Here is a 53765-nt window from a genome sequence, read left to right on the forward strand (position 1 = left end):
GTCACCACCACGGTCTGTTCATGATGTCCCGTCGGTTGCAGTGCGGCATTTCGCTGATTGAAGTGATGGTGTCGCTGGTGATTCTGGCGCTCGGCTTGCTCGGTTTGGCCGGACTGCATTCACGTTCGATGATCATGAGCCAGAGTGCCTACTACCGCGGCATTGCTGCCGATCTCAGCGCCGATCTCGCCGACCGGATTCGCGCCAACCGCACGCCGTATCTGGGCAGCGGCGACGATGGCGCGACCGCGCTGCCGCCGGATTTCTCCAGGTGCACGCAAAGCAGCAGTAACGCCGATCAGATCAGCTGCAATGCCCAAGATGCAAGCCGGCAGGCCTATCTGGTCGGCAGTGAAATGTCCGAATGGAACAACGCGCTGCGTACCCAGCTGCCGGGCGCCAGTTTTTCTCTGGTTCCGGCAAACAGCCAGTCCGCCGGCTTCCTGCGTTACACGCTGACCATCACTTGGGTGGACGATCGCAGCAAAGCCAGCAGTTCGGCCGATTACAACAGCAGTTATACGACGGTGATCGAATGAACGCCTCGCGCGGTTTCACCCTGATTGAACTGATGGTCACGATGGCGATTTCGCTGGTGGTACTGCTTGCCGTTTCCGAGTTGTACATGTCGACCAGGCAGGCATACCGGATCCAGAACATGCAGAACCACCTGTCCGAAGACGGTCGCTTTGCACTATCCATGCTGCAACGGGTGATCGGACAGGCAGGTTACCGTGCCGATCCGACTGCAGCGATGGCGACGGACAGGATCTCGGGCAATTCCAGCACTTCGGTGGCGATCAAGTTCACCGCAGACGGTACCAACCAGATCGATTGCGACGGCCGCGCAGCGGCTGCCGGTGCAACTACGCTGACTGTTGCGCTCAGTAGCGGCAAGTTGCAGTGCGGAAGCACGGATTGGGTTGCGCCGACCGGCAGTGGCGGCGGAAGCGAAGTTGCCGACTTCAAGCTTCAGTACGGCATCGATACCGTCGACGCCATACCGGCAACGCCGGCCGACTTCGGTTGCGGGGCCAATGTGGCAGGCGGTTTCAAAGAACGCGATTGCATTGCCAACAGCTATGTCAACACGCTGACCGGTACACAAACAGCCCTGCAAATCGTGGCTGTCCGGGCCTGCCTCGTCCTGCGCAGCGAAAAAACCGACAGCAGCATCAGCAAGCCCGCTACCGTTACCGATTGTGCGGGTCAGGCGATTTCGGGCTCGGATACCGACAGGAAGCTCTATCGCACGTTCCGAACAACGATCGTGCTCAGAAACCGCTAGGAACGCGAACCATGCCGAACCACAACCGGAATCAGCAGGGCTTCGTGCTCGTGGTTTCACTGATCCTGCTGGTCATCGTCACCATTCTGGTGGTCAACGCAATGCGGGTGACAACGATGAACGAAAAAATGGCCGGCAACTACATGGACCGCAACCGTGCCTATCAGGCCGCCGAGCAGGCGCTGCGCCAGGGTGAGTCGCTGTTGCAGAACAACGCCGAGACCTGCCTGAGCGGCTGCACTGGCAGCAACGTCAACGGCGTCGGTGCTGTTGCTTCGGGCAATGCCGTTCCAAGCACGTGGTCGGACAACGGGGCAAGCAACGCCAACGTGATTACCGGTCAGGCGACATCGGCCAAGTATCTGGTGAACCAGTTGAGTGATACCTTACGCCCTGTCGACAAATCAAGCTGCAAAGCTTACAGCATTATGGGCCGTGGTCAGGGTATCGATTCGCGTTCGGTCGTTATTTTGCAAACCATTGCCTATGTTTGCCCGGTTTCGTAAGGAAAATAACGTGCACAAATCAAATCGGGGTTTCACGTTAATTGAACTGATTATTACTGTTGCAATTATCGGCATTCTGGCTGCCATTGCCTTGCCAAACTATACACAATATGTTGTCAGGACACGTCGTGTTGACGTTCAGCGCCAGATGGTCGAACAGGCACAGGCCATGGAGCGCTATTTCAGTACCAATGGTCGCTATACCACGACCGCTGCAGGAACGACCTGTGGCGTTACCGATCCTACCAGTACGTATTATTCCATTGTGACAACCTGTGCCAGCGCGAATGCGTTTTCGATTACCGCATCACCGACAACAGGAAAATCCCAGGCCGGAGATGGTGATCAGGTTCTGGACAATACTGGAGCTAGAACGGGAAAATGGACAAACTAAGTTATTGAAATACAAATAAAAAAACCGGCACTTGGCCGGTTTTTTCGTTTACAAATCAGCTTTTCAGTGCACCCTGAATCAGCTGATTGAGCTCGTTCATGTCTGGAATGCCCACATACTGCTTGAGAATCTTACCGTTCTTGTCGAGCAGGAAACTGGTCGGCGTCAATGCAACATCACCGAACGACTTGGCCAGACTGCCATCCTTGTCATGACTGACGATGAACGGCAATTCCGTTCGTTGACGATAATTCTGGATGTATTCCGGAATATCGTAACTCATCGCAATGGCCAGTGTTTTGTAGCCAGCCGGGCCGTATTTCTGCTGCAATTTGATCAGTTCGGGCATTTCCTGCATGCATCCGCTGCAGCTTGTCGCCCAGAAATTGACCAGCACGACCTGGCCGCGCATCGCCTGAAGCGAGCTTGTCTTTCCTTCAATCGTTGAAAAACTGACTTCAGGTGCGGATTTTTTACCGAATCCTGTGTAAGTAATAATCAGGATCGCAGCCAGTACTACACCGATTCCCAAGTAACGCGTCTTCATTCCCGTTCCCGTACCTCGTTCATGCGCCGCAAGTGTACTGCAGCACTGCGCGATACGATCTTAGCTTGATGTAAATAGAAGCATATATAAGAGTAGAAATAAGGCCCGTCCAAAGCTGTGGATAAACCCGATTCACTTGCATGTTCAAGGACTTGCCGTTGATCTTCCGTCGGTAGAACCCGCCATGGGGGATGTGGACAAGTGGTGGAGCTTTCAGGCGGCAAACAGGAAACGGCGCTTGTTCACAGGTATGGCTCCGGTTGCTCACAAGCCAAGTTGTTGATTTCATTATGCCTTTGTGAACAAGCGTATAATCCGCGGCTTTTGAGCTTCAGGAGGGGTCATGGCGATCCAGTGGTTTCCCGGTCATATGAACGCGGCGCGCAAGCAGGTTGCCGAAACCATGGCCAAGGTCGACGTGGTGATCGAGATTGTCGATGCACGTCTGCCGTTCTCGAGCAGCAACCCGATGATCGAACAGTTGCGCCATCACCGGAACCGTCCGGCGCTGACCATCCTGAACAAGGCGGATCTGGCCGATCCCAGGCTCAACCGCGTCTGGCTGGACTGGTTCAATGCCCAGCCCAATCGTGCCGCCATGCTGCTGGGACTCGACAACAAGGCCAACGAAGCCAGACAGATCCCGCAGCGCTGTCTGAAGCTGGCGCCGCATCGCACCGGTGAAACCAAACCGCTGCGGGCGATGATTCTGGGCATCCCCAACGTCGGCAAGTCGACGCTGGTCAATCTGCTGATGAGTCGGAAGATCGCCAATGTGGCCGATACGCCGGGGGTGACCAAGAGTCAGCAACGGGTCGAACTCAGCGGCGGCATGATCCTTTACGACACGCCGGGGTTGTTGTGGCCCAAGATCGAGCACGACGTGTGGGGTTACCGGCTGGCGATGGCCGGATCGGTGGGCAGGAACGCCTACAACGACGAAGACGTGGCCTGGTTTGCTCTCGATGCCCTTCGCCAGCGCTATCCCGCTTATCTGCAGGCCCGTTACAAGCTGAAATCGCTTGATGGTGGCGTCGAAGAACTGCTCGAACGCATCGGTCGTCAACGCGGAGCGGTGCTCTCCGGCAATCGGGTTGACACGCAGAAGACAGCCGAACTGCTGCTGACCGAGTTTCGCAGTGCGACGATCGGCAGAATGACGCTGGAAACACCGGATGACATGCTTCGGGAACAGGCGGAAGCGGCTGAAATGCAGCGTGTGGAAGCGGAAGCGTCTTTAACTGATTCAGTTGAAAAGAGAATACAAGAGTAGAAACAAGGGATGCCCGATCCTGTGGATAAGTGCTTTTTCTCCTTTTGATTCATCTCCTTGGCGTTGTTCCGGTCTTGTGTCGTACTGGTATCGGGTGTTGTGGACGATTTGGTGGTGATTTTGCCGATTGCCCGCTTTATGGCCTTGTCCACAGTTGCCTCGCTGGCTTGTTCATCATTCAGGTCATTGATTTGAAAGCATTTCCTGTTTTTGCTGTGGGTACGTCTGCTCTGGGTGTGCTGCTGCTGGCCTTGGCGGTCAGCGCAAATGCAGCCATCGAGGTCCGTGATGATCTGGGCGAGTCGGTCCGTTTGTCGCAAGCAGCCCGACGTGTCGTCACCCTGGCGCCCAGCACAACGGAACTCGTCGCCGAACTGGCACCGCAGGCGCTGGTGGGTGTCGACAGTGCCAGCGACTATCCGGCGTCGGTGGGTACGCTGCCGCGGGTGGGTCGCTACGACGGTGCCAACGTCGAAGCCGTGCTTGCGCTCAGGCCGGATCTTGTTGTGGCCTGGTCGGGCGAGGCGATGGCGCGCAGCCTGGCGCAACTCAAGGCACAGGGTGTTGCCGTGTTCGTCAGCCGGCCCGGCAATCCGGACGAGGTCGCCGACAATCTGCGCCGGCTGGGCAAGCTGCTGGGTCGCTCGAGCCGGGCGGAGGCGCGGGCTGCGCAACTGCAAAGCCGCTATGTCGCGCTCAAGGCAACGTATCGGGGACGGCTGCGGGTGCCGGTGATGCTCGAAATCAGCCGCCGGCCATTGATGACCGTGTCGAACCAGGATTTCCTCGGCAGGGCGATCGGTGACTGCGGCGGCATCAACGTGTTCGGCGATGTCGTGGCGCCCTACCCGCTCGTCAGTGTCGAATCGGTGCTGGCCAGAGCGCCGGCGCTGATCATCAGTACGGCAGCGGATCCTGACTGGCAGCACTGGACGCGTTACCCGGGCCTGCCGGCCGTCATCCATGGCCAGCTCAAGATTCTCGACGATGACCGTTTGTTGCGACCCGGTCCGCGTCTGGTTGATGGTGTGGCTGCGTTGTGTGCGGTCATCGAGGCAGCGCGGCCTGCCGGGAAATGACATAGAATCGCTGCAGATTCCCACAAGCCGATTGCCATGGATGCCGAATTCGCCAGTCTCGAAGACAAGCTGGGCCAACTGGTCAGCCTTTGCCAGGCGCTGCGCAGCGAAAACCGCCAGTTGCGCCAGCAGGTGCTTGGCCTGCAGCAGGACAACCAGCAGTTGCAGACCAAGGTCGACGGTGCGCGCAATCGCGTTGCCGCCATACTGAGCAAACTGCCCGAGGACGAACAATGAACGCGACCCGTCAGCTCGACATCGTCGTCATGGGGCGGGAATTCCGTGTTGCCTGCCCGGCCGACGAGGAGGAAACGCTCAAGCAGGCCGTGGCACTGCTCGAGTCGAAAATGCTCGAGATCCGTGGCGGCGGCAAGGTGGTCGGCATCGAGAAGATCGCCATCATGGCCGCGCTCAATCTGGCCCATGAATACCTGCACGTGCAGGCCGGCGGTTTTGACATTGGCGCTTACCAGCGTAAAATCACAGCCATGAATTCGGCGATCGACGCGGTGCTGCAAGATCAGACGGCCTTGTTCTAGATCAAGATGCACCGGACGTTGGCGGCTACAGTGGTAGTCAAAGACGCAGTCGGTCTCACCCTTCGCTTTCCTGCGGTGTTCGTTTCGGTCCAGATTCTTTGAACCGATAAGCTGTTACCCGGTCGCCAGCTTTTAAGGTGTGCCTGTTGCGAGTGTTCCCTGTACTCCGGTACTTGCCGAACGCACCTGATGGTACCCGGCCGGTGGCCCCTTGAACCTGTGGGTTCAAGATGCGGACCGAAACGGCACTCGCGGGAAGCCCTTCTCCTAGGCTGACGTGTTCCACGTTGACCCTTCCTCCCCCCAGGACAAAGCCCGCTGGCGCAAGGAACTGCGCCAGCGCCGTGCTGCGTTGAACCCCGCGCAACGTCACGCTGCGGCACGACAGATCGCGGTCTGGGCGGGCGCGGCCGGCCTGCTTCGGCGCGGCCGCCGCCTTGCCGCCTACATGCCGACCGGCAGCGAATGCTCGACCTGGCCGCTGATGCTCGCCGCGCAGCACCACGGATGCCGCGTCTATCTGCCGATCGTGCCGCGACGCGGCCGCAAGCTGTCGTTCGTGCGGTTCGACGAACATGCGGTCTGGCAACTCGGCGCCTACGACATTCCCGAACCGCTGCACGCCGAACATTGCGGTGCACGAGCGCTGGACGTGGTCTTCGTCCCGCTGGTCGGGGTCGATGCGCAATTGCGCCGGCTCGGTCAGGGCGGCGGCTACTACGACACCACCTTCCACTTCCGCCGTGTGCGCCGGCACTGGCGCCGGCCACTGCTCGTCGGCCTCGCCTTCGATTGTCAGCGTGTCGATACCTTGCCGGCCGATCGCTGGGACCTCAACCTCGACCTGCTGATCACCGAAACGGGCATCCACCGCCGCCCGGTTTGAGCGCTTGCTAAACCGTTTTGGCATTGCCAATAAGGTGAAAACCGACTTAGATCAAACATCTGCACGGTTTTAGACTCGGCAAGCGCAAAATTTCACACGTTGGAAACGGACTCGCACTCTAGAATCAGGGGCGAATGACATAATCCGTTGGCATAAGCGGCCCACGCGATCCAAAAACACAAATCCGTTGAAAATCAACAAGAGGTTGTCGATATGACTGCATCCCATCGCCTTGAGCTTCTCGCGCCGCTGAGCGGCCTGCTGGTCCCGATCGAACAAGTACCCGATCCGGTATTTGCCCAAAAAATGGTCGGCGATGGCGTGTCGATCGACCCGACCTCGAACGTGCTGCTTTCGCCGGTGGCCGGCAAGATCACCCAGCTGCACTCGGCCCGTCATGCCGTGACCATCACGACGGCCGACGGCATCGAAGTGCTGATCCATATCGGTCTCGATACCGTGATGCTCAAGGGCGAGGGTTTCAGCGCCAAGGTCAAGGAAGGTGATACCGTCACCGCCGGCCAGCCGCTGATCGAGTTCGACGGTGATGCGGTCAGCCGCAAGGCCCGCAGCCTGCTGACCCAGATCGTCATCACCAACAGCGACCGCGTCGCCAAATTCGTGCCGGCAAACGGTTTCGTCCGTGCCGGTCAGAACGTTGCGCTGACACTGGAGCTTGCCGGTGCTGCCACCGCGGCTGCGGTCACCGCGGCACCGAGCGCCGATGTCCTGTCCGAACCGGTTCGCGTCCCGAACCCGACCGGCCTGCACGCCCGCCCTGCCGCCGTCGTCGCCAATCTGTCCAAGACCTTCACTTCGACGGTCAAGCTCGTTCGCGGCGATGAAAACGCCAACGCCAAGTCGGTTGTCGCCATCATGGGCCTCGAAGTCCAGTACGGCGACGAAATCCGCGTCAAGGCGGCCGGCCCCGATGCGGCGGCTGCGGCCAAGGCGGTGGCCGACATGATCGTCCAGGGCTCGGGCGAGGAAGTCGGTGGTCTGATCTCGCCGGCCGCACAGAAGCACCTCGCCAAGACCAAGCGCGCCGTTGCGCCGGCCAAGCCGAAGTCGGGCGATCCGAACGTGCTGCTGGGGGTGTCGGCTTCGCCGGGTCTGGCCGTCGGCCAGATCTACCAGGTGCGCCAGGAAGCGATCGAAGTTGCCGAACAGGGCCGCGATGCCCAGTTCGAACGCAGCAAGCTCGACGCCGCGCTCAAGGAAGCACGCAACCAGCTCGAAGCACTCAAGAGCGAAATTTCCGATGCCTCGAAGGCCGAGATCTTCAACGCGCACCAGGAACTGCTCGAGGATCCGGACCTGCTCGACATCGCCATCAACGGCATCAGCAGCGGCAAGAGTGCCGGTTTTGCGTGGAAAGCGGCGTTTTCGACCTATGCCGACAAGCTTGCCGCGCTGAAGAACGAAGTGCTGGCCGGTCGTGCCAACGACATCCGCGACGTCGGCCGTCGCGTGCTGCGCATCATTGCCGGCGTCAAGGAAGCCGAACTGGCGCTGCCGGAAAACGCCATCCTGATCGCCGAGGATCTGACCCCGTCGGATACCGCGAGCTTCGACCGTGAAAAGGTCCTCGGCTTCGCCACCGTCGGTGGCGGCGCAACCAGCCACGTTGCGATCCTGGCCCGCTCGCTGAATATTCCGGCAATCTGCGGCATCGACGAGGATGCACTGCTAATCGCCAACGGCACCGCCGTGATCCTCGACGGCAGCAAGGGTTCGCTGCGCAAGAACCCGTCGGACGCCGAAGTGGCGCAGATCCGCGAAGCGCAGGTCAAGCTGGCCAAGCAGCGCGCCGAAGAGCTGGCTGCCGCGCACGAAGCGCCGGTCACCACCGACGGCCACCACGTTGAAGTGGTCGCCAACATCGGCGGCCTCGACGAAGCCAAGCAGGGCGTCGAACTCGGCGGCGAAGGCGTCGGCCTGCTGCGCAGCGAATTCCTCTACCTCGACCGCGCCGATGCGCCGACCGAGGAAGAACAGACCCAGATCTACAGCGACATCGCCAAGGTGCTCGGCAACGAACGCACCTTCGTCGTGCGCACGCTCGACGTCGGTGGCGACAAGCCGCTGCCGTACCTGCCGATGCCGGCCGAGGAAAACCCCTTCCTCGGCGTGCGTGGCGTGCGCCTGTGTCTGGCCGAGCCGGAAATGTTCCGCGTGCAGATCCGTTCGGTACTGCGTGCTGCGCCGTTCTCCAAACTGCACATCATGTTCCCGATGATCGCGACGCTCGACGAGCTGCGCGCCGCCAAGGCCATCGTGGCCGAGGAAAAGGCCGCGCTGAACATCAGCGCCGAGGTCAAGGTCGGCATCATGGTCGAAGTGCCGTCGACTGCCGTGATGGCCGAGCACTTTGCCAAGGAAGCCGATTTCTTCTCGATCGGTACCAACGACCTGACCCAGTACACGCTGGCGATGGATCGCGGTCATCCGAAACTCGCCAAGCAGGCGGACGCGCTGAACCCGGGCGTGCTGCGCCTGATCGCGCTGACCGTCAAGGGTGCACATGCCCAAGGCAAGTGGGTCGGCGTTTGCGGCGGCATTGCTTCCGATCCGCAGGCCGTGCCGCTGCTGATCGGCATTGGCGTCGACGAGCTGTCGGTCAGCGTACCGGCGATTCCGGCGATCAAGGCCATGGTGCGTCGCCTGTCGAAGGCCGACTGTCAGAAACTGGCGGCCGAAGTGCTGCAGCTCGGTACGGCCAGCGAAGTGCGCGAGCGCCTCGGCAAGGCCGCCGGCTAAATCCAACAGTTCCCCCGCGCGGCCGCTACACCCGCGCGGGCCTGTCGTCCGCAGTTGCCGCGGATGCAAGAAAGGTGCCGCATACAGCGGCACCGTGTATAAAAAAACAAGCCCCCAGCACACGCTGTCGGGGTTCCGAACGCACTCGCATAGGAGTGAGCAAAACATGATCAATGCCGCATTTGCCTTTCTGCAAAAGATCGGCAAGGCGCTGATGCTGCCGGTAGCCGTGCTACCCGTGGCCGGCCTCTTGCTGGGTATCGGCAGTTCCAACTTTTCCTTCATCCCCGACATCGTCAACCAGATCATGGCGCAGGGCGGTGGGGCGATCTTCGGCAACCTGCCGATCATCTTCGCCGTCGGCGTCGCGCTCGGCCTGACCGAGAACGACGGCGTGTCCGCTGTGGCGGCCGTCGTCGGCTTTGTCGTGATGATCGCGACGCTCGGCGTGATGGCGAGCTACTTCGGCATCACCCCGGCGACCGTGATGGGCATGAAGTCGATGGAAACCGGCGTGTTCGGCGGCATCATCATCGGTGCGGTTGCGGGCGGGCTGTTCAACAAGTACTACCGGATCGAACTGCCGGCGTACCTGGGCTTCTTTGCCGGCAAGCGTTTCGTGCCGATTGTTACCGGTATCGCTGCCATCGTGGTGGGCGTGATCCTGTCGATCATCTGGCCGCCGATCCAGCACGGCATCGACGTGTTCTCGCACTGGGCTGCGGCGGGTGACCCGCGTTCGGCCGCCACCGTCTATGGCGTGGTTGAGCGCATTCTGGTGCCGTTCGGTCTGCACCACATCTGGAACGTGCCGTTCTTCTTCGAAATCGGCTCGTTTACCGACGCGGCGGGCAAGGTCGTCCACGGCGACATCAACCGCTTCTTCGCCGGTGATCCGACCGCGGGCATCCTGTCGGGCGCATTCTTCTTCAAGATGTTCGGCCTGCCGGGTGCGGCCATCGCGATCTGGCACACGGCCAAGCCGGAAAACAAGGTCAAGGTCGGCGGCATGATGGTTGCCGCTGCGCTGACCTCGTTCCTGACCGGGATCACCGAACCGATCGAGTTCTCCTTCCTGTTCGTCGCACCGCAGCTGTACGTGATCCACGCGCTGCTGGTCGGTACCGCGCAGTTCATCGCCAACACGCTGAACATGCACATGGGCTTCACGTTCTCGCAGGGCGGCATCGACTTCCTGCTGTTCAACGCCTTCGGCAAGTACGCGCAGAACTGGTGGTGGACGCTGATCCTCGGCCCGATCTACTTCGTCATCTACTACGCGGTGTTCCGCTTCTTCATCACCAAGTTCAACCTCAAGACCCCGGGGCGCGAGGACGAGGAAGTGGCCGATGCCGGCGTGGCCGGCGATGACCGCTCGGGCATGTCGCAACAGCTGGTGCTGGCCTTCGGTGGCCGCAAGAACATCCAGTCGCTCGACGCCTGCATCACCCGTCTGCGCATTTCGGTGGCCGATCCGGCCCGTGTCGACCAGGCCAAGCTGAAGGCACTCGGTGCCGCCGGTGTCATGCAGGTTGGCAACAACATGCAGGCGATCTTCGGCACCCGTTCGGAAAACCTCAAGACCGACATGCAGGTCTATCTGAAGACTGCCGGCGCCGAAGCCGACGGTCCTGCGATTGCGCCAGCCGGGACAGCCGCGGCGGCCCCTGCAGCAGCTGCTGCTGCCCCGGTCAGCGATGCCACGCGCCAGAAGGCAGCAACCGTCCTCAAGCTGCTGGGTGGCAAGGCCAACCTGCACGAGGTCGAGGCCGTGGCGGTGACGCGCGTGCGCGTCACGCTGAAGGATCTGGCATTGCTGCAGCAGGCCGAGCTGGAAAAAGCCGGCATTGCGGTGATGCCGGTCAGCGACAAGGTCGTGCACGTGATCATCGGCAACGATGCCGAAGATCTGGCCAAGTTGCTGAAGTAAACCGCAGCTCCGGTCCGCAAAACGGCGTGCTTTCGGGCACGCCGTTTTGCATTCCGCGGCGCGGATGTCAGGTGCGGTCACCTCGTACTGAAGCGGCGACTGGGTTACGCTGGCACCTTGCCGATTGAGGGAGAGGCCGATGAACAAGCCGATCGTGATCCAGGGGGCGATGCAGGTCGAGATCGCATCACTGGTTGCGCAACTGGACGAGGTAGTCGTCGAAACCGCCGGAGGCTGGACGTTCTGGTCGGGCCTGTTGGGCGGGGTTCCGGTGGTCATCAGCCGGACCGGCATGGGCATGAGCAATGCTGCCGCTGCGACGGCGCTGGCGATCGAACGCTATGCGCCGGCGGCGGTGATCAATCAGGGCACTGCGGGCGGGCACGATCCGGCTTTGCAGCCGAACGATCTGGTGCTTGGCACGCGGGTCATCCATCTCGGCGCGTTCCAGAGTCCCTTCCGCGACGCCGGCGCCGGCAGCGATACGCTGGCCTGGCGGCCGCTCGACCTGATGGACCAGAGCGAAAGTGCCGAATTCACCATGCCGGTGCCCATGTCGTTCGACGCCGATCCGGCGCTGTTGGCCCTGGCGCGCGAGGTCGGCTACCGCGCCGGCCGCGTTGTCGACGGCGTGATCGGTTCATCCGACGTCTGGAACAACGAACTCGACCGCATCGCGCACTTCCACGCCCGCTACGGCACCCTGGTCGAGGAAATGGAGGCGGCGTCGGTTGCCTTGGTCTGCGGCCAGTACGGGCTGCCCTTTCTGGGCGTGCGCGTCGTTTCGAACAACATCGTCAACGGTGCGGCGCACGACGTGAGCACGGCCAACGCCTGCCAGGCCTTCGTCACTGCGCTGCTGTCGCGATACCAGTCACCCGTTGCAGCACTGTTGCGTCCGCCGTTGTCCGCCGAGGAACAGGCATGAAGCTCACGATTTACCACAATCCGCGCTGCAGCAAGTCGCGCGAGACGCTGGCCTTGCTGCGCGAACGCGGTCTGGAGCCCGAGGTCGTTGAATACCTGAACACGCCGCCCGATGCCGAAATGCTGCGGCATCTGCTGTCGCTGCTCGGTCTTGTGCCGCGTGCGCTGATGCGCAGCAAGGAAGCCGAGTATGCCGAGCTCGGCCTTGATGACCCGGCGCTCGACGACGCGGCACTGATTGCCGCGATGGTGGCGAGGCCGAAACTGATCGAGCGGCCCATCGTCGTTGTCGACAACACGCGCGCGGCGATCGGCCGGCCACCGGAGTCGGTGCTGAAGCTGCTCGGGTAAGGACGGTATTCGGTGGACCGGAATGCCGCGGCAGGCAGCAAGGGACGGCCGGCGGGTCTAAGTTGAGAGTTCACCTGCACAAGGAGGACAGCGCGATGAAGTTGTGGAGTGATTCCTTTCATGACGGTAGCCCGATTCCGGGCGAGTTCGCCTTTGCGATCGCTGATACGGCCAACCACGTCGCACTGTCGGCCAACCGCAATCCGCAGCTGGCGTGGCGTGACGCTCCGGTTGGCACGAAGTCGTTCGTGCTGCTGGTCCACGACCCGGACGTGCCGAGCCGCGGGGACGACGTGAACCGGGACGACCGGGAAGTGCCCGCCGTCTTGCCGCGCGTCGACTTTTTTCACTGGGTGCTGATCGAGATTCCGGCTTCGGTGCGTGCGATTGCTGCCGGCGAGCACGCCGATGGCGTCCAGGTGCGCGGCAAGCCGGGGCCGGCGGCACTGCACGGCTTCCGTCACGGCATCAACGATTTCACCGGCTGGTTCGCCGGCGACAAGGCGATGGCCGGCAACTACTTCGGTTACGACGGCCCCTGCCCGCCGTGGAACGATGCGCTGACGCACCGTTATGTGTTCACGCTGTACGCGCTCGATCTTGAACGCCTTCCTGTCGACGGCGCGTTCACCGGCGCCGACGTACGCGCTGCCATCGCCGGTCATGTGCTGGGCGAAGCCAGGATGACCGGTACCTACACGCTCAATCCGCGCCTGCGCGCGCTCGACGGCCACGCCAACGGCGAATTCCATCAGGTTTCGTGCGAGGCGCTGGACTACCTCGAAATCGCCTGCATGGGACGCTACAAGCTGCACCTCGAACTCGTCGGCGGCGAAACGGCAATCGGGCTGGCACAGGACATCCGCGACCACGGCCATGCCGAATATCTGGTGCTGGCAACGCATGCCGGCGAGGTCGAGGTCCGCTTCGATCACATCCGTGCGCTGACGCCGCTGACCCCCGGTGCGCGTTTCGGCCACGTGGCGCTGCGCTGAAACAGATCGGCGTCGCATTCGCGACGCCGATCTGTTGTCCCTAACCGGTTACGTCAAAAGCGCCGGATCATTCCCGCCTGACCGGCAAGGCCGCTGCCAGCCAGCGACGGCCGCGGTGCCGCCGTATCGACGGTGACGGGCTTGCCGGCCTGTTGCGGCAGTACGTGGCCGTAGACCGGTGCCACCGGGCTGTCGTAGACCGTTTCGCCGTCGGTACGGATCTGGATCTGCTCGAGACCGGTCCGGGTAATCGTGGTGACTTCATGGCTGCCGGCCGACAGCGGCGAGAACGTCAACAGCATGTCGCGACTCAGCAGGCCGACCTTCTTGCCGATGCTTTCCTCCGCATTGTCGCGGTACAGCACGGTCGTCCATTGCCGTTTGGCGACGTTCGGCACGTGCCTGCCGGAGAACAGATCGCCGAGGTACTGCAACGGTGTACGGCTGCGTTCGGTCAGTGACTGCACCTGCCACTGCAGGTCGGAACCGTAGAGGAACAGGTCCAGTCGGTCGCGTTCCGCCGTGGTGTTCCAGTCGAACACGCAACCGATGGCCTTGATGTAACCGGGTTCGCCGGGGCGTTGCGACGGTGCACGGATCGTTGCGGCGATGTTGGCGCGGATCGGCAGCGTGCCGGACGGCAGGTAGAGCTCGCCATCGACTTCGACACCGTTGCGGACGTCATCGGGCAACTGTGCGTACAGCCGGAAACCCGACGACGAGATGTCGTCGACCGTCCCGTAAGTCGTTGTCCCGCCGGGAAAGCGCAGACGTGCCGGCAGCGGAATCGGGAAGCGGTACTCGTTGCGGCGGCTCTGGCTGCTGGCACGGGTGAACAGCAGCATCAGCAGTGCCAGCGTGCTGTTGACCAGCGCCCAGATCGAGTTGGCAATCAGCCCGTCGAGCGGCAGCTTGCCGAAGTAGCCGTACATCATCAGGCCGACCGGAATGGCAAGTGCCGACAGCAGCAGGATCAGGAACTGCGGCATCACGAAACGCCGGTAACTGCTGCCGGTCACCGACTTGCTGGTGACCCTGAACTTGAGTTTGCCGCGGAACATTGCCAGCGTGGCCCAGGCGAAGGCCCAGAAACGTGCGAAGTTGTACTGCTCTATCATCAGCGTCCGGCCGTAACCGCGGCTGATTTCCTCGTACATGAAGAAGGTCAGCAGGATGTAGGGAATGAAGCGGATCAGGAAGCCTTCGCTGAAGGTCGAGATCGGCGACAGCCCGGTGGTCAGCACGACGATCGGTGCGAGGTAGAAGAAGCCTTTCTGCCAGCCGTCGAAGTAGGTGCTCATCGAGGCGAGGTAGTTGATCCGCTGTGCCAAAGTCAGGCCACGGGCGAACACCACACCTTCACGCCGCCAGATCTGCATCGCGCCCTGACCCCAGCGGATGCGCTGCTTGATGAAGGGGACAACCGACGCCGGGGCAATGCCGAAGGCCAGCGAATGGGGGTGATAGACCGATTCGAAACCGGCCTTGTGCAGTTTCAGCGAGGTGTGCAGGTCCTCGGTGACCGTGCCGGTGGCAAAGCCGCCGATGGTGTCGAGCGATGCGCGCCGCAGGATCGCGCAGCTGCCGCAAAAGAAGGCTGCGTTCCAGTAATCCTTGCCGCGCTGGATCACGCGGAAGAACAGCGACTGTTCGGTCCACACCGTGGCCTGCTTGTTCTTGCGGTGCTGGTAGGAGTCGAGGTTGAAGAAGTCCTGCGGTGTCTGGACGAACGAGACTTTCGGGTCGTTGAAGTAGCCGAGCGTTTCCACCAGAAAACGCCGCGCCGGCGCGTGGTCGGCATCGAAAACGGCCACGAAATCGGCCTGGCTCAGCGCCAGACCCGCGTTGAGGTTGCCGGCCTTGGCATGCTCGTTGTTGTCGCGCGCGTGGTAGTTGCAGCCGAGTTCGGCGGCCAGCCTGGCCATTTCCGGCCGGTTGCCGTCGTCGAGCAGCCAGACCTTGTGCGGGTATTCCATCTCGATCGCGGCCAGCAGCGTACGCCGGACCAGATCGACCGGCTCGTTCAGCGACGGCACGAACACGTCGACGCTCAGTCCCGGCGGTGCCGCCGGCATGTCGCGTTCCGCCAGTCGCCAGGTCATGAACAGGTGCAGCAGCGCGGTGAAGAACCCGTACAGCTCGGCAACGTAGAGCAGCACCGAGAAAATGGGCGCCTGGGGGTTGAAGACGGTAGGTCGCCAGCTGAAGTAAATTACGGCGACGATCAGATAGACGATGACGACGAGTATTTGCGACGGGCGCAGTTGCTCGTACCGGATGCCGGTGGCTTTGCTCATGATACGGCTCTCCTGCTCGGACCCGTGCCGCTGCGCCTGCTGTCCGATGACCGCGGCGGGTCGTTATTTCGGGCGCTGCTGCCAAGGCAGTGCCGGGGCGGACTCTTCTTGCTTGTAAGATTACGCTAGCATCCGTGCAGCCGCTTTGTGCAGCAAACGACAGTCGGCAAGCGTCCGATGCCATTCGGCGATCGTTTTCGGGCGAACGGCAGGCCGTTCCGCAGGTGCGCGCGGACCGTTCCGGTTCTACACTCGTGAACCGTTCATCCATGGAGCCCGCCCCCGTGATCACCCAGAGCCACTTCGTCGACCTGCCGACCGCAACCGGCAGCATGCGTACCTATGTCCACCGTCCGTCCGGTGACGGCCAGTATCCGGCGGTGCTGTTTTACTCGGAGATTTTCCAGCAGACCGGGCCGATCGAACGTGCGGCGCGGCTGCTCGCCGGGCACGGCTATGCGGTGCTGGTGCCCGAGGTGTTCCACGAACTGAATCCGGCCGGCACGGTGCTGGCATACGATGACGCCGGCCGCGACAAGGGCAACGCCGACAAGGCGGCCAAGCCGGCGGAAAGCTATGACAGCGACAACCGGGCGATGATCGACTGGCTGGCGGCACAGCCGTGGTACGACGGCCATGTGGGTGCGATGGGCTTCTGCATCGGCGGCCATCTGGCCTTTCGCGCCGCGCTGCAGCCCGAGATCGCCGCGACCGCGTGTTTCTACGCGACCGACCTGCATTCGAACACGATCCCGAACGGTCCGGGCCAGCACAGCATGGACCGGCTGGCCGAGATCAGGGGCGAGCTCCTGATGATCTGGGGCAAGCAGGATCCGCACATCCCGGCGGCCGGGCGTGCGCAGGTCTATCAGAAGCTGGCCGATGCCGGCCTCGACTTCACCTGGCACGAGTTCAACGGTCAGCATGCCTTCATGCGCGACGAAGGCGAACGCTACGATGCGCAGCTGGCGCTGACCGGTTACCGGCTGGCGCTGGACCTGTTCGGCCGCGTGTTGCGCTGAGGGCGGCGGCGACGCGGCTAGTTGATCGACAACGCCGCGTCGACGACGAAATCCTGGCCGGTGCAGCCGCGGCTGGCGCGCGAGGCGAGGAACAGCGCCATGTGCGCGCAGTCGCTGGCGTCCAGACGGAACTTCAGCGCCTGCTGGTCGAGAAAGCGCTGTTCCATTTCCGGCGTGCCGGCTTCCTGCCACATCCGCACCTGCTTGTCGGTGCGGATCGCGCCGGGGACGATGCTGTTGACGCGGATGCCGGCCGGGCCGAGATCCTTGGCCAGCGTGCGGGTCAGGCCGTGGATCGCCGCCTTGGCGGTGGTGTAGGCCAGCATGGTCGGGTTGCCGCGCATCCAGGCAATCGAACCCATGTTGATGATCGCACCGCTGCCGCGGGCGCGCATGCCGGCGGCAACGGCCTGGATTGCGAAGACGTGGTGGCGCAGATTGGTCGCCAGCGCGTCGTCCCAGTAGTCGACGGTCAGGCCGTCCAGCGTGTGGCGGTCGTCGCGGGCGGCGTTGTTGACCAGCACGTCGATGCCGTGCCAGATCGATTCGACTTCGTGGATCGCCGCCTGCAGTGCGGCAATGTCGCGCACGTCGCAATGCAGGTAGTGCATCGGTGCATCCGGGTGACGGGCCAGCAGCATTTGCGCGGCCACGTCGTCGACATCCAGAAACGCGACCTTGGCACCCTGGGCCAGAAAGGCCTCGACCAAGGCTTCGCCGATGCCGGACGCACCGCCGCTGACCAGCACGCGCTGGCCGGCAAGGTCGTCGTAGTGGACTTCGGTAAAACTGAGTGGTGCGGACATCGTGATCCCCAAGGCGACACTGCCGCCCATTTAGCCTTCGAACCGGCCGGGCGACCATGTAGAAATGTCAATTTTCGGCGAGGTTTTGCAACCGTCCATCGCGTGAAGTCATTACAGAGGTGGCGGGCACGAATGGACTAAACTCGCAGGGCTATGCCCATGGAGTTGAAGATGTCCGAATCCGCCCGCGCCGACTGGCTGCGCCGCCTGCCCAAGACCGAATTGCACCTGCACATCGAGGGTACGCTCGAACCCGAGCTGATGTTCGCGCTGGCGCTGCGCAACGGTGTGACCCTGCCTTACCCGGACGTCGACGCGCTGCGCGCCGCCTACGATTTCCACAACCTGCAGTCCTTCCTCGACCTGTACTACGCCGGTGCCGGCGTGCTGCTGACCGAGGCCGATTTCTACGACCTGACCTGGGCCTACCTCGAGCGTGCGCACGCCGATCGTGTCGTCCATGTCGAGATCTTCTTCGATCCGCAAACGCACACCGAGCGTGGCGTGCCGTTCGAAACCGCGCTAGCCGGCATCCGCCGCGCGCTGGTCGACGGCGAGGCGAAGCTCGGCATCGGCTTCAGGCTGATCCTGTGCTTCCTGCGCCACCTGTCCGAAGACGCCGGCTTTGCCGCGCTCGAGCAGGCGCTGCCTTTCCTGTCGCAGATCGATGGTGTCGGCCTCGATTCGAGCGAGCACGGCCACCCGCCGGAGAAGTTCGCGCGGTTGTTTGCCCGCTGCAAGGCGCTCGGCCTCGCGCGTGTCGCCCACGCCGGCGAGGAAGGCCCGGCCGACTACGTCTGGCAGGCGATCCGGCTGCTCGACGTCGCGCGCATCGATCACGGCGTGCGTGCGCTCGAAGACGACGCACTGGTCGCCTATCTGGCCGAACACCGCATCCCGCTGACCGTGTGCCCGCTGTCGAACATCAAGCTGCGCGTGTTCGACACGCTGGCCGACCACCCGCTGCGTACGCTGCTCGAACGCGGGCTGGTCGCGACGGTGAACTCGGACGATCCGGCCTATTTCGGCGGCTATGTCGGCGAGAACTGGCAGGCCTGTGCCGATGCGCTGGACCTGACGCGTGCCGAGCTGGTGCAGCTGGCCAGAAACGGCATCGAGGCTAGCTGGATGGACGATGCCGCCAAGACGCGCTGGTACGCCGAAATCGATACACTGGCCGCCGAACCGGCCTGATTCCCCTCAACCCACCCGTGGACACTGCCATGGCCGACATCAGCCGCAAATACCGTCAGAGCATCGGCAAGGCCATCCGCGATCAGGTGCCGCGCTCGTCGCACACGAACTGGGTACGGCGCGAACGCGATCCGGTCGCGCTGATCGAGGCATCGAGCGAAGGCCGGGTGCCGGCGCTGATCCCGCTGCGCTACGGCCGGATGCAGGCGTCGCCGTTCGCCTTCTTCCGCGGCACCTCGCTGCTGCAGGCCTTCGATCTGCAGGGCAGCCCGGATACCGGGCTGGCGACGCAGATCTGCGGCGACTGCCACCTGATGAACTTCGGCGTCTACGCCACCCCCGAGCGCAACCTCGTTTTCGACATCAACGATTTCGACGAAACGCATCCGGGCCCGTGGGAGTGGGACATCAAGCGGCTGGCGGTCAGTGCGGTGCTGGCGGCGCGCGAACGCGGGCTGAGTGACAAACGGGCGCACGAACTGGTGCGCATGCTGGTGCAGACTTACCGGATCCGCATGGCGAGCTATGCACGGATGAGCGAGCTCGAACTGTGGTGCGAAAAGATCGGCTTCGATGCGCTCAAGCGCTCGGCCGACGATCCGGAAATCGCCGCCTGGCTCGACCAGAACGCCGCCAAGGCGCGCAAGCGCACCCACGACCGGCTGCTGCCGAAGATCACCACCGAGGTCGACGGCACCTTGAAGCTGGTCGACAACCCGCCGGTGATCTTCCACCTGAACAACGAGCATTCGCTGCTGCCCGACGACGACGCCATGCGCCAGGCGGCCGACATGCTCGACATCATGCAGCCGAGCTACGCCCAGTACCTGAACACCCTGCAGGACGACCGGCGCCTGCTGCTGTCGCGCTACCGGATGGTCGACATCGCCTTCAAGGTCGTCGGCGTCGGCAGTGTCGGCACCCGCTGTCTGGTGATCCTGCTGATGGACGAACACGACCAGCCGCTGTTCCTGCAGCTGAAGGAAGCGCGCGAATCGGTGCTGGCGAGCGTGCTGCCGCCGGCGCCGTATCCGCATCAGGGCCAGCGCGTCGTCTCGGGCCAGCGGCTGATGCAGGCGACCAGCGACTTCTTCCTCGGCTGGCTGGTCGGCCCGACCGGACGGCATTTCTACGTGCGGCAGTTGCGCGACATGAAGCTGTCGGCCCGGCTGGAAACCTACAACGCCGAGATGTTCGAATCGTATCTGGGCACCTGCGGCTGGACGCTGGCGCGCGCGCACGCCAAGGCCAGCGGCCTGTCGGCCGAGATCGCCGGCTATCTCGGCAGCAGCGATACCTTCGATCAGGCGATCGCCGACTATGCGCTGGCGTACGCCGACCAGACCGAGGCCGACTACGCACTGTTCAAGCAGGCGATCACCGACGGCCGGTTGCCGGTACAACTGCCGGACGAGTGAACCGCACCGCCAATGCAAAGGGCCGCAATCGCGGCCCTTTGCATTGGCGGTTTACTTCGCCGGTTCGCTGGTCGGTTTGGCTATGATCTCCTTCAGCTCGGCCGTCATCGGGAATTCGAGGTCGATACCCTTGGGCGGAATCGGTTCCTGGAACCAGCGCTGGTAGATCTTGCCGATCTCGCCCGACTTGTACACGCCGGCCAGCGTGCCGTTCACCAGATCGCGGAACGGCGCGTCGTCCTTGCGCACCATGCAGCTGTAGATCTCGCGCGATGCCGGCGTGCCGACGACGATCCAGTCATGCGGCACCTTGGCCTTGGCGCGCTCGCCGTACAGCAGCGCGTCGTCCATGTAGAACGCCATTGCCCGGCCCGACTGCAGCATCAGGAAGGCCTCGCCGTGGTCCTTGGCGCTGATCACGTTCATGTTCATCTGTTCGTCGGCGTTGAGCTTCTTCAGGTAGCGCTCGTTGGTGGTGCCGGCGGTGGTGACGACGTTCTTGCCCTTCAGGTCCTTGAAGTCGCGGATGCCGCTGTCCTTGTGGGTCAGCAGCTGGCCCTTGACGTAGATGAAGCCGTAGGAGAAATCGACCTGCTTCTGGCGTTCGGCGGTGACGCCGGTCGAGCCGCATTCGAGGTCGACGGTGCCGTTCTGCACCAGCGGAATCCGCGTCTGCGAGGTGACGAGGTTGTACTTCACCTGCAGGTTGGGCAGGCCCAGCGTCTTCTTCAGCTGCTCGACCACCTTGCCGGCCAGCTCGACCGAGTAGCCCATCGGCTGGCCGCTGCCGTCGCCGAGATAGGAGAACGGGATCGATGCATCGCGATAACCCAGGGTTATCGTTCCCGTTTCCTTGATCTTCTTCAGCGTGCCGCTCAGCTCCTCGGCCGCCGCACAGCCGAGGCTGGCAACGAGGGTCGAGACGGTCAGCGTGGTCAGGACAAGCTTGTTCATGCGTGGACTCCCGGTGGTGTAGCGGCCAGTGGCCTGATGGTGTTGTGCGGTGAAACGTGCACCGTTGCGGTCGGGCCGCCTGTGGCGTTTCACGTGGAACGGTTACTGCGGTTTGACGGCGGTGACGGTGATTTCGACCAGCACCGCCGGTCGTGCGAGTTCGGCCTGCACCGTGGTGCGGCACGGCACCTTGCCCGGGCTGAGCCAGGCACTCCAGACGCGGTTCATTGCGGCGAAATCGCCGGCGATGTCCTTCAGGTAGATCGTCGCGGTGGCGATGTCGTCCTTGTGGGCGCCGGCCTCGGCCAGTAGCGCGTCGATCCTGGCCAGCACTTCCTTGGTCTGGTCGACGATGTTGCCGCCGCTGCCGGGCACCTGGCCGGACAGGAAAACGAGACGGTCGACGATGATGGCGCCGGACAGGCGATCATTGCTGGCAATGCGGGTGAGGGACATGCGGGGTTTCCTTGGTTCAGGCCGCGCTCAGGCCGAAGCCGGTCAGGGCGATGGCCGGCGCGCGCCGGTCTATGAGTTCGCTGAGGATCTGGCCGCTGCCGCAGGCCAGCGTGAAGCCGAGTGCACCGTGACCCACGTTGAGCCAGACGTTGCGGTACGGCGTGGCGCCGATCAGCGGCACGCCGGTCGGCGTGGCCGGGCGCATGCCGGCCCATTCGATCGCCGCGTCGTGGTCGCCGGCATCGGGAAAGCTCTCGCGGGCCTGCGCCCGCAGCACTGCCAGCCGTTTCGGGTCCGGTGCGGCGTCGAAGCCGACAATGTCGACCATTGCGGCAATGCGCAGCTGGTGGCCGATGCGGGCGTAGACGATCTTGCGGTCGTAATCGGTGATGCTGGTTTCCGGCGGCATGTGACCGGGGCCGACCGGCAGGGTCAGGCTGTAGCCCTTGAGCGGGTACAGCGGCAACCGGATGCCGGGCAGACCGAGTTCGCCACTACGATGGCCGGCGGCGATGACCACGTGGTCGAACGGGAGGAAATCACCGTCGACGAGCACGCCGTGTGCGCTGCCGCCCTTGTGGACGATGGACGACACGCGCCGGTTGGTGAGCAGCGTGCAGCGATGCGACGTCCGCAGTTTCTCGGCCAGCCGCCGGCAGAAGACGTGGCAGTCGGCGACTTCCTCGTCCGGTGTGTAAATCCCGCCGACGAAGGCGCCGTCGGGCAGGGCCGGCTCGGTCCGCAGGCAGTCGCCGGCGCTCAGCACGTGTTGCGCCGAGGCGTCGGCCAGATGTCGGGCCGCATGCTCGAAGCTGGCGCGGTCGCGGAAGGTCACCAGCTTGCCGTTGCGGCGCCAGCCGAAATCGCCGAGCTCGTCCTCGGCCATCCATTGCGCCAGCGTGGCCTGGCTCTGCAACGCCAGCCGCAGCAGGTGTGCGCCGTTGCGGTGGTTGACCGAGCTGCGGCAGGCCAGCAGGAAGGATGCAAGCCAGCGCCACTGCGCCGGATCGAACCGCGGCTTCAGCCGCAGCGGTGCATCGTCGCGCCCCAGCCAGCCCAGTGCCTTCAGCGGCACGCCGGCATCGGCCAGTGGCGCGACGTAGCGGTAGGACAGCTGGCCGCCGTTGGCAAAGCTGGTCTCGGTGCCGACGTGTTCGCGCGCTTCGAGCACCGTGACGCTGTGGCCGTCGCGGACCAGTGCCCATGCCGTTGCCAGCCCGATGACGCCGCCGCCGATGATGCCGATGTGTGCCATGCCTTGCGAATGCCCGTTGAATGTCCGTTGATGACATTCACGTTAATCCGCAGTGACAGCACCGCGATAATGAATAAACATGGCCTTTGTATAAGCAAAGGTTATGGGCAATGCGGCTACGGCATATCGAAGTGTTTCAGGCGATCCGCCAGAGCGGATCGGTCAGCGGCGCGGCGCAGCTGCTGCATGTGTCGCAGCCGGCGGTGACCAAGGTACTGCAGCATGCCGAGCTGCAGCTCGGGTTTCCGCTGTTCCTGCGCGTGCGCGGCAAGCTGCAGCCGACGCCGGAAGCGCTGGAGCTGGAGCGCGAAATCGCCAAGGTCAGCGAGAGCCTGAAGTCGGTGCGGCGGCTGGCGCAGAACCTGCGCAACAACCCGGGCCGGACGCTGCGGGTCGGCGCAACGCCGGCACTGGCGCTGGCATTGCTTCCACAGCTTGTACCCAGCTGGCTCACACGTTTTCCACAGAGCGGTTGCGAGTTGTCCACACACCACACCCGCGAGCTGGTGCAGGGGCTGATGATGCGCGAGCTCGACGTCGGCCTGACGCTGAAGCAGCCGGACCACCCGGGGCTGGCGGTGCGGACGATGACGACCGGTGCGCTGGTCGCGCTGGCGCCAAGCGGCTTCTGGGCTGAATCGCAGGCCGGTGTGCCGCTGCCGATCGACGCGCTGGCGGATACGCCGCTGATCGGCCTGTCGACCGACGATCCGCTGTCGGCGCTGCTCGAGCACCACCTTGCCGTGGTCGAGCCGCCGCCGCGCATCCGCCTCGCCGTGCAGACTTATCCACTGGCGCGTGCACTGGTCGAGGCCGGCGCCGGCGTCGCCATCGTCGACCCGTTCACCGCGCTCGGCGCCGACCCGGCAGCGACGATGATCCGCCCGCTGGCACCGGTACTGCCGATGACGCTGTACGCGCTGACCCGGATCGACGAAACCCCGTCGCACCCGCTGACCGCGCTGCTGGAGCTGGTCGCGGCACGGGCGGGCGAACTGGTGAAGCAGGCTGGCGGGTCGGGGCGGCCAGCCTAGCGTTTGCGCATCAGCAGCGACGGCATGGCGATGCCGATCGTCAGTGCCAGCAGGATCATCGCCGCACGGACGATGCCGGTACCGGCATCGACCAGATAGGGTTCGGCCGACTGGCCGGCGGCGAGGCCCGAGAGCTTCATCAGCGCGTGCACGGCCTCGTACATCGACACGCCGGGCACCATGGGGATCGCTGCCGAAATCGCGAAGACCGGCGCCGCAAGCCGGACGCGGCGGGCCCACAGCTCGGCCAGCCCGCCGATCGCCAGCGCGGCCAGCAGCGTGCCGAGGGTGATGTCGATGCCGGTGTGCATCAGCACGTCGCGCAGCAGCCGGCCGATGACCGCAAGCACCGCGGCGGCCCACAGCGCCCGCGGCGGCGCGTTGAACAGCAGTGCGAAGCCCAGTGCCGCCGGCGCGGCCCACAGCGAGATCAGCCAGGTGCTCATACGACGATCCTCAGTGCGACGCTCATCCCCAGCGCCAGCCCGACGACGAAGACCGCACCCATGGTCAGGCGCACCAGCGCGTTCAGATAGCTGCCGCTGAGCAGGTCGGCCGCGCCGTTGATCAACGGTACTCCGGGAATCAGGAACAGCACCGACGCCGCCAGCGCCGCCTGCGGCGTGCCGGTCAGGCCCTGCAGCAGGCCGACGACCAGCGTCGCGACGAAGGCGGCGGCCGGGGCGAACACGAAGGGCTTGAAATGGCGCATCGCCAGCAGCTGCCGCACGCGCATGCCGAGCGCTGCGCCGATGCTGGTGATCGCCACCGCCATCAGGTCGCCGTGGAACAGCGCCGCAAACGCGCCGCAGGCGAAGCCGACGAAGACCGCGACCAGCCAGGCCGGATAATAGTGTGGATAACTTTCCAGATCGTCGAGCAGCGTGGCAAAGCCGTTGGCACCGACGCGACCGGCCTCGAGCGCGTTGACGGCACGGTTGACGCCCGAGAGCACGCGGAAGTTCACCCCCATGTGCGGGGCGCGCCGCAACGCGGTTTCCTGCCGGCCATCGACGCTGACGGTGACGCCGAGACTCAGCGACGAGACGATCGCATCGACACGGCGGGCGCCGAGCGCGCGCGCGGTGCGGTCGAGCGTTGCCGTGGTGCGCGCGGTATCGCCGCCGCTCTGGTGCACCAGCACCGCAGCGTCGAGCGCCAGCTTGGCGATCCGGGCCGGATCAGGGAGTGGTTGGGGCTGTGGCACGTCCATGCTTCGATTGTGGACCGGATGCATTGCGGCGTTTTTGCCAACGGTCAAGCCGCCACAGCAAAAGCAGCGCCAGAACAAGGCCGTAGATCGCCGGCTCGGTGATGTCGCGCTTCACCAGCCACCAGTAGTGGACGACGACGAGGATGCTGATCGGATAGACGAGTTTGTGCAAGCGCGCCCAGTTGCGCTTGAGTTTGCGCACCATGGCGTCGTTCGACGTGACCGCGAGCGGTATCAGCAGCACGAAGGCGGAAAAGCCGACCGTGATGAACGGCCGCTTGACGACGTCGTGCCACATGGCGCCGACGTCGAAAAAATGGTCGAGCGCGAACCAGGTGGTGAAATGCAGGCAGGCGTAGAAGAACGCGAACAGCCCGAGCATCCGGCGGAACTTCAGCAGCTCGTTGCGGCTGGTGAACTGGCGCAGCGGCGACACGGACAGCGTCACCAGCAGGCCGACGAGTGCCCAGGTGCCGGTCGAATGGGTGATGAACTCCACCGGGTTCACTGCGGACGGTGCCAGCCACACCAGACGTGCCAGCGGCAGCAGGCAAAGCAGGAAAACGGCGATTTTCAGGTTTCGGATCATGATGCTTAGGTCCCGGTCGGTGCAGGTCGGTTCCTGCCATGGTGCGGATACATACGGCCGCGGGGCTGCGGCAGATGTATTCACCCGCTGCGTGGCATCCCGCGTACAAGCTTGAGTCGCCGCAGCCGCGCCGATCTGACACCCCTTATAATCGGTTTTTTTCCCGCGCCCGCCATTGCCATGACCATCGTCCAGTCTGCCCATCGTCTCGTCATCAAGGTCGGCTCCAGCCTCGTCACCAACGAAGGCCGCGGGCTCGATCACCACGCGCTGGCGCGCTGGGCCGAGGAAATCGCCGAACTCGCCAAGCAGGGCAAGGAAGTCGTGCTGGTGTCGAGCGGCGCCGTTGCCGAAGGGGTGGCCCGGCTGGGCTGGAGCGAAAAGCCCAGCGCCGTGCACGAGAAGCAGGCCGCCGCCGCCGTCGGCCAGATGGGGCTGGCGCAAGGCTACGAAAGCGCCTTCCGCCAGCACGGCCTCAAGACCGCACAGGTGTTGCTGACCCATGACGACATGGCCGACCGTACCCGCTACCTGAATGCCCGCTCCACCCTGCTGACGCTGCTGTCGTTCGGCGTGATCCCCATCATCAACGAGAACGACACCGTCGTCACCGCCGAGATCAAGTTCGGCGACAACGACACCCTCGGTGCGCTGGTCACCAACCTGATCGAAGGCGATGCGCTGATCATCCTCACCGATCAGCAGGGCCTGTACACCGCCGACCCGCGCAGCAACCCGGACGCGCGGTTCGTCAATCAGGCGATTGCCGGCACGCCCGAGCTCGAAGCCATGGCCGGCGGCGCCGGCTCGTCGGTCGGTACCGGCGGCATGTACACCAAGATCATCGCCGCCAAGCGTGCCGCCCGTTCGGGCGCGGCCACGGTCATCGCCAGCGGCCGCGAACCGCAGGTACTGACCCGGCTGGCCGCCGGCGAGGCGATCGGCACGCTGCTGATCTCGCACACCACGCCGCTGGCGGCGAAGAAGCAGTGGATCATCGACCACCTGCAGATCCACGGCCGCGTCCACGTCGACGAAGGCGCGCGCCGCGCCATGCTCGACCGCGGCTCCAGCCTGCTGCCGATCGGCGTCACCCAGATCGACGGCGACTTCCCGCGCGGCGAAATCGTCCGCATCGTCGGCCCGGACGGCGTCGAATTCGCCCGCGGCATCGCCAACTACCCGAGCAAGGACGCCAAACGCATCCTGCGCCAGCCCACCGGGCAGATCGAAGCCACGCTGGGGTATATCGACGAGCCGGAACTGGTGCACCGGGACAATCTGGTGATGCTGTAGGCCAATGGAGTAGCTTCAAGGGTGCACGATGCTCCAGGCACGGGGCCGTATGGATTGATTCAGCCCGTATCGGGCCGGGTTCGCGCAAGCCGATGCGCCAGTTCCATGATGTACTGGCTGTTTTCTGGCAGCGTTGAGCCTTGTTTCACTCGGTCCAGTCAGCGTGTTTCGATTTGGGGGTCGGGGAGAGATGTGTTTCGGGGAATGAATGCCCAACCGTGATGCACTTGAATTCCAGGACTCCGAGGTTGCGGTCGTCGGTTTTGATGGCGAGGATTTCCTTGTCCGCTTCTCGGCAGGCCGGATTCGTCGCGGGCAATCCCGGCCGTGTGGCGATGATGATGCGGAGTTCATGCAGCCTCTCGTGCTGCGGTGTTTTCATGCGTCCCTCGTCGAGCAAGAGCCCGGCTGCATCGGCAGCCTCGCACATGGCGTACTGCGGGTGGCGGGGGCCGGTCCGGGGCGCGTTCCAGTTCCCTTTGAAACGACTGAAAGCGTCGAACTGGAACTCGTTTTCGCCAACGGCGCCATGTGCAGGGTGACCGGTCGGGGCCTGACGCTCAAGTCTGCGGGCGAGGCCCCTATTGCCGAGTGGCTGAAGTGCTAGCTCAGCCAGGGCTGCCGGGCCAGTTTGGGGCGGCAGTCGATGCGACCTGCATTGCCGTTCCCCGAGCCGTTGGTCTGTCCACGAAATCCAGGTGCCGCAGCCAGGCTCGGTGCCCGAGTCGCGCGTGTTTCAGCGTCGATGAAGCGGCTTGCGTTCGGCGTTGCCCGCCATCGCTCCCGCCACGTGCCAATGATCCGGAAATGGTAACCAGGCGCCAAAAATCGCATGGTGAAAAACGGGAGTAGAATCGGCGGGTTGCGAAATCGGATGCAAGGGCAATGAGCCGCAAAAAATCACCGGGAGCGCGCCGGTATTGGGCGGACATGCTTGTGGCCGGTTTCGGCGGCGAGATTGCCCGAAAACAGCCGGGCAGCCGATGGCAAGTGGCTGATGCTTGATCGCGGACTCGCCATAAGGGCGTAGACGGATGCGCCGCGGTTTTACCGAATCAGGGCAGAACCCGAATGATTGGCATGTTTGATTCCGGGCTGGGCGGATTGTCCGTTTGGCGCGCTGTATCGGCGCTGCTTCCTGAATTGCCCCTCTGGTATGTTGCCGACCAGGCACGGGCCCCGTACGGCGGCCGCGATCATGGCGAGATCATTGACCGTTCGCTCCGAATCGGTCGTCACATGCAAGCGGGTGGGGCGGAATTGCTGGTTGTTGCATGCAATACCGCAACCGCGGTCGCGGTAACCCATTTGCGACGCGCGCTTTCCATTCCGGTCGTTGGTGTGGAGCCTGCGGTCAAACCGGCTGCGATTGCCACAAAATCCGGAAAAGTCGGTCTGCTGGCGACGAAGGTCACGCTCGAAAGCCGCCGGCTGAAGGCCCTCATCGAAAACTACGCTGCCGACGTTGAAGTCATCCTTCAGCCGGGGACCGGCTTGGTCGAACAGGTCGAGGCCGGCGAGCTCGATAGCGCGGATACCAGAGCGCTGGTTGCCGCCGCGATAGTGCCGTTCCTGAACGCAGGGGTGGACCAGATCGTTCTCGGTTGTACCCACTACCCGTTTTTGTCTCCGCTCATCCGCGACATCGCCGGGCCGGATATCGAGCTGCTTGAACCCGCCACAGCCGTCGCGCGTCGCGTATCGTCGCTCGCCGGGCCCGTTCATCGCGTTTGCAGGGACACGCCGCACCAGTTCATGAGTACTGCCCCGAGCCAGCGGTCGACACTGGCCATGCACAGGATGCTCGGGTTTTCATTCCCGGTGATGCCGCTTCAGCTGTGAGCGGCATGCAATGTCCGGTGGCGGCCAGTTGCTTACATGTGATGCTGGATCATCACAAGATTCATGCTGAATTCATTGCTGAGATAAAGTAAGCAAATCCGTCGTGGCCGTGTCCGGCCATGACGGCTTCCGCCTTTTGGCCCCTGGAGCCCCATGATCAGCGAAGCGAGCAGTCTGGACTATCCGTTCATCGAAAAGGTGACCCGCCAGAACATGGCGCACCATTATGCGCAGCACCGGATCGAGTGGAACGACGAGGCCCATGCATCCGGGCTGGCGGCCACCGACAACTACATCGTGCGCGACGACGACGAGCGTGTCGCGGTGATCCGCATCAGCTTCAACCAGCGCCATCTGTACATCAACGATCTGCAGGTCATTCCCAGGGCGCAACGCAACGGTATCGGCACCAGGCTGCTCGACCACGCGATGTCGCTGGCGCGGGCGAGGGAGCTTGAAGCCGTGCGCCTGTGCGTGTTCAACGGCAATTCGGCGAAGAAATTCTACGAAAAGCTGGGTTTCGAACAGGTGGGCGAGCAGGGCAGCGTGCTGCGGATGGAGTGCAGGGTTTAAAGTGGGGGTGGCCGGCCGGTGGCCATGAAAAGGAATTCCCATGCAGGACTTGAGCTTGCTCAGCAGCAGCATCGTTTATGAAAACCCGTGGCTGCGCGTGCGCGAGGACCGGTTCGTCCGGCCTGGCGGTGCCGAGGGGCTGTACGGCGTGGTGGAGAAGGACGACTTTGCCGTGATCGCGGCCGTTGCCGACGGCCGGGTGCAGCTGGTCGAGCAGTTCCGCTACCCGGTTCAGGGCCGTTACTGGGAGCTGCCGCAGGGCGTGGCCAAATCGGCCAACGGCGATCTGCTCGAAACGGCGCGGATCGAGCTGCGCGAGGAAACCGGCTTCGTCGCCGAAGATATCGTCGATGCCGGGCCGCTGTTCCTCGCCTACGGCATGACGACACAGGCCTACCGCGTGTTCGTGGCGACCGGACTGACGCAGGTAGGTACGGCGCTGGAGGCCGAGGAGGAAGGGCTGATCAGTCGCAGTTTCTCCATCGCCGAAGTCGAGCGGATGATCATCGCCGGCGAGATCCGCGATTCGGTCACCGTGGCGGCGTTCGGGCTGTTGCGGCTGAAAGGACTGATCTGATGCCGGCCGGCGCCGAGGTCCATTCGCTGGCCGACCATGTGGCCGCGATTCTGGGGCTGGCGCAGACGCCGGCGATCGTCGCGACGACGAACCGCAGCGAACGGTGGCAGGATCAGGGCTTCACGGTGTGCCGGACGGTCAGCGACTACCGCTTCGACAACGGCGTGCAGATCCGCCGTACCGTCGAGCAGGACGACTTTCCCGATGCGCTGGCCTGCGCCGAGTGCTGGATCGAATACACGGTGCTGGCCGATGCCGGCCAGCCGTTGCAACCGGTACGCAAATCGTTCGACAACGCCTGCCGCGAGGCCTTCTGGCTGGCGTATCACCGCGCCTGAACGGCCTTGGGTGACAGCCGCTGCATCTGCGGTACCGCGTGATCGTAAAAACCTTTCCAGCCCTCGCACAGATAGCTGAGGTTGCCCTCGCCCGGCCGGGTCTTGAGCAGCCGGGTGCGCGGGCATTCGCCGTAGCACAGCGTCAGGTGCGGGCAGCGGCGGCACTCGCCGGGGAGGCTGTTGAACTTGTCGAGGCCGAATTCGAGCTGGCGCAAGGAAAACACCATCTCCGACAGCGATTTCTCGCCGATCCGGCCGATTTCGTATTCCGGATAGACATAGTGGTCGCACGAATACACACGGCCGTCCTGTTCGACCGCAACGTTCTTGCCGCAGAACGGGCTGCTGGTGCACAGCTGTGCCGGCTTGCCCTGCAGTTGCGCGATCGTGGTTTCGAACTGGTTGATCTTGATCCGGTTCAGGTCGCGGGCGAACCATTCGTCGAACACCGTCGAAAGAAACGTACCCCAGTCGGCCGGATCGACGCTCCAGTCGGTGACGATGGACAGCGGATGGCCGGGCCGCGCGCGCGGGCTGCCCTGCGGCGCCAGCCGCTGGCTGTCCAGATGCCCCGGCGCAACGTGTTCGAACTGCTTCGGTTCGACGCAGGGAATGAACTGCATGTAGGTCGAGCCGAGTTCGTCGCGCAGGAAGCGGTACACGGCGAGCGGCTGCAGCGCATTCTTGCGGTTGATCACCGTCAGCGTGCTGAACGGCACGGCGTATTTCTTCAGGATTTGCGCGCCGCGGAATACTGCATCGAAGCTCGATTTGCCGCTCTTGGTCGGCCGGTAGGCGTCGTGCAGTTCGCGCGGGCCGTCGATGCTCAGCCCGACCAGAAAGCCCGCCTCGGCGAGGAAGGCGCCCCAGTCGTCATCGAGCAGCGTGCCGTTGGTCTGCAGGTCGTTGGAGATGCGCCGGCCCGGCGGCAGGTGCTTCTGCTGCAGCGCGACGATGCGGCGGAAGAAGTCGACGCCGAGCAGCGTCGGCTCGCCGCCGTGCCAGGTGAAGACGATCTCCTCGACGTCCTGGCTGGCGATGTAGTCGACGACGAAGGTCTCCAGCAGCGCGTCGCCGATGCGCTGGTTCTTCTGGTCGAGCAGGCCTTCCTTGCTCAGGTAATAGCAGTAGTTGCAGTCGAGGTTGCATGCCGAGCCGACCGCCTTGACGGTCGCGTGCATGTAGCGGCTGACGCCGTGGCCGGGCTTGTTGTCACCGGCGTCGAGCCAGGTCTGCAGCGCTTCGGGGCTGATGTTGAGGCGCTTGGCATGGTTCAGGGTTTCGGTGCTGTGCATGGTGTATCCGGTATTCAGGCGTGGTGCGGAGTGCGGCTGGCGCGGGCGAGCGACGGTCGCAGTGCGCGATAGGCGTCGGCGTAGCCGCGCAGTTGCTGTGTCAATGGTCGGTCGGCCGGATGTTTGCGGGCCAGCGCGGTGGCGACGGTGGCGTCGATCAGCTGCAGCTGGGCATCGACGAACTGCAGGCAACGTTCAAGCATTTGCGGTGAACGGGTGGCCAACAGTGCAATGAGTGGTGCCGGCGACAGGTTGAAAAAACCGTCGTGCGGAATGCGCGGCCACACCGCCGGGGCGTGCAGTTCGGTCGCCAGCGTGGCGTACAGTGGCCGGCCCCAGTGGGCCTTGTCGGCGGCGAGGGCATGGCGGTGTGCATACAGCGCGTCGAGGTAGGCCGGGTCGACGACGTCGGTGGCGTCGGCCAGTGGCGCATGGCCATCGCGCTGGCCGGGGACGATGCAGTCGGCATCGCCCAGTTCGTCCTGCCGGCTGGCGAGCACCGCGTGCTGCAGCCGGTCGGAACGCAGCGCGTCGAGCGGCACGACTTCGCAGGCCAGCGGTTTGTGGTCGGCGTGCAGACCGCACAAGCCGGCATCGTCGCGCGCCGGGCAGCGTTGCAGTGACGGGTAGTCGATTGCCTGCAGCGTGATCTGCAGCGCCTCACCATCGGGCGCCGGCAGCAGCAGGGCCCGGTCGATGTCCGCCTGCGCGGCGCGGTCGGTCGCCGTGAAGTCGCCCGACAAGGGCCGGACACGGCGCAGCGCGAGCACGCCGATGAAACGGGTCTCGAAGCGCAGCAGCTCGTCCAGCGTCAGCAGCGGCGGGGTGTTGCAGCACTGGCCGCAGGCGTTGCAGCGGAAGGCGAAGTGCCCGGCCGGTGGCGGATTCCCGGCTGCGACTGGAAACGGGATCGGATGGATGATGGTCATTGCGGTCAGAACCGCACGCCGCGCGGGGCGGCGTGCGGTGTTTCGGCTTAGTAGAAGCCGCGTGGTCGCAGCGGGCTGACCCCGCCGACGTCGGTCATGTAACCCTTCCAGTGGCCGATCAGGCTGCTGGTCAGCGCCGGGTACTGCGCCGACAGGTCGGTGGTTTCACCGCGGTCGCTGTTCAGGTCGAACAGCTCCCAGTGGCCGTCGAGCGGGCCGAACGGCGGTTCGGTGAAGCGCGCCTTCCAGCGGCCGTCGGCACTGTAGATCGCCGTGCGGCCGTAGGTTTCCTCGCCGAACGGTGTGTTGCGCACCGGCGCCGGCGTGGCCTGCTGCAGCGCCTCGACCAGCGATTTGCCGGTGACCGGATAGACGTAGCGGTCCTTGTAGACCACCTTGCCCTTGTTCAGGTCCTTGCCGGTTTTCGGGTCGATCTGCGGCGGTGCGGGAACCGAAGGCACGGTGACCTTGGCCAGCGCGAGGAAGGTCGCGGTGTTGTCGGTCACGTGGGTGAAGCCGCGCAACGGCTGCTGCGACGTCTTCTGTCCCGGCAGCTTGGCGATCGCCGGTGTCGAGATGCTGCCTTCGCCCATCATGCCCTTCAGCTGCGAGAACGGCGTGGCGCTGACTTCGGCCCAGCGCAGCCCGTACGACAGTCCCGGCTGACCGCCGAACAGCGTGTCGGTGCCGAGTTTCTCGTAGCGGCCCGGTTGCGCGTTGGCGGTATCGGTCGCCGTCGGGTCGGCACCCGAGTCGATCGGCCAGCCTTCGGCGCCGTTGTCGGACTGGAACAGGATGAAGGTGTTGTCGTACTGGCCGGTGTCCTTCAGGTACTGCACAAGACGGCCGATATTGTGGTCGAGGTTGGACACCATGCCGGCGTAGATTTCCATGTAGCGCGCCTGGGCCTTCTTCTCGTCGGCGGACAGGCTGGCCCACTTCTTCACCACGCGGCCCTGGCCGTATTCGGTGTAACCGGCCGACGCCGGATTGACGGCGTTGATGTACTTGGCGCCGGCGGTGCCGTTGGCGGCGGTCGCCGGCGAGCGCGTCAGCGTCTCGGCGACGTCGACCGACTTGGCCTGGCCGGCCGGGATCAGCCCCTTGGCCTGCAGCCGGGCGTAGCGTGCGGCGGCGACGGCTTCGTAACCCTGGTCGTACTTGCCCTTGTACTGGCTCAGCCAGGGTTCCGGTACCTGCAGCGGCCAGTGCGGCGAGGTGTAGGCGGCGTAGGCGAAAAAGGGCTTGCCGTCCTTGCGGTTGGATTCGATGTAGCCGATCAGCTTGTCGGTGAAGAAGTCGGTCGAGTAGAACACCGCCGGCGTACCGCCGACGCCGCCCGGCTGGCCGGGCTGGCCCGGCTGCACGTAACGCCCGTCTTCGGTGTAGTTCTTCGAGCCGGCCGCTTCGTGGCCGAAGTGGTTGGCCGCAGCGCCGGGCAGCAGCGAGTAGCTGCGCTCGAAGCCCCACTGGTCCGGCGTCTTGCCGCCGGCCGCGCCGCCGACGATGTTCGAACCGAGGTGCCATTTGCCGGCGATATAGGTGTGGTAGCCGCCGTCCTTGAGCAGTTGCGCGACCGACAGCGAGCTTTCGTTCAGATAGCCCTCGTAGCCCGGCAGGCCCTTGCGCTCGTCGCTCGGCGCGCCCATCGTGCCTTCGCCGACCAGATGGTGGTCGGTGCCCGAAATCAGCATCGAGCGGGTGATCGCGCTGACGGTGCCGGTGTGGTGGTTGGTCAGGATGCGGCCGTTGGCGACCAGTGCGTCGAGGTTCGGCGTGTCGATCTCGCCACCGAAGGCGCCGATGTCCGAATAGCCGAGGTCGTCGGCCATGATGTAGAGGATGTTCGGCCGGCTGTCGGCCTGAACCGGGGCCGGCGTCGGTACCGGCGTGCTTTGCTGTGCACTGGTTGTTGCATCGTTGCTGTCCGAACCGCCGCAAGCGCTGAGCGCCAGACTGCCGAGCACGGCGGCATACAGCACGCCAAGCCCAAACTTTTGCGGAAGAATGCCGTGGATTGGCATGGCCCCACCCTGAAAATTGTTGTTGGAGGGGACTATGGTAATAAGTGATCAATAGATCAATTAATACTTAGTTATTTGTCCGTTAGCGCGTACGGGTTTAACGGGCCGAAAGGCTTACAGCACCGCCCCGGCCTGACGGCGATATTCCGTTGGCATTCCGGAGCCGGATGCGCTGCAATGATGGCGCGCCATGTGGTGCAGGGAGATGCAGATGTCGTTTCAGGCTTACCTCGACAACATCCGGGCCAAGACCGGCCAGATGCCGGACGATTTCCGCCGGCTCGCCGGCGAAAAGGGCCTTGCGGTCAACGGCCAGCTGGCGCCCGGCGTTAAAGCCGGCGACATCGTTGCCTGGCTGAAAACCGATTTTGCGCTCGGTCACGGCCATGCGATGGCGGTTTATGCCCTGCTCAAGGGCATCAAGAACGAAGGCGATGCCTGAACGGAATCCATGCCCACACCCGCTGTCCTGTTTGCCTCGATTTTCTTCGGCCTGATCGGCCTGGTCGCCTTCCGTTACGGCAGGCGCGAAACCCGGTTCGAACCGATGCTGATCGGCATCGCGCTGATGGTGTACCCGTACTTCGTGCCGCAGACCTGGCTGCTGTACCTGATCGGCGTGGGCCTGAGCGCGCTGTTCTATGTCCGGCGCTGACCACGTGGCGATCGTGGCTGCACAGCCGGCACATCTGCCGGCGCTGGCCGCGATCGAGCTTGCCGCGGCCGCGCTGTTTCCGCCTGCGGACCTGCCTCCGGCGCTGCGCGGCAGAACGGTGGCCGCGGCGACGCTGGCCGCCGCGCAACACGATGGGCGACTCTGGGTGGCGACCGGTCCCGACGGCCGGGTGCTCGGTTTCGCGCTGGCGGGCATCGTCGACGGCCACTGGCATCTGGACGAAATGGACGTGCATCCCGACCACGCCGGCCAGGGCCTCGGTGCGCGGCTGTTGCGGCGGATGCTGGAGGCCGGTGCCGGGCGAGGCTTCGAGCGGGCCACGCTGACGACCTTTGCCCACCTGCCGTGGAATGCGCCGTTCTACCGTCGCCACGGTTTTGCCGAGCTGCCGCCGTCCCGCTGCGGGCCGGCGCTGACCGCGCAGCTCGAGGCCGAGCAGGCCACGGGGCTGACCCGGCGCATTGCGATGGTCCGGCCCTTGCCGTAACGGAAAAACGGCGCCCGCAGGCGCCGTGGTCGTCCGGCAGGATGGCCGCGTGGCCTAGCGTGCCAGCCCGCGGCCGATCTGCAGTCCGGCGGCGATGTTGCGCGCGGCCAGCCGCACGTTGTCGGCCGCCCTGGCCAGCGCTTCGTCGACCGAGCAGGCGTGGTAGAGCACGCTGAACACCGCGTCGATGCCGTGTTCGTGAACGATACCGACGTCGGGGGTCAGGCAGCCGGCGATGCCGATCACCGGCTTGCCGTGGCGCTTGGCGACGCGGGCAACGCCGATCGGAGTCTTGCCGTGGATGGTCTGGCTGTCGATGCGGCCTTCGCCGGTGATCACCAGATCGCAATCGGCGACGATGGCGTCGAGGCCGACGGCTTCCATGACGATCTCGATCCCCGGCCGCAGCGTGGCCTTGAGGAAGGCGAGCATCGCCGCCCCCATGCCGCCGGCCGCACCGGCGCCGGGTACCGTGTCGACGTGGACGCCGAGGTCATGGCCGATCACGCTGGCGTAGTGGGCCAGATTGGCGTCGAGCTGGGCGACGATCTCCGGCGTGGCGCCCTTTTGCGGCCCGAACACGTGCGAAGCGCCCTTGGGGCCGGTGAGCGGGTTGTCGACGTCGCAGGCGACGTCGATCCGGCATTCGGCCAGCCGCGGATCGAGGCCGCTGACGTCGATCAGCGCCAGCCGCGCCAGCGCGCCGCCACCGAAGCCGATTTCGCGGCCGTCGCGGTCGAGCAGCCGGGCGCCAAGCGCCTGCACCATGCCGGCGCCGCCGTCGTTGGTCGCGCTGCCGCCGATGCCGATGATGAAGCGGCGGGCGCCGGCGTCGAGCGCCGCGCGGATCAGCTCGCCGGTGCCGTAGGTCGTCGTCTGCAGCGGATTGCGCAGGCTGGGCGGTACCAGCGCCAGGCCGCTGGCGGCGGCCATTTCGATCACCGCGGTCCGGCCGTCGCCGGACAGGCCGTAGAAGGCCTGCACGCAGTCGCCGAGCGGGCCGGTGACGCCGGTGTGCACCAGCCTGCCTTCGAGCGCGTCGACCATCGCGGCGACGGTGCCTTCGCCGCCGTCGGCAACCGGCAGCTTCACGTAGTCGGCGTCGGGCCAGACTTCACGCATGCCGGCCTCGATCTGGATCGCGACGTCGAGCGCCGACAGGCTTTCCTTGTACGAATCGGGGGCGATGACGATTTTCATGGTTCGTTCCTTGTCAGAAGATCTTGAACACGCCGAAGATCAGGGTCGACACGATGGTGATCACCAGGCCGACGGCGGTTTCGTACGGAATGACCTTGAGCCGTTCGCTGATGCTCATGTTCACCGCGCCGCCGGTGGCGTGAAAGAAGCTGCCGTGCGGCATGTGGTCGAACACCGTGGCACCGCTGTGGATCATCGCCGCGGCGGCCAGGGCCGGCACGCCGAGTTCGAGCAGCGTGCTGCTGAACACTTGCGAAGCGACGACGGTACCTGCGGTGGTCGAGGCGGTCGCCAGCGACATCAGCGCGCCGGACACCGGGGCCAGCACGTAGGCGGGCAGACCCGACGCCTGCAGCACGTCGATCAGCACGGTCTTCAGGTGCGAGGCACCGATGATGCCGGCCAGCGTACCGGTACCGAGCAGCATGATCGCCACCGGCGCCATCCGGCCGAGGCCGGCCACGGCATAGCTGTTGCTGTTCTTGAACTTGCCCATGGCGAGTGCGCCGAGCAGGCCGCCGAGCGGCAGCGCGATCATCGGGTCGATCTTGATCCCGAACAGCGGGCGCAGTGCCAGCAGCACGATGGCGACGATCGGGGCGACCAGTGCGGCGCCGAACGACGGCAGACTGCCATGGTCGTGCTGGATGACTTCGGACTCCTGCACCTTGCTGCCGCGGTTGATCAGCCGCTTGGCGATCAGGTAGGCGGCCACCAGACCGAACAGCCCCGGGATCACGCCGGCGCCCATCACGCTGGTCAGCGGCAGGTGGAAGGTATCGGCTGCGGCGATCGCGTTGGGGTTCGGGCTCATCACGTTGCCGGCCTTGCCGCCGCCGATCATCGCCAGCAGGATGGCCATTTTCGACAGGTCGGCCTTGCGGGCGATGGCCAGTGCGATCGGCGCGACGGTGATGACCGCGACGTCGATGAACACGCCGACGGCAGTCAGGATCATCGTGGCGACCGCCAGCGCCAGCAGCGCCCGCGTTTCGCCGAGCTTCTTGACGATGGTTTCGGCGATCGATGCCGCGGCGCCGGATTCGATCAGCACGCCGGCGAGCACGCCGGCGGCGAGGATGCGCAGCACCGCCGGGATGATGCCCTTGGCGCCGCCCATCATCAGTTCGACCGTGGCCGAGATGTCGACCCCGCCGATCAGGCCGCCGGCGAGGGCGCCGACGATCATGCCGTAAGCCGGCGGGACTTTCTTGAGGATCAGGCCGATGGCAACGACGAGGGCTGCCAGCGCGCCGAGGGTAGAGACTTCCATGGTTCGACTCCATGCACTGTTGTGGAGCCGATGGTAGTCAGCGCAATCCGACTACACTACGTGCAATTGCCCAAAATATGCCGGTGTGTTTTCGGTATTTTTCGGAGGTTTGACGGAAATCAAGCCGGACGGGTCAGGTCGAGTTGCAGGGCGATATACAGCAGCAGCCGGTCGTCGGTGCGGTCGAGCACCAGATTGGTGAGGTCGGCGATGCGGCCCAGCCGGTAGTCGAGGGTGTTGCGGTGGATGCCGAGCGCCTGGGCGGTCCGGCCCGGGTGCATGTCGTTGGCGAACCAGGCGTTCAGCGTGTCGCGCAGCTGACCACGGCTGTCGGCCCGGGCCAGTCCGGTCAGCGGCCGTGCCAGCTCGCGCGCCTGCCAGCTGTCGTGCAGCCCTTCCAGCAGCACCGGCAGGGCCAGATCCTGGAAGAAGTAGGCGCGCTGGTTCGGATCGCGCTGCCGACCCAGCCGCAGCGTGGTCGCAGCGGTCCGGTACGAGCGCGCCAGACCGCCGGGGCCGGGGAAATAGTTGCCGAGCGCGATGCGCACGCCGAGCGCGCTTTCGGCGCGCATCCGCGCCAGCAGCTGCCAGACGCGGTCGCGGTGCGATTCGAAGTCCCAGCGGTTGCCGCGCTCGACCACGGGCTTGAGCACGACGACTTCGGACAGCGACACCGTGGCGATCAGGTTGTCGCGCTCGGGCGTGGTCAGCAGCGTCTGCAGCCGTTGCAGTTCGTTGAAGGCCGCGTCGACGCCGAGCTCGCCGCTGTCGATCTCGATCACCGCGGCAACGCGCGGCGCGGCCAGATCGACGCCGAGCTGGCGCGACCAGTCGGTGAGCCGGGCATCCGGGGCGTCAGCGCGCACCAGTTCGAGTACCAGCTCCTCGCGCAGCCGCGTATCGCGGGCCAGCAGCCGCGTCAGCCGGGCCTGCTCGATGGTCATTTCCGCGGTCACGCGTACGAGTTCGCCGAACTGGCGCACTGCAGCCGGTTCGCCGGTCAGGCCGACGACGCCGACGACACGGCCTTCGCCGTACAGCGGCAGGTTCACGCCGGGACGCACGCCCTTGAGCCGGTCGGCGGTGGCCGAGTCGATCTCGACGGTGCGCGCCTGCGCCAGCGCCAGCAGCGCGCCTTCGTGCAACTGACCGATGCGGTCGGCATGGCCGCTGGCGATGATGGTGCCGCGCTCGTCCATCACGTTGACGTTGCAGGTGATGATGCGCATCGTCCGCGCGACGATTTCCTGCGCGAGGGCGGGGTCGAGCCGGCTCATGCCCGAGCTTAGCTGCCCTGGCCGCCTATATTGACGCCGGGCTGCTGACCGGGCGCCACGCGCTCCTTGCCCAGACCCTTGCGGATATCGTCTTGCGGCAACGGGTCGTCAAAACGGCAAAAATCGTCCAGCAGCGCCCCCGAGTAGGCGTTGTAGTTGGCTTTGACCACCTTCTGCCATTTGCGGTTCAGGTCCTGCCACTGGCCGTCGCTGGTGCCGTAGGCAAAGACACGGTACTGCGCGCTGTTGCAGTCCAGCGCCTCGTAGGTGACGTTCCAGACCCCCCCTTTGGGAACGACGGCGACGGCATAGCGCACCAGTTTGTCGTCGGGACTGACGGTGATCGAGTCGACGGCAATGTAGAAACTGTTGCGTCGCGATTCGTAGTTGACCGTGAACGGCGCCCACTGCTTCAGCGACGACAGCGCCGGCCGGTCGAACGGCTTTTCGAGCGGTGCCGGCGGCTCCTTGTCCTTGAGCATGTCCATGACGTTGAAGCCGGTATTGTCACCGGCGGTCTGCGGGTTGTTGTACTCGGCGGCATGGACGCCGGCGGACAGACCAAGAAGGGTGGCGATCAGGGCAAGGCGTTTCATCTGCGGGACTCCGGATAACGCTGGCGATGCTAGCACACGTCAGTGCCCGATCGACCGGATCGGGATCACCTTGCCTTGCGGATGGACGAACCAGCCGGGTTGCAGCGTGGCGTGGCCGATGCCGTAGCGCTCGCCCAGCATCCGCGTCAGCCGCAGCAGCAGGCCCGGCCACTGTTCCGGCTGCCCGACGACGAGGTGGGCCGACATGGCGATGCGGCCGGCGCCGAGCGGCCAGACGTGCAGGTCGTGGACTTCGATCACGCCGGGCTCGGCGGCGATGGCGGCGCCGATCTCGGCCAGATTCAGGTGGCCGGGAACGCCGTCCATGAGTTCGTGCGTCGATTGCCGCAGCAGCCGCCAGGTCGAACGCAGGATCAGCAGCGAGACGGCGATCGACAGGATCGGATCGATCGGCAGCCAGCCGGTGAACCGGATCACCGCGCCGGCGACGATGGCGGCGACCGAGCCGAGCAGGTCGCCGAGCACGTGGATCAGCGCGGCGCGGCTGTTGAGGTTGTGGGCGTTGCCGGCGAGCAGCCAGGCCGAGGCGACGTTGACCAGCAGGCCGATCAGCGCGATCAGCATCACCCCGCCGCCGTTGACCGCCTGCGGTGTCAGCAGCCGGGTGACGGCCTCGACGGCGATCCAGACGATCAGCGCGATCATCGCCAGACTGTTGACCAGTGCACCGATCAGCTCGGCGCGGGCATAGCCGTAGGACTGGCGTGCATCGGCCGGCCGGCGGCCGATCACGTTGGCGATCACTGCCAGCAGCAGCGCGGCGCTGTCGGTGAACATGTGGCCGGCGTCGGAGATCAGCGCCAGCGACCCGGCCCACAGCCCGCCGCCCAGCTCGACCAGTGCGAAACCGGCCGTCAGCACCAGCGCCAGCAGCAACCGGCGTTGCGAGGCGCCCTCGCCATGGCGATGCTGATGATGGTCGTGGTCGTGGTCGTGGTCGTGGTCGTGGTCGTGGTCGTGGTCGTGGTCGTGCGCCATGGCGCCTCCGTGTTTGTCCGGCCTAGGCCGGCATCGGAAAGATGACCTGTGCGACAAAGCCGCCGGCCTCGCCGTTGCCGGCACGGAATTCGGCCCGGTGCAGCGCGGCGATGCGGGCGACGATCGACAGCCCGAGCCCGGCCCCCGGCAGTGCCTGGCCGACCGGGCGGAAGAAGCGTTCGCCGAGCCTGGCCTCGGCGTCGGCATCGATCCCCGGGCCGTCGTCCTCGACGATCAGCGTGTGTGCGGCAATGCGTACGGTGACCGTCGCGCCGTCGCCACCGTAGCGGCGGGCGTTGTCGATCAGGTTGCGCAGCAGCACGGTCAGCAGCGCATGGTCGCCGAGCAGCGGCGACGGCGCATGGATCTGCAGCACCGGGAGCCGGACGCCGGCCGCGTCGAGCTCGGCGAACAGTGCTTCGCACAGCTTCGGCCAGTCGATGCGTTCGCGTGCCAGCGTCTGCGCGGCGCCGTGCTGTTCGAGCCGCGCCAGCGCCAGCAGCTGGCCGACGAGCCGGCTGGCCCGGCCGCACGCGGCCAGCGCCTGCGTCATCGCCCGGTCGCGCCGTTCGGGATCGCGGGCGCGCTCGGCCACTTCGAGCTGGATCTGCACCGCCGCCAGCGGTGTGCGCAGCTCGTGCGCAGCGTCGGCGGTGAAACGGCGTTCGCGCGCGAACGCGGCGCCGAGCTCGTCGAACAGCCGGTTCAGCGTGCCCTGCAGCGGTGCCAGTTCGGGCGGTGCCGGCTGGGTCAGCGGCTCCAGCCGTTCCGGTGTCCGCGCGGCGACGGCTTCGGCGAAATCGCGCACCGGCTGCAGGCCGCGCCAGACCAGCCACAGCACCAGCGGCAACAGCAGCGCCAGCACGGCCAGCATCGGCAGCGCCAGATCGCCGGCAGTATCCAGTGCCGTGTAGTCGCGCACCGCGATCGGCTCGCCGAGCACCATGGTGTGATGGGCCGACGTGGCGACGCGGATCACCCAGCGCTGACCGTTGAAGTCGAATTCGCCCCGGTCGCCATCGAGCAGCGGCAGCGGCGGGCTGGTGCTGGCCTCCTGCAGCCGGCCCTGCTTGTCGTACAGCGCGAATGCGGTCCGGTGCGGGTCGACCGTCGGCAATGCGACCGGATCGTCGGTGAACGCGGCCAGCGACAGCTTCGCATTCCATTCCAGCTGGCGGTCGAGCGCCTTGCCGATCTCGTGGCGCACCTGATAGCCGACACCGGCCATCATCACCACCCACAGCAGCAGGATGGCCGCCGCGAGCGAGGCTGCCAGCCGCCACAACAGCGAACGCGGGGGCGTCGTCATGCCAGCCGCCAGCCGAGACCGCGGACGTTCTCGATGCTGCCGGCCCCGAGTTTCTTGCGCAGGTGGGACAGGTGCACGTCGAGGCTGTTGCTGTCCCCCGATTCCAGCCAGCCGTACAGCTTGGTTTCGATCTGTTCGCGCGACAGGTAGCGCGGCCGGGCCGACAGCAGCAGGTGCAGCAGTCGCGCTTCCATCGACGTCAGGTTCAGGACCTCGCCGTTGCGGCGTGCGGTCAGGCTGGCGGCGTCGAAGGCAACGTCGCGCCAGAACATTTCGGTCGCGGCGCGGCCGTTGGCACGGCGCAGCAGCGCGTGCAGCCGTGCGTCGAGCTCGCCGAGCGCGAACGGTTTGACGAGGTAGTCGTCGGCGCCGGCGTTGAGCCCGGCAATCCGGTCATCGATGCCGTCGCGCGCGGTCAGGATCAGCACCGGCAGCGCCAGGCCGGCGCCGCGCAGCCAGCGCAGCACGTCGAGCCCGGGCAGGCGCGGCAGGCCGAGGTCGAGCACCAGGGCGTCGAAGGTCGCGTCGGCCTGCAGCGCCGTACGGGCCGCCTCGCCGTCGGCGAGCCAGTCGACGGTCCAGCCGGCGTCGCGCAGGCCTTCCTGCACGCCGTCGCCAAGCAGCGGGTCGTCTTCCACCAGCAGGATGCGCATGGTCGGGGTCCTGTGTATGCCAGTCGCCATTATTTCACTGCCGGCGCCGCGCGGGGCAGCGGTGGCGTTGCGCGGTACAATGTGATTTTGTCCGGTACCTCCGCCGCCATGTCCGCCGACCAGACCATCGACCTTTCCGGCCTCAACTGCCCGCTGCCCATCCTGCGCACCAAGAAGGCACTGGCGACGCTCGAATCGGGCCAGACGCTGTTCGTCACCTGCACCGATCCGGCGACGCCGACCGATTTCGCCGCCTTCTGCCGCCAGACCGGGCATGCGCTGGTCGAGTCCTCCTCCACGGACGGCCGTTTCCACTTCCTGATCCGCAAGCGCTGAAATGACTACCCAACTCACGATCACCCGCCCCGACGACTGGCATCTGCACCTGCGCGACGGCGACCTGATGGCGTCGGTTGTCGCCCACACCGCGCGCGAATTCGCCCGCGCCATCGTCATGCCCAACCTCAAGCCGCCGGTCACCACGGTGGCGCAGGCCGCCGCCTACCGCGACCGGATCGTCGCGGCGCTGCCGGCCGGCAGCGACTTCACGCCGCTGATGACGCTGTACCTGACCGGTGCGCTGACGCCCGAAGAGGTCGTCATGGCGAAGGAATCGGGCTTCGTCCACGCGGTGAAGTTCTACCCGGCCGGCGCGACGACCAATTCCGAAGCCGGCGTGTCGGCGCTCGACGGCGTGATGCCGGCGCTGGAAAAAATGGCCGAAGTCGGTCTGCCCTTCCTCGTGCACGGCGAAGTGACCGATCCGGCCGTCGACGTGTTCGACCGCGAGGCGGCGTTCATCGACCGCGTGATGGCGCCGCTGCTGCAGCGCCTGCCGAACCTGCGCGTGGTGTTCGAACACATCACCACCCGCCAGGCCGCCGAGTTCGTGATCAACGCCGGGGACAACGTCGGCGCGACGGTCACGCCGCAGCACCTGCTGATGAACCGCAACGCGCTGTTCCAGGGCGGCATCCGCCCGCACCACTACTGCCTGCCGGTACTGAAGCGCGAGGAACACCGCCAGGCGCTGCTGGCGGCGGTGACGTCGGGCTCCGCCAAGTTCTTCCTCGGCACCGACAGCGCGCCGCATGCGCAGCACACCAAGGAAGCACCGTGCGGCTGTGCCGGCATCTACTCGGCGCACGCGGCGCTGGGTTTCTACGCCGAAGCGTTCGAATCGGTCGGCAGGCTCGACCGGCTCGAAGCGTTTGCCAGCTTCAACGGCCCGGATTTCTACCGGTTGCCGCGCAACAGCGGCACCGTCACGCTGGTCAGGGAAGACTGGACCGTGCCGGCCAGTTACCCGTTCGGCGAGCACGCGGTCGTCCCGCTGCGCGCCGGCGAAACGCTGGGCTGGCGCCTGCATGACGGGCAGGCCGGCTGATGGCGCAATTCGTTGCCCGCGACGTGACCCGGCCCGGCTGGTGGGTCTCCGGACTGGTGCTGGCCGCCGCCGGCTGGTGGGGCCAGCCGCTGATCGCGCCCGACCATTTCGAGCGCGCCTTCTTCGGCCTGTTCTGGTACACGATGCTGGCGCTGGCCGTGGTGTTCTGGGCGCTGCCGAGCGAACGGCGCTTTACCGGCAGCGCCTTTGTCCGCCGCATCATGCTGCTCGGCGTGATTCCGGTGTACACGCGTAGTCAGCCGGTCTCGGCGTTCCGGCAGATCGTGCTCGAAACCGATCCGAACGTCGTCGGCCCGGACACGCTGTGGGTGCTGGCCGAGGGCGACGGCGGCAGCCGTTTTGCCTTCATGCACCGCCGTGCGACCCGCGGCGGCCGGGCGCGTCAGCTCGGTCTGGCGAAGGCGCTGGCCGAGGCCAGCGGATTGCCGTTTGCAGGCGAGGTGCTGGACGCGGGATAATGGCGTCGCGAAGCCGGCCGGATCGTCGCTGCCCCGAGCAATCGGGGGGGAGGAAAGTCCGGGCTCCGCAGGGCAGGATGCCGGCTAACGGCCGGGCGCCGCGAGGCGATGGAAAGTGCAACAGAGAGCTGAACCGCCGATGGCGCGGGTTGAACGGTCGGTTGAAGCGATCGGGACCGCGTACAGGCAAGGGTGAAAAGGTGTTCCCGTCGGGGAAGCCCCGCAAGGGGCCGGTAAGAGCGCACCGCGGTGCTGGTAACAGTCACCGGCAGGGTAAACCCCATCCGGAGCAAGACCAAGCAGCAGGCGTTGAGGCGGCCCGTCGAGCCTGCGGGTAGGTTGCTGGAGTGCAGTGGTAACGCTGTGCCTAGAGGAATGGCGGTCGCGTACGGTTCGCCGTGCGTACAGAACCCGGCTTACAGGCCGGCTTCGCCCGATCGCAACAAAAAAGCCGAGGTGAAAACCTCGGCTTTTTTACGTCTGTGCATCCCCGTACGGCTGTTCCGGTCTGCGCGGCACGGCCGGGAAAATCCGACGCAGCCAGCAGGACTTTACTGGCCGTGCCTCAGAGGGCGTCCTGGGGGTTGCCGGCCAGCAGCTTCTCTTCCAGCGCATTCACCCGCGCTTCGAGCGCGGTGAGCTTCTCGCGCGTCCGTGCCAGCACGTCCTGCTGGATCTCGAATTCCTCGCGGGTGACGAGATCCATGCGGGTGAAGGCGCTCGACATCATTGCGCGCACGTTCTTTTCGACGTCCTTGGCCGGGCTCGCGGCGATGGCTTCGGAAATCTTGCTGGCGATTTCGTCGAAGAATTTTTCTTTCAGCATGGCGCTCTCCAAGTAGATGCAGGTTCGCAGTCTAGCAGATCGATAGACCGCGCCATCGCGGCGAAGTTGCGTCCCGGCGCAGGCACCGAGGCGGTGCGTCGGCGTGGTGCGGCCGGCGCCCGCTGCGCCGAGTCGGTGCGTTTGCAACAGCCGTCGCGGTGATCCGGGCCGGTCATCGCGTTTTCCGGCGATTGGCACGCTTTCTGCTAGACCACCTACGTCATCGTCCTGTTTCCAAGGAGTCACCCATGAAATTCGTCACTGCCATCATCAAGCCGTTCAAGCTCGATGAAGTGCGCGAGGCGCTGTCCGCCATCGGCGTACAGGGGCTCACGGTCATCGAAGTGAAGGGCTTCGGTCGTCAGAAGGGCCACACCGAGCTCTACCGCGGCGCCGAGTACATCGTCGACTTCCTGCCCAAGGTGAAGCTCGAGGTCGCGATTGCCGACGACCAGCTCGACGCGACGCTGGAAGCGATCGAAAAGGCGGCCAACACCGGCAAGATCGGCGACGGCAAGGTCTTCGTCTTCGATCTGGAGCACGTCGTGCGCATCCGCACCGGCGAAACCGGCGAAGCGGCCATCTAAAAAAGCACGGGAAGGAGAGAAGCATGAAAACCTGGTTAGCACGATTCTTTGCGCTGCTGTGCGGGCTGATGCTCGCCGGTGCGGCACTCGCGGCCGACGCGCCCGTCGCGGCCAAGCTGTACTTCGAGACCGGCAAGGCCGAACTGCCGGCCGATGCGGCAACCACGGCGCAACCGCTGGTCGACTTTGCCAAGGCCGACGGCAAGGTGGTGCTGAGCATCGCCGGCTTCCACGATGCGAGCGGCGATGCCGCGGCCAACGCCGAGCTGGCCAAGCAGCGCGCGCTGGCGGTCAGGGACCTGCTGGTCAAGGGGGGCCTGGCCGAAGCGCAGATCAGCCTCGAAAAGCCGGCGGTGACGACCGGTGGCGGCGACGCGAACGAAGCGCGTCGCGTCGAGATCAGCGTGGCCGTTGCTGCGCCGGTCGCTGCGGTTGCCAGCGAAGCCGCTGCTGCTGCACCCGCAGCCGCACCGGCGGTCACCGTCAACAAGGGTGACAACGCCTGGCTGATCGTTGCCGCGAGCATGGTGATCCTGATGTCGATCCCGGGGCTGGCGCTGTTCTACGGCGGCCTGGTTCGCAGCAAGAACATGCTGTCGGTGCTGGTGCAGGTGTTCGTGATCTTCGCGCTGATCGCCGTGCTGTGGGTGATCTACGGCTACTCGGTGGCGTTCACCGAGGGCAACGCCTTCTTCGGCGGGTTGTCCAAGCTCTTCCTCAAGGGCGTAACGCCGGATTCGATCGCCGCAACGTTCAGCAAGGGTGTCGGCATCTCCGAACTGATCTACGTCGTGTTCCAGGGCGCGTTCGCGTGCATCACGTGCGGCCTGATCGTCGGTTCCTTCGCCGAACGCGCCCGGTTCTCGGCCATCCTCGTGTTCATGGTGCTGTGGTTCACCTTCGCCTACCTGCCGATGGCCCACATGGTCTGGTACTGGGCCGGCCCGGATGCGTACACCACGCAGGCCGCCGCCGACGCCGCCAATGCGACCGCGGGCTTCCTGTTCCAGAAGGGGGATCTCGACTTTGCCGGTGGTACCGTCGTGCACATCAACGCCGCCGTCGCCGGTCTGGTCGGTGCCTTCATGGTCGGCAAGCGCGTCGGATTCGGTCGCGAAGCGATGGCGCCGCACAGCCTGACGATGACGATGATCGGCGCGTCGCTGCTGTGGTTCGGCTGGTTCGGTTTCAACGCCGGTTCGGCGCTCGAAGCCAACGGCACCGCCGCGCTGGCCTTCGTCAACACCTGGGCTGCCACTGCCGCCGCCGTGCTGGCATGGCTGTTCGCCGAATGGCTGCTCAAGGGCAAGCCCTCCTTGCTCGGCGCCGCGTCGGGTGCGGTGGCCGGTCTGGTCGTCATTACCCCAGCAGCCGGTTTCGTCGGCGTCGGCGGCGGTCTGGTCATGGGCCTGATCGCCGGTGTTGCCGGTCTGTGGGGCGTGCACGGCCTGAAGCGTCTGCTCGGTGCCGACGATTCGCTCGACGTATTCGGTGTTCACGGTGTGTGCGGCATCCTCGGTGCGATCCTGACCGGCGTGTTCGCCTCGCCGGACCTCGGCGGCACCGGCGTATGGGATTACGTCGCCAACAAGGTCGCCACCGGTTACGACATCGGCGCCCAGGTCAGGATCCAGGCCATCGGTGTCGGCGTGACCATCCTGTGGTCGGGCATCGTCTCGGTGGTTGCCTACAAGCTGGTTGATCTGGTCATCGGTCTGCGCGTGCGCGAAGACGAAGAGCGTGAAGGTCTTGACGTCACCAGTCACGGCGAAAAGGCCTACAACCATTAAGCACCACGTGCCCGCGATGCTCCTGTGTCGCGTTTCTGCGGCCCGCCTTCCCGGCGGGCCTTTTTTTTCGGCGTCTGCCGCCGATGACCGGTCGACCCGGGATTCACGGTTACACTGGCGCCCTGTCCTTCCGGAGCCCCGTCATGCGTGTTTCCCCGTCCGCCGTCCTGATCCTGTCGCTGCTGGCAGGCAGTGCGCAGGCGCACATCGTGCTGCAGCAGAAATATGCACCGGCCGATACCTATTACAAGGCGGTGTTCCAGGTCGGCCACGGTTGCGACGGTGCGGCGACGACGGCGGTGAGCGTGCGCATTCCCGACGGCGTGCTGTCGGCCAAGCCGATGCCGAAGCCGGGCTGGAAGCTCGACATCCGCAGCGGCAAGCTCAAGCAGCCGTACGAGGCGCACGGCAAGACGGTCGCCGAGGGCGTGAGCGAAATCCGCTGGTCCGGCAGTCTGCCCGATGCGCAGTTCGACGAATTCGTCATGCAGCTCAAGCTGCCGGCCGAAGCGGGCAAGCTGTACTTCAAGGTCGTGCAGCAGTGCGGCAAGCAGACGATCGAGTGGACCGACGTGGCGGGTGACGACGGTGCCGCGCCGGCGCATCCGGCACCGGTGCTCGAGCTGGCACCCCCGGCCGGTGCCGGCCACCAGCATCATTGAGACGCGCGTTTCGGTGCGACAGCGGCGCCTGCGGGCGCCGTTGTCGTGTCAGAAGTACTTTTTCAGGTCCATGCCCTTGTACAGCCCGGCGACCTCGCTGCCGTAGCCGTTGAATGGCAGCGTCTTGCGCCGCAGCAGCTCGCCGATGCGCCGTTCGTTCGCCTGGCTCCAGCGCGGATGGTCGACCTCCGGGTTCACGTTCGAATAAAAGCCGTACTCGTTCGGCGCCGCCTTGTTCCATGCGGTGGCCGGCTGGGTTTCGCGCAGCACGATCTTCACCAGCGACTTGGCACTCTTGAAGCCGTATTTCCACGGCACCACCAGTCGGACCGGCGCGCCGTCCTGGTTCGGCAGCGGCTTGCCGTACAGGCCGACGCACAGCAGCGCCAGCGGGTGCATCGCTTCGTCGATGCGCAGTCCTTCGGTATACGGCCAGTCGAGTACCGGCCGGCGCACGCCGGGCATCTGCTTCGGGTCGGCAAACGACACGAACTCGACGTACTTGGCCTTCGACGTCGGCTTCACCTGCCTGAGCAGCTCGGACAGCGAATAGCCGACCCACGGAATCACCATCGACCAGCCCTCGACGCAGCGCAGCCGGTAGACGCGCTCCTCGAGCGGGGCCAGTTTCATCAGCGTGTCGATGTCGAAGGTTTTCGGTGCTTCGCACTCGCCTTCGACCCGCACGCTCCACGGCCGCGTCTTCAGGCTGCCGGCGTTCTGCGCCGGATCACCCTTGTCGGTACCGAATTCGTAGAAGTTGTTGTAGCTGGTGATCTGCTCCCAGCTGTTCTTGTCCTCGCCGGTGCTGAAGCGGCTGGGCCGGGTCGCCAGTGCCGCCGCTTCGGCGTCGGGCAGCATCGTCGCGGCGATCAGGCCGCCGGTGGCCATCAGGAAGCGGCGCCGGTCGAGGTAGAGCGATTCGGCGGTGATTTCCGACGGCGGAATGGGGAAGCTTGGACGCAACATGCCGGTCTCCGGTGAACGTATGTCGTCTTGGTCGCCGCTGCGATGCGGATCTGACAGCTGTTGGAGCAGATTCAGTGCAAAAAGTGCGCGGCCAATGCAATCGCCGCCCCGGCCAACAGCACCCGGGCGGCGATTTTCGCACTGCGGTGGGCTTCGGTGCGCCATGCCGGCGACAGCATCCGCCACAGCAGCAGCACGACAATTACGGCCAGCAGAATTCTGAACGGTTTACCAAGCATGGGGGAGGCGAACGGCGGGAGATACTTAAAGTGGCACTTTAAGTTATCGGCGATATCTGTTTCATTCTTTGCGGCTTTCGCAGAATAAAACCGGTCTGCATGAATTGAAGCTAAGTGATTGTATCAAAAAGGGAAAGCCTAAATCCGCCCTTGTGGCGGGTTTTTGATTGCTGCTATAGTGGGTGAAAGTGGGAAAAAGTGGGTGAAAGTGGATTTTTCCTCACAACGAGACAAGGCTCATGTTCAGCGGCGTGGCAACCCTCAACCTCGACAGCAAGGGGCGTCTGGCGATACCGGCCAGGCATCGCGAGCTGCTGCTCGCCCGCAGCGCGGGCAGGCTGGTGTTGACGGTCAGTCCCGACCGCTGTCTGTTGCTCTACCCGCAGACCGACTGGGAGCCCGTGCGCGACCAGCTCAACCAATTGTCCGGTCCGCAAGCGCAAATCCGTCGCCTGGTCGTCGGTCATGCCGAGGAACTGGATATGGATAACGCCGGGCGCATCCTGATTGCGCCGCGGCTTCGGCAAATCGCCGGCCTGGCAAAGGAAATCGCCTTTGTCGGTATCGGCAACAAATTCGAAATCTGGGATGACGGCCAATGGTCGGCGAAGAATCAGGCGGTATTCGACCTGTCGCCGTCCGAGCTGGAAACCCAGATGCAAGGCATTGTGCTGTGAGCTTCATACATCGAACCGTCCTGCTTCACGAAGCGGTCGACGCGCTGAATATCCGCGCGGACGGTATTTACGTCGACGGCACCTTCGGCCGCGGCGGTCATTCACGCCTGATCCTGTCGAAGCTTGGCCCGAACGGCCGGCTGATCGCCTTCGACAAGGATCCGTACGCGATCGCCGAAGCGCAGACGATTGCCGATCCGCGCTTCACCATCGTGCACGACGGTTTCGCCTCGCTCGCCGCGTCGCTCGACGCGCTGAACGTCACGGCAATCGACGGCGTGCTGCTCGATCTGGGCGTCAGCTCGCCCCAGCTCGACGACGGCAGTCGCGGCTTCAGTTTCCGCTTCGACGCCCCCCTGGACATGCGCATGGACACGACGCGGGGCATCACCGCCGCCGACTGGCTCAACAGCGCCGACGAAAAAGACATTGCGGAGGTCATCAGAGATTATGGCGAAGAGCGGTTTGCTAAACAGGTTGCAGCAGCGATTGTTGCAGGTCGCAGCGAGCGGCCATTGTCCACAACCGGCGAACTTGCCGCGCTCGTGGCGCGCGCCGTCCGTACCCGTGAGCCGGGCCAGGACCCGGCGACGCGTACCTTCCAGGCTGTTCGGATTTTCGTCAATCGCGAGCTTGAAGAACTCGCGCTGATCCTGCCGCAGGCGCTGGCACGGCTCGGCACCGGCGGGCGGCTGTCGGTGATCGCGTTCCATTCGCTCGAAGACCGCATCGTCAAGCGCTTCATGCAGGACCAGAGCAAGCACGACCTGCCCGATCGCCTGCCGATCCGTGCGGCCGACATTCCGCCGCCGCCGCTGCGCGTCATCGGCAAGCCCGTGCGGGCGCAGGCCGACGAGGTGGCTGCCAACCCGCGTGCGCGGAGCGCCATCCTGCGGATCGCGGAAAAGGCGGCGACATGACCCGCCTCAACCTGTTCCTGCTCGCCGTGCTGATTGCCTGCGCGCTGTCGGTGGTGACCAGCCAGTTCAACGCGCGCAAGCTGTACGGCGAACTGCAGAAGGAAGACCAGACCACCAAGAAGCTCGACGTCGAGTGGGGGCAGCTCCAACTCGAACAGAGCACCTGGGCGATGCATTCGCGCATCGAGTCCGAGGCCACCGCCAAGCTCGGCATGCAGCTGCCGGCGGCCAACCGCACCCAGGTCATCCTGCCGCACGGGCAGGTCGTCGCACGGCCGAAACTCTCGCCGGCGGACTGAGTCATGAACCGGATGATTCCGCCGACTCAGGCGCGCAAGCGCTACAGCCAGCAGCTCAAGCTCGAGCGCTGGCGGGTCTGGTTCGTCATTGCCGGGCTGCTGGGGCTGTTTGCGATCCTGCTCGGCCGCGGCCTGTGGCTGCAGGTGTTCAACGAAGAGTTCCTGCAGGGCCAGGGCGAGGCGCGCTATGCCCGGACGCTCCGGCTCGAAGCCAATCGCGGCATGATCACCGACCGCAACGGTGAGCCGCTGGCGATCTCGACGCCGGTGCAGTCGATCTGGGCCAGCCCGCGCAGCATCGCCCTGCTGCCCGCCGGCCAGACCCGTCCGGACGACTGGGAACCGGAGTCCGACAAGGATCCGGTGCCGCTGTCGCAGGATGAAGTCGCCAAGCTGGCGCGTGCCCTCGGCATGCCGGCCGCCGATGTGGTGAAGAAGCTCGGCGATCCGCGCCGCACCAACAAGGGCGAGGTCATCAAGGACAAGGAAGGCAAGCCCAGCCGTCCCGATTTCGTCTGGCTGCGCCGGCAGATGAACCCGCAGGATGCCAAGAACGTGCTGGCGCTGAACATTCCCGGCGTCTACGCACAGGCCGAGTACCGTCGCTACTATCCGGCCGGCGAGATCATGGCGCAGATCATCGGCTACACGAACATCGACGGCCATGGTCAGGAAGGGCTCGAACTCGCGCGCGACAAGCTGCTGTCCGGCCAGACCGGCAGCCGCACGGTGATCCGCGACCGGCGCGGCTACATCGTCGAGGACATCTCGACCATCGTGCCCCCGAAAGACGGCGAGACGCTGGCGCTGTCGATCGACCGGCGCATCCAGTACCTCGCCTATCGCGAGCTCAACAAGGCGGTCAGCGATTTCGATGCTGCCGGCGGCAGCATCGTCGTGCTCGACGCGCGCACCGGCGAAATCCTCGCGCTGGCGAACTCGCCGTCGTACAACCCGAACAGCCGCGCGCCGATCGATCCGTCGAAGAAGCGCAACCGCGCGATTACCGACCTGTACGAACCGGGTTCGACGCTCAAGCCGCTGACCATCGCCGCGGCGATGCAGGCCGGCACGATCAACGCCAAGACGACGTTCAACACCTCGCCCGGTGCACTGTCGATGGGCGGCTTCACGATCAAGGACACCCACAACTACGGCGTGCTGACCCCCGAGGGCATCCTCGTGCATTCGAGCAACATCGGCGCGCTCAAGGTCGCGTTGACGATGCCGCGCGAAACGCAGTGGAACATGCTCAACGCGGTCGGCATCGGCCAGCGGCCAGGGCTGGGCTTTCCGGGCGAATCATCGGGCAAGCTGCGGCCGTTCAAGACCTGGTATCCGATCGAGCAGGGCACCATGGGCTACGGCTACGGCCTGTCGGTCAGCCTGATGCAGATGGCCAAGGCCTACCAGATCTTCGCCACCGACGGCATCGAGCATCCGGTGAGCCTGATCAAGCAGCCGGCACCGATGCCGGGTAAGCAGGTGATTTCGCCCGAGCTGGCGCAGACGATCCGCGGCTATCTCGAAAAGGTAACCCAGCCCGGCGGTACCGCGACGCGTGCGCAGGTGGTCGGCTACCGCGTGGCCGGCAAGACCGGTACCGCCCGCAAGCAGAGCGGCGGCAACTACGCCGACAAGAAATACGTCGGCTCCTTTGTCGGTCTGGCGCCGGTGTCGAATCCGCGGCTGATCGTCGCGGTAATGATCGACGAACCGGACATCAAGAAGAGCATTTACGGTGGCGCCGTCGCCGCGCCGGTGTTTTCGAGTGTCGTCGCCGGCACGCTGCGCCTGCTCGGCATCCCGCCGGACGCGCCGACCAACAACATTCTGCTGCCGAGTCCCCAGGACACCAAGGAGGACGAAGCAT

At 65.1% G+C, this 53765-nt stretch carries 61 protein-coding genes and 2 other RNA genes (3 of these 63 only partly in view); 41 read left to right on the forward strand and 22 right to left on the reverse strand.

The window, feature by feature from the left end; genetic code table 11:
• The 5 genes in view from IE097_RS12190 to IE097_RS19490 are tightly spaced (at most 11 nt apart) and all read left to right on the forward strand, a layout consistent with a single transcriptional unit that may run on beyond the window.
• Positions 1–24 carry the final stretch of a GspH/FimT family pseudopilin gene (locus tag IE097_RS12190; protein ID WP_189461119.1) on the forward strand. 489 nt of this gene lie to the left of the window's left edge, so the window shows 24 of its 513 coding nt (coding positions 490–513); its start codon lies beyond the left edge, outside the window; it ends in the stop codon at positions 22–24.
• Positions 21–539 (forward strand): type IV pilus modification protein PilV, encoded by a 519-nt coding sequence (gene pilV, locus IE097_RS12195; protein WP_189461121.1) that lies wholly within the window; start codon positions 21–23, stop codon positions 537–539. The genes IE097_RS12190 and pilV overlap by 4 nt, the downstream gene beginning before the upstream one ends.
• Complete coding sequence (locus IE097_RS12200; protein WP_189461124.1) at positions 536–1288, forward strand: PilW family protein; 753 nt, start codon at positions 536–538, stop codon at positions 1286–1288. Before pilV ends, IE097_RS12200 begins: the two co-directional genes overlap by 4 nt.
• 11 nt (positions 1289–1299) lie before the next feature.
• Positions 1300–1794 carry a pilus assembly PilX family protein gene (locus IE097_RS12205; protein WP_189461126.1) on the forward strand — a complete coding sequence of 165 codons (495 nt, stop codon included), beginning with the start codon at positions 1300–1302 and terminating at the stop codon, positions 1792–1794.
• A 10-nt stretch (positions 1795–1804) separates the two neighbouring features.
• Positions 1805–2188 (forward strand): type IV pilin protein, encoded by a 384-nt coding sequence (locus tag IE097_RS19490; RefSeq protein WP_268247088.1) that lies wholly within the window; start codon positions 1805–1807, stop codon positions 2186–2188.
• A 55-nt stretch (positions 2189–2243) separates the two neighbouring features.
• Here the strand turns inward: IE097_RS19490 and IE097_RS12215 are convergent, their stop codons facing one another.
• Positions 2244–2735, reverse strand: coding sequence for a peroxiredoxin family protein (locus tag IE097_RS12215; protein ID WP_189461128.1), 492 nt, complete (start codon positions 2733–2735; stop codon positions 2244–2246).
• 343 nt (positions 2736–3078) lie between these two features.
• Between IE097_RS12215 and ylqF the strand changes: the two genes are divergently transcribed.
• The 11 genes from ylqF to IE097_RS12270 all read left to right on the forward strand — a co-directional run bounded on the left by ylqF (position 3079) and on the right by IE097_RS12270 (position 13475).
• Complete coding sequence (ylqF, locus tag IE097_RS12220) at positions 3079–4008, forward strand: ribosome biogenesis GTPase YlqF (protein ID WP_189461129.1); 930 nt, start codon at positions 3079–3081, stop codon at positions 4006–4008.
• A gap of 215 nt (positions 4009–4223) precedes the next feature.
• Positions 4224–5087, forward strand: coding sequence for a cobalamin-binding protein (locus IE097_RS12225; protein ID WP_189461130.1), 864 nt, complete (start codon positions 4224–4226; stop codon positions 5085–5087).
• 36 nt (positions 5088–5123) lie between these two features.
• Positions 5124–5324: a cell division protein ZapB gene (gene zapB, locus IE097_RS12230; RefSeq protein ID WP_189461131.1), complete on the forward strand. Its 201-nt coding sequence runs from the start codon at positions 5124–5126 to the stop codon at positions 5322–5324.
• On the forward strand, positions 5321–5626 hold the full coding sequence (locus tag IE097_RS12235) for a cell division protein ZapA (protein WP_189461132.1): 306 nt from the start codon (positions 5321–5323) through the stop codon (positions 5624–5626). Before zapB ends, IE097_RS12235 begins: the two co-directional genes overlap by 4 nt.
• A gap of 64 nt (positions 5627–5690) precedes the next feature.
• Positions 5691–5888: non-coding RNA, 6S RNA (gene ssrS / locus IE097_RS12240), on the forward strand.
• Between the two features lie 15 nt (positions 5889–5903).
• A complete protein-coding gene (locus IE097_RS12245) occupies positions 5904–6512 on the forward strand; it encodes a 5-formyltetrahydrofolate cyclo-ligase (RefSeq protein WP_189461133.1) in 609 nt (202 codons plus the stop codon).
• Between the two features lie 213 nt (positions 6513–6725).
• Positions 6726–9272 (forward strand): phosphoenolpyruvate--protein phosphotransferase, encoded by a 2547-nt coding sequence (gene ptsP / locus IE097_RS12250; RefSeq protein WP_189461134.1) that lies wholly within the window; start codon positions 6726–6728, stop codon positions 9270–9272.
• A 166-nt stretch (positions 9273–9438) separates the two neighbouring features.
• Positions 9439–11202: a PTS glucose transporter subunit IIBC gene (gene ptsG / locus IE097_RS12255; protein ID WP_189461135.1), complete on the forward strand. Its 1764-nt coding sequence runs from the start codon at positions 9439–9441 to the stop codon at positions 11200–11202.
• A gap of 139 nt (positions 11203–11341) precedes the next feature.
• A complete protein-coding gene (locus IE097_RS12260; RefSeq protein WP_189461136.1) occupies positions 11342–12130 on the forward strand; it encodes a 5'-methylthioadenosine/S-adenosylhomocysteine nucleosidase in 789 nt (262 codons plus the stop codon).
• Positions 12127–12480 carry an arsenate reductase (glutaredoxin) gene (arsC, locus tag IE097_RS12265; RefSeq protein WP_189461137.1) on the forward strand — a complete coding sequence of 118 codons (354 nt, stop codon included), beginning with the start codon at positions 12127–12129 and terminating at the stop codon, positions 12478–12480. The genes IE097_RS12260 and arsC overlap by 4 nt, the downstream gene beginning before the upstream one ends.
• A gap of 95 nt (positions 12481–12575) precedes the next feature.
• Positions 12576–13475 carry a Rho-binding antiterminator gene (locus IE097_RS12270; protein WP_189461138.1) on the forward strand — a complete coding sequence of 300 codons (900 nt, stop codon included), beginning with the start codon at positions 12576–12578 and terminating at the stop codon, positions 13473–13475.
• 53 nt (positions 13476–13528) lie between these two features.
• Here IE097_RS12270 and IE097_RS12275 read toward each other — a convergent pair whose 3' ends face one another.
• On the reverse strand, positions 13529–15772 hold the full coding sequence (locus IE097_RS12275) for a glycosyltransferase (protein WP_189461139.1): 2244 nt from the start codon (positions 15770–15772) through the stop codon (positions 13529–13531).
• A 269-nt stretch (positions 15773–16041) separates the two neighbouring features.
• On the opposite strand from IE097_RS12275, the gene IE097_RS12280 reads away from it, so the two are divergent.
• Positions 16042–16794, forward strand: coding sequence for a dienelactone hydrolase family protein (locus IE097_RS12280; RefSeq protein ID WP_229797566.1), 753 nt, complete (start codon positions 16042–16044; stop codon positions 16792–16794).
• 17 nt (positions 16795–16811) lie between these two features.
• Here the strand turns inward: IE097_RS12280 and IE097_RS12285 are convergent, their stop codons facing one another.
• Positions 16812–17600, reverse strand: coding sequence for an SDR family NAD(P)-dependent oxidoreductase (locus IE097_RS12285; protein ID WP_189461140.1), 789 nt, complete (start codon positions 17598–17600; stop codon positions 16812–16814).
• 171 nt (positions 17601–17771) lie between these two features.
• Here IE097_RS12285 and IE097_RS12290 point away from each other — a divergent pair, with 171 nt between their 5' ends.
• Together IE097_RS12290 and IE097_RS12295 are read left to right on the forward strand one after the other, a co-directional pair.
• Complete coding sequence (locus IE097_RS12290) at positions 17772–18794, forward strand: adenosine deaminase (protein ID WP_189461141.1); 1023 nt, start codon at positions 17772–17774, stop codon at positions 18792–18794.
• 29 nt (positions 18795–18823) lie between these two features.
• Positions 18824–20212 (forward strand): DUF2252 domain-containing protein, encoded by a 1389-nt coding sequence (locus tag IE097_RS12295; protein WP_189461142.1) that lies wholly within the window; start codon positions 18824–18826, stop codon positions 20210–20212.
• Between the two features lie 51 nt (positions 20213–20263).
• On the opposite strand, the gene IE097_RS12300 is transcribed toward IE097_RS12295, so the two are convergent.
• From IE097_RS12300 to IE097_RS12310, 3 genes are all read right to left on the reverse strand, one after another.
• Positions 20264–21166 (reverse strand): transporter substrate-binding domain-containing protein, encoded by a 903-nt coding sequence (locus IE097_RS12300; protein WP_189461143.1) that lies wholly within the window; start codon positions 21164–21166, stop codon positions 20264–20266.
• A 102-nt stretch (positions 21167–21268) separates the two neighbouring features.
• Complete coding sequence (locus IE097_RS12305; RefSeq protein WP_189461144.1) at positions 21269–21622, reverse strand: RidA family protein; 354 nt, start codon at positions 21620–21622, stop codon at positions 21269–21271.
• Positions 21623–21638: 16 nt separating this feature from the next.
• Positions 21639–22877, reverse strand: coding sequence for a D-amino acid dehydrogenase (locus IE097_RS12310; RefSeq protein ID WP_189461145.1), 1239 nt, complete (start codon positions 22875–22877; stop codon positions 21639–21641).
• 110 nt (positions 22878–22987) lie between these two features.
• Here IE097_RS12310 and IE097_RS12315 point away from each other — a divergent pair, with 110 nt between their 5' ends.
• Positions 22988–23911, forward strand: a complete 924-nt coding sequence (locus IE097_RS12315; protein WP_189461146.1) for a LysR family transcriptional regulator — start codon at positions 22988–22990, stop codon at positions 23909–23911.
• Here IE097_RS12315 and IE097_RS12320 read toward each other — a convergent pair.
• The 3 genes from IE097_RS12320 to msrQ are packed head-to-tail and all read right to left on the reverse strand — an operon-like array spanning position 23908 to position 25917.
• Complete coding sequence (locus IE097_RS12320) at positions 23908–24357, reverse strand: threonine/serine exporter family protein (protein ID WP_189461147.1); 450 nt, start codon at positions 24355–24357, stop codon at positions 23908–23910. The genes IE097_RS12315 and IE097_RS12320 overlap by 4 nt on opposite strands.
• Complete coding sequence (locus tag IE097_RS12325; RefSeq protein ID WP_189461148.1) at positions 24354–25118, reverse strand: threonine/serine exporter family protein; 765 nt, start codon at positions 25116–25118, stop codon at positions 24354–24356. The genes IE097_RS12320 and IE097_RS12325 overlap by 4 nt, the downstream gene beginning before the upstream one ends.
• Positions 25093–25917, reverse strand: coding sequence for a protein-methionine-sulfoxide reductase heme-binding subunit MsrQ (gene msrQ, locus IE097_RS12330; protein WP_189461149.1), 825 nt, complete (start codon positions 25915–25917; stop codon positions 25093–25095). The genes IE097_RS12325 and msrQ overlap by 26 nt, the downstream gene beginning before the upstream one ends.
• Here msrQ and proB point away from each other — a divergent pair.
• From proB to IE097_RS12360, 6 genes are all read left to right on the forward strand, one after another.
• Complete coding sequence (gene proB / locus IE097_RS12335) at positions 25894–27009, forward strand: glutamate 5-kinase (protein WP_189461150.1); 1116 nt, start codon at positions 25894–25896, stop codon at positions 27007–27009. The two genes, msrQ and proB, sit on opposite strands and share 24 nt — an antisense overlap.
• A gap of 208 nt (positions 27010–27217) precedes the next feature.
• On the forward strand, positions 27218–27616 hold the full coding sequence (locus IE097_RS19345) for a hypothetical protein (protein WP_229797567.1): 399 nt from the start codon (positions 27218–27220) through the stop codon (positions 27614–27616).
• Between the two features lie 473 nt (positions 27617–28089).
• Positions 28090–28851 carry a glutamate racemase gene (gene murI, locus IE097_RS12345; RefSeq protein WP_189461152.1) on the forward strand — a complete coding sequence of 254 codons (762 nt, stop codon included), beginning with the start codon at positions 28090–28092 and terminating at the stop codon, positions 28849–28851.
• Between the two features lie 153 nt (positions 28852–29004).
• Positions 29005–29424 carry a GNAT family N-acetyltransferase gene (locus tag IE097_RS12350; RefSeq protein ID WP_189461153.1) on the forward strand — a complete coding sequence of 140 codons (420 nt, stop codon included), beginning with the start codon at positions 29005–29007 and terminating at the stop codon, positions 29422–29424.
• Positions 29425–29464: 40 nt separating this feature from the next.
• Complete coding sequence (locus tag IE097_RS12355; protein ID WP_189461154.1) at positions 29465–30001, forward strand: NUDIX domain-containing protein; 537 nt, start codon at positions 29465–29467, stop codon at positions 29999–30001.
• Positions 30001–30339, forward strand: coding sequence for a hypothetical protein (locus tag IE097_RS12360; protein WP_189461155.1), 339 nt, complete (start codon positions 30001–30003; stop codon positions 30337–30339). Before IE097_RS12355 ends, IE097_RS12360 begins: the two co-directional genes overlap by 1 nt.
• Here IE097_RS12360 and IE097_RS12365 read toward each other — a convergent pair.
• Genes IE097_RS12365 through IE097_RS12375 form a run of 3 tightly spaced genes read right to left on the reverse strand, consistent with a single transcriptional unit; the run spans position 30327 to position 34587 of the window.
• Positions 30327–31634 carry an anaerobic sulfatase maturase gene (locus IE097_RS12365; RefSeq protein ID WP_189461156.1) on the reverse strand — a complete coding sequence of 436 codons (1308 nt, stop codon included), beginning with the start codon at positions 31632–31634 and terminating at the stop codon, positions 30327–30329. The genes IE097_RS12360 and IE097_RS12365 overlap by 13 nt on opposite strands.
• A 14-nt stretch (positions 31635–31648) precedes the next feature.
• The gene (locus IE097_RS12370) at positions 31649–32563 is read right to left on the reverse strand and encodes a YkgJ family cysteine cluster protein (protein ID WP_189461157.1); all 915 of its coding nucleotides are present in this window, start codon (positions 32561–32563) and stop codon (positions 31649–31651) included.
• A gap of 47 nt (positions 32564–32610) precedes the next feature.
• Positions 32611–34587 carry an arylsulfatase gene (locus tag IE097_RS12375; RefSeq protein ID WP_189461158.1) on the reverse strand — a complete coding sequence of 659 codons (1977 nt, stop codon included), beginning with the start codon at positions 34585–34587 and terminating at the stop codon, positions 32611–32613.
• A 211-nt stretch (positions 34588–34798) separates the two neighbouring features.
• Here IE097_RS12375 and IE097_RS12380 point away from each other — a divergent pair, with 211 nt between their 5' ends.
• From IE097_RS12380 to IE097_RS12390, 3 genes are read left to right on the forward strand one after another with little or no spacing between them, the layout of a single operon-like run.
• Positions 34799–35029 (forward strand): DUF4287 domain-containing protein, encoded by a 231-nt coding sequence (locus tag IE097_RS12380; RefSeq protein ID WP_189461159.1) that lies wholly within the window; start codon positions 34799–34801, stop codon positions 35027–35029.
• Between the two features lie 9 nt (positions 35030–35038).
• Positions 35039–35242, forward strand: coding sequence for a hypothetical protein (locus IE097_RS12385; protein WP_189461160.1), 204 nt, complete (start codon positions 35039–35041; stop codon positions 35240–35242).
• On the forward strand, positions 35229–35750 hold the full coding sequence (locus IE097_RS12390) for a GNAT family N-acetyltransferase (RefSeq protein ID WP_189461161.1): 522 nt from the start codon (positions 35229–35231) through the stop codon (positions 35748–35750). Before IE097_RS12385 ends, IE097_RS12390 begins: the two co-directional genes overlap by 14 nt.
• Before the next feature lie 54 nt (positions 35751–35804).
• Here IE097_RS12390 and IE097_RS12395 read toward each other — a convergent pair whose 3' ends face one another.
• From IE097_RS12395 to IE097_RS12425, 7 genes are all read right to left on the reverse strand, one after another.
• Entirely contained in the window at positions 35805–36950 is a 1146-nt protein-coding gene (locus IE097_RS12395) for a glycerate kinase (protein WP_189461162.1), read from the reverse strand.
• A gap of 13 nt (positions 36951–36963) precedes the next feature.
• The gene (locus tag IE097_RS12400) at positions 36964–38223 is read right to left on the reverse strand and encodes a GntP family permease (RefSeq protein WP_189461163.1); all 1260 of its coding nucleotides are present in this window, start codon (positions 38221–38223) and stop codon (positions 36964–36966) included.
• Positions 38224–38342: 119 nt separating this feature from the next.
• Complete coding sequence (locus tag IE097_RS12405) at positions 38343–39500, reverse strand: sugar diacid recognition domain-containing protein (protein WP_189461164.1); 1158 nt, start codon at positions 39498–39500, stop codon at positions 38343–38345.
• Between the two features lie 8 nt (positions 39501–39508).
• Positions 39509–40096, reverse strand: coding sequence for a CNP1-like family protein (locus IE097_RS12410; RefSeq protein ID WP_189461165.1), 588 nt, complete (start codon positions 40094–40096; stop codon positions 39509–39511).
• Between the two features lie 39 nt (positions 40097–40135).
• Entirely contained in the window at positions 40136–41095 is a 960-nt protein-coding gene (locus tag IE097_RS12415) for a cation diffusion facilitator family transporter (protein WP_189461166.1), read from the reverse strand.
• 22 nt (positions 41096–41117) lie between these two features.
• A complete protein-coding gene (locus IE097_RS12420) occupies positions 41118–42404 on the reverse strand; it encodes an ATP-binding protein (protein WP_189461167.1) in 1287 nt (428 codons plus the stop codon).
• Complete coding sequence (locus tag IE097_RS12425; protein ID WP_189461168.1) at positions 42401–43057, reverse strand: response regulator transcription factor; 657 nt, start codon at positions 43055–43057, stop codon at positions 42401–42403. The genes IE097_RS12420 and IE097_RS12425 overlap by 4 nt, the downstream gene beginning before the upstream one ends.
• A 108-nt stretch (positions 43058–43165) precedes the next feature.
• Between IE097_RS12425 and IE097_RS12430 the strand changes: the two genes are divergently transcribed.
• The 4 genes from IE097_RS12430 (at position 43166) to rnpB (ending at position 45358) form a co-directional block, all read left to right on the forward strand.
• On the forward strand, positions 43166–43393 hold the full coding sequence (locus IE097_RS12430; protein ID WP_189461169.1) for a sulfurtransferase TusA family protein: 228 nt from the start codon (positions 43166–43168) through the stop codon (positions 43391–43393).
• Between the two features lies 1 nt (position 43394).
• Positions 43395–44444: a dihydroorotase gene (pyrC, locus tag IE097_RS12435; RefSeq protein ID WP_189461170.1), complete on the forward strand. Its 1050-nt coding sequence runs from the start codon at positions 43395–43397 to the stop codon at positions 44442–44444.
• Positions 44444–44923 carry a hypothetical protein gene (locus tag IE097_RS12440; RefSeq protein ID WP_189461171.1) on the forward strand — a complete coding sequence of 160 codons (480 nt, stop codon included), beginning with the start codon at positions 44444–44446 and terminating at the stop codon, positions 44921–44923. The genes pyrC and IE097_RS12440 overlap by 1 nt, the downstream gene beginning before the upstream one ends.
• Before the next feature lie 9 nt (positions 44924–44932).
• Positions 44933–45358, forward strand: an RNA gene (gene rnpB, locus IE097_RS12445) — RNase P RNA component class A.
• Between the two features lie 130 nt (positions 45359–45488).
• Here rnpB and IE097_RS12450 read toward each other — a convergent pair.
• Positions 45489–45749 (reverse strand): accessory factor UbiK family protein, encoded by a 261-nt coding sequence (locus IE097_RS12450; protein ID WP_189461172.1) that lies wholly within the window; start codon positions 45747–45749, stop codon positions 45489–45491.
• 248 nt (positions 45750–45997) lie between these two features.
• On the opposite strand from IE097_RS12450, the gene glnK reads away from it, so the two are divergent.
• The 3 genes from glnK (at position 45998) to IE097_RS12465 (ending at position 48788) form a co-directional block, all read left to right on the forward strand.
• Complete coding sequence (glnK, locus tag IE097_RS12455) at positions 45998–46336, forward strand: P-II family nitrogen regulator (RefSeq protein ID WP_070529755.1); 339 nt, start codon at positions 45998–46000, stop codon at positions 46334–46336.
• Positions 46337–46359: 23 nt separating this feature from the next.
• Positions 46360–48126, forward strand: a complete 1767-nt coding sequence (amt, locus tag IE097_RS12460) for an ammonium transporter (RefSeq protein ID WP_189461173.1) — start codon at positions 46360–46362, stop codon at positions 48124–48126.
• A 143-nt stretch (positions 48127–48269) separates the two neighbouring features.
• Entirely contained in the window at positions 48270–48788 is a 519-nt protein-coding gene (locus tag IE097_RS12465; protein ID WP_189461174.1) for a YcnI family copper-binding membrane protein, read from the forward strand.
• 48 nt (positions 48789–48836) lie between these two features.
• Here the strand turns inward: IE097_RS12465 and msrP are convergent, their stop codons facing one another.
• Both msrP and IE097_RS12475 read right to left on the reverse strand, forming a co-directional pair.
• A complete protein-coding gene (gene msrP / locus IE097_RS12470) occupies positions 48837–49757 on the reverse strand; it encodes a protein-methionine-sulfoxide reductase catalytic subunit MsrP (protein WP_189461175.1) in 921 nt (306 codons plus the stop codon).
• Positions 49758–49828: 71 nt separating this feature from the next.
• The gene (locus tag IE097_RS12475) at positions 49829–49996 is read right to left on the reverse strand and encodes a protein MIGRI (RefSeq protein ID WP_189461176.1); all 168 of its coding nucleotides are present in this window, start codon (positions 49994–49996) and stop codon (positions 49829–49831) included.
• Positions 49997–50235: 239 nt separating this feature from the next.
• On the opposite strand from IE097_RS12475, the gene mraZ reads away from it, so the two are divergent.
• Entirely contained in the window at positions 50236–50673 is a 438-nt protein-coding gene (gene mraZ, locus IE097_RS12480; protein ID WP_189461177.1) for a division/cell wall cluster transcriptional repressor MraZ, read from the forward strand.
• Positions 50595–51593: a 16S rRNA (cytosine(1402)-N(4))-methyltransferase RsmH gene (gene rsmH / locus IE097_RS12485; protein WP_189461178.1), complete on the forward strand. Its 999-nt coding sequence runs from the start codon at positions 50595–50597 to the stop codon at positions 51591–51593. The genes mraZ and rsmH overlap by 79 nt, the downstream gene beginning before the upstream one ends.
• Positions 51590–51892 (forward strand): cell division protein FtsL, encoded by a 303-nt coding sequence (gene ftsL / locus IE097_RS12490; RefSeq protein WP_189461179.1) that lies wholly within the window; start codon positions 51590–51592, stop codon positions 51890–51892. Before rsmH ends, ftsL begins: the two co-directional genes overlap by 4 nt.
• 3 nt (positions 51893–51895) lie before the next feature.
• Positions 51896–53765: the 5' portion of a peptidoglycan D,D-transpeptidase FtsI family protein gene (locus tag IE097_RS12495; protein ID WP_229797568.1), read on the forward strand. The gene runs 11 nt beyond the window's last position; the window shows 1870 of its 1881 coding nt (coding positions 1–1870); it begins with the start codon at positions 51896–51898; its stop codon lies off the right edge, out of view.
• Positions 53764–53765 carry a 2-nt sliver of a UDP-N-acetylmuramoyl-L-alanyl-D-glutamate--2,6-diaminopimelate ligase gene (locus tag IE097_RS12500; RefSeq protein WP_189461180.1) on the forward strand. Its footprint extends 1495 nt past the window's final position, so just 2 of its 1497 coding nucleotides fall inside the window; only part of the start codon is in view: it crosses the right edge, with 2 bases visible at positions 53764–53765; its stop codon lies beyond the right edge, outside the window. Before IE097_RS12495 ends, IE097_RS12500 begins: the two co-directional genes overlap by 13 nt.

This window comes from Jeongeupia chitinilytica (genome assembly GCF_014652315.1).
In the GTDB taxonomy this organism is placed as follows: domain Bacteria; phylum Pseudomonadota; class Gammaproteobacteria; order Burkholderiales; family Chitinibacteraceae; genus Jeongeupia; species Jeongeupia chitinilytica.

Excerpts from the sequence above, each read along its gene's own strand:
- IE097_RS12465 (WP_189461174.1), top strand. The coding sequence starts at position 48,270 with ATGCGTGTTTCCCCGTCCGCCGTCCTGATCCTGTCGCTGCTGGCAGGC.
- IE097_RS12400 (WP_189461163.1), bottom strand. The coding sequence starts at position 38,223 with ATGGAAGTCTCTACCCTCGGCGCGCTGGCAGCCCTCGTCGTTGCCATC.
- pyrC (WP_189461170.1), top strand. The coding sequence starts at position 43,395 with ATGACTACCCAACTCACGATCACCCGCCCCGACGACTGGCATCTGCAC.
- IE097_RS12270 (WP_189461138.1), top strand. The coding sequence starts at position 12,576 with ATGAAGTTGTGGAGTGATTCCTTTCATGACGGTAGCCCGATTCCGGGC.
- IE097_RS12415 (WP_189461166.1), bottom strand. The coding sequence starts at position 41,095 with ATGGCGCACGACCACGACCACGACCACGACCACGACCACGACCACGAC.
- IE097_RS12320 (WP_189461147.1), bottom strand. The coding sequence starts at position 24,357 with ATGAGCACCTGGCTGATCTCGCTGTGGGCCGCGCCGGCGGCACTGGGC.
- IE097_RS12370 (WP_189461157.1), bottom strand. The coding sequence starts at position 32,563 with ATGACCATCATCCATCCGATCCCGTTTCCAGTCGCAGCCGGGAATCCG.
- pilV (WP_189461121.1), top strand. The coding sequence starts at position 21 with ATGATGTCCCGTCGGTTGCAGTGCGGCATTTCGCTGATTGAAGTGATG.
- IE097_RS12355 (WP_189461154.1), top strand. The coding sequence starts at position 29,465 with ATGCAGGACTTGAGCTTGCTCAGCAGCAGCATCGTTTATGAAAACCCG.
- msrP (WP_189461175.1), bottom strand. The coding sequence starts at position 49,757 with ATGTTGCGTCCAAGCTTCCCCATTCCGCCGTCGGAAATCACCGCCGAA.
- IE097_RS12450 (WP_189461172.1), bottom strand. The coding sequence starts at position 45,749 with ATGCTGAAAGAAAAATTCTTCGACGAAATCGCCAGCAAGATTTCCGAA.
- rsmH (WP_189461178.1), top strand. The coding sequence starts at position 50,595 with ATGGTCGGCGAAGAATCAGGCGGTATTCGACCTGTCGCCGTCCGAGCT.
- IE097_RS12385 (WP_189461160.1), top strand. The coding sequence starts at position 35,039 with ATGCCCACACCCGCTGTCCTGTTTGCCTCGATTTTCTTCGGCCTGATC.
- IE097_RS12235 (WP_189461132.1), top strand. The coding sequence starts at position 5,321 with ATGAACGCGACCCGTCAGCTCGACATCGTCGTCATGGGGCGGGAATTC.
- IE097_RS12410 (WP_189461165.1), bottom strand. The coding sequence starts at position 40,096 with ATGAAACGCCTTGCCCTGATCGCCACCCTTCTTGGTCTGTCCGCCGGC.
- IE097_RS12295 (WP_189461142.1), top strand. The coding sequence starts at position 18,824 with ATGGCCGACATCAGCCGCAAATACCGTCAGAGCATCGGCAAGGCCATC.
- msrQ (WP_189461149.1), bottom strand. The coding sequence starts at position 25,917 with ATGGGCAGACTGGACGATGGTCATGGCAATGGCGGGCGCGGGAAAAAA.
- IE097_RS12440 (WP_189461171.1), top strand. The coding sequence starts at position 44,444 with ATGGCGCAATTCGTTGCCCGCGACGTGACCCGGCCCGGCTGGTGGGTC.
- IE097_RS12310 (WP_189461145.1), bottom strand. The coding sequence starts at position 22,877 with ATGGCACACATCGGCATCATCGGCGGCGGCGTCATCGGGCTGGCAACG.
- IE097_RS12395 (WP_189461162.1), bottom strand. The coding sequence starts at position 36,950 with ATGAAAATCGTCATCGCCCCCGATTCGTACAAGGAAAGCCTGTCGGCG.
- IE097_RS12380 (WP_189461159.1), top strand. The coding sequence starts at position 34,799 with ATGTCGTTTCAGGCTTACCTCGACAACATCCGGGCCAAGACCGGCCAG.
- amt (WP_189461173.1), top strand. The coding sequence starts at position 46,360 with ATGAAAACCTGGTTAGCACGATTCTTTGCGCTGCTGTGCGGGCTGATG.
- IE097_RS19345 (WP_229797567.1), top strand. The coding sequence starts at position 27,218 with ATGCCCAACCGTGATGCACTTGAATTCCAGGACTCCGAGGTTGCGGTC.
- IE097_RS12360 (WP_189461155.1), top strand. The coding sequence starts at position 30,001 with ATGCCGGCCGGCGCCGAGGTCCATTCGCTGGCCGACCATGTGGCCGCG.
- zapB (WP_189461131.1), top strand. The coding sequence starts at position 5,124 with ATGGATGCCGAATTCGCCAGTCTCGAAGACAAGCTGGGCCAACTGGTC.
- IE097_RS12430 (WP_189461169.1), top strand. The coding sequence starts at position 43,166 with ATGTCCGCCGACCAGACCATCGACCTTTCCGGCCTCAACTGCCCGCTG.
- IE097_RS12365 (WP_189461156.1), bottom strand. The coding sequence starts at position 31,634 with ATGCACAGCACCGAAACCCTGAACCATGCCAAGCGCCTCAACATCAGC.
- IE097_RS12215 (WP_189461128.1), bottom strand. The coding sequence starts at position 2,735 with ATGAAGACGCGTTACTTGGGAATCGGTGTAGTACTGGCTGCGATCCTG.
- IE097_RS12290 (WP_189461141.1), top strand. The coding sequence starts at position 17,772 with ATGTCCGAATCCGCCCGCGCCGACTGGCTGCGCCGCCTGCCCAAGACC.
- IE097_RS12425 (WP_189461168.1), bottom strand. The coding sequence starts at position 43,057 with ATGCGCATCCTGCTGGTGGAAGACGACCCGCTGCTTGGCGACGGCGTG.
- IE097_RS12390 (WP_189461161.1), top strand. The coding sequence starts at position 35,229 with ATGTCCGGCGCTGACCACGTGGCGATCGTGGCTGCACAGCCGGCACAT.
- mraZ (WP_189461177.1), top strand. The coding sequence starts at position 50,236 with ATGTTCAGCGGCGTGGCAACCCTCAACCTCGACAGCAAGGGGCGTCTG.
- IE097_RS12350 (WP_189461153.1), top strand. The coding sequence starts at position 29,005 with ATGATCAGCGAAGCGAGCAGTCTGGACTATCCGTTCATCGAAAAGGTG.
- IE097_RS12285 (WP_189461140.1), bottom strand. The coding sequence starts at position 17,600 with ATGTCCGCACCACTCAGTTTTACCGAAGTCCACTACGACGACCTTGCC.
- ptsG (WP_189461135.1), top strand. The coding sequence starts at position 9,439 with ATGATCAATGCCGCATTTGCCTTTCTGCAAAAGATCGGCAAGGCGCTG.
- IE097_RS12205 (WP_189461126.1), top strand. The coding sequence starts at position 1,300 with ATGCCGAACCACAACCGGAATCAGCAGGGCTTCGTGCTCGTGGTTTCA.
- ptsP (WP_189461134.1), top strand. The coding sequence starts at position 6,726 with ATGACTGCATCCCATCGCCTTGAGCTTCTCGCGCCGCTGAGCGGCCTG.
- ftsL (WP_189461179.1), top strand. The coding sequence starts at position 51,590 with ATGACCCGCCTCAACCTGTTCCTGCTCGCCGTGCTGATTGCCTGCGCG.
- IE097_RS12375 (WP_189461158.1), bottom strand. The coding sequence starts at position 34,587 with ATGCCAATCCACGGCATTCTTCCGCAAAAGTTTGGGCTTGGCGTGCTG.
- IE097_RS12300 (WP_189461143.1), bottom strand. The coding sequence starts at position 21,166 with ATGAACAAGCTTGTCCTGACCACGCTGACCGTCTCGACCCTCGTTGCC.
- IE097_RS12275 (WP_189461139.1), bottom strand. The coding sequence starts at position 15,772 with ATGAGCAAAGCCACCGGCATCCGGTACGAGCAACTGCGCCCGTCGCAA.
- IE097_RS12260 (WP_189461136.1), top strand. The coding sequence starts at position 11,342 with ATGAACAAGCCGATCGTGATCCAGGGGGCGATGCAGGTCGAGATCGCA.
- glnK (WP_070529755.1), top strand. The coding sequence starts at position 45,998 with ATGAAATTCGTCACTGCCATCATCAAGCCGTTCAAGCTCGATGAAGTG.
- murI (WP_189461152.1), top strand. The coding sequence starts at position 28,090 with ATGTTTGATTCCGGGCTGGGCGGATTGTCCGTTTGGCGCGCTGTATCG.
- ylqF (WP_189461129.1), top strand. The coding sequence starts at position 3,079 with ATGGCGATCCAGTGGTTTCCCGGTCATATGAACGCGGCGCGCAAGCAG.
- IE097_RS12315 (WP_189461146.1), top strand. The coding sequence starts at position 22,988 with ATGCGGCTACGGCATATCGAAGTGTTTCAGGCGATCCGCCAGAGCGGA.
- IE097_RS12280 (WP_229797566.1), top strand. The coding sequence starts at position 16,042 with ATGGAGCCCGCCCCCGTGATCACCCAGAGCCACTTCGTCGACCTGCCG.
- IE097_RS12420 (WP_189461167.1), bottom strand. The coding sequence starts at position 42,404 with ATGACGACGCCCCCGCGTTCGCTGTTGTGGCGGCTGGCAGCCTCGCTC.
- IE097_RS12475 (WP_189461176.1), bottom strand. The coding sequence starts at position 49,996 with ATGCTTGGTAAACCGTTCAGAATTCTGCTGGCCGTAATTGTCGTGCTG.
- IE097_RS12405 (WP_189461164.1), bottom strand. The coding sequence starts at position 39,500 with ATGAGCCGGCTCGACCCCGCCCTCGCGCAGGAAATCGTCGCGCGGACG.
- IE097_RS12305 (WP_189461144.1), bottom strand. The coding sequence starts at position 21,622 with ATGTCCCTCACCCGCATTGCCAGCAATGATCGCCTGTCCGGCGCCATC.
- proB (WP_189461150.1), top strand. The coding sequence starts at position 25,894 with ATGACCATCGTCCAGTCTGCCCATCGTCTCGTCATCAAGGTCGGCTCC.
- IE097_RS12200 (WP_189461124.1), top strand. The coding sequence starts at position 536 with ATGAACGCCTCGCGCGGTTTCACCCTGATTGAACTGATGGTCACGATG.
- arsC (WP_189461137.1), top strand. The coding sequence starts at position 12,127 with ATGAAGCTCACGATTTACCACAATCCGCGCTGCAGCAAGTCGCGCGAG.